Origin of the sequence: Streptomyces sp. NPDC057438, assembly GCF_042802995.1 — a bacterium.
Classification (GTDB): Bacteria; Actinomycetota; Actinomycetes; order Streptomycetales; family Streptomycetaceae; genus Streptomyces.
Genome location: NZ_JBHVDD010000012.1, coordinates 56,001 through 113,671 on the forward strand (window position 1 = coordinate 56,001; position 57,671 = coordinate 113,671).

General features: G+C 70.7%; 43 protein-coding genes (1 of these 43 only partly in view). 23 read left to right on the top strand and 20 right to left on the bottom strand.

The genetic code is table 11. The annotated features are described in order from the left end of the window. The 7 genes from ACFU5F_RS10025 to ACFU5F_RS10055 all read left to right on the top strand — a co-directional run. On the top strand, positions 1 to 75 hold the end of the coding sequence (locus ACFU5F_RS10025; RefSeq protein WP_383884575.1) for a peptidyl-tRNA hydrolase. 678 nt of this gene lie to the left of the window's left edge; 75 of the gene's 753 nt are visible here — the last part of the coding sequence; its start codon lies off the left edge, out of view; it ends in the stop codon at positions 73 to 75. 343 nt (positions 76 to 418) lie between these two features. After that, on the top strand, positions 419 to 1,027 hold the full coding sequence (locus ACFU5F_RS10030) for a DUF4142 domain-containing protein (RefSeq protein ID WP_383884578.1): 609 nt from the start codon (positions 419 to 421) through the stop codon (positions 1,025 to 1,027). Positions 1,028 to 1,155: 128 nt separating this feature from the next. Continuing rightward, on the top strand, positions 1,156 to 1,959 hold the full coding sequence (locus ACFU5F_RS10035) for a DUF4142 domain-containing protein (RefSeq protein ID WP_383884580.1): 804 nt from the start codon (positions 1,156 to 1,158) through the stop codon (positions 1,957 to 1,959). Positions 1,960 to 2,144: 185 nt separating this feature from the next. Further along, positions 2,145 to 3,464 (top strand): DUF692 domain-containing protein, encoded by a 1,320-nt coding sequence (locus ACFU5F_RS10040; RefSeq protein WP_383884746.1) that lies wholly within the window; start codon positions 2,145 to 2,147, stop codon positions 3,462 to 3,464. A gap of 250 nt (positions 3,465 to 3,714) precedes the next feature. Continuing rightward, positions 3,715 to 4,503, top strand: coding sequence for a DUF4142 domain-containing protein (locus tag ACFU5F_RS10045; RefSeq protein WP_383884583.1), 789 nt, complete (start codon positions 3,715 to 3,717; stop codon positions 4,501 to 4,503). 132 nt (positions 4,504 to 4,635) lie between these two features. After that, positions 4,636 to 5,403, top strand: coding sequence for a TIGR04222 domain-containing membrane protein (locus tag ACFU5F_RS10050; RefSeq protein ID WP_383884586.1), 768 nt, complete (start codon positions 4,636 to 4,638; stop codon positions 5,401 to 5,403). Positions 5,404 to 5,508: 105 nt separating this feature from the next. Next, positions 5,509 to 7,092, top strand: a complete 1,584-nt coding sequence (locus ACFU5F_RS10055; protein WP_383884588.1) for an alpha/beta hydrolase — start codon at positions 5,509 to 5,511, stop codon at positions 7,090 to 7,092. A 39-nt stretch (positions 7,093 to 7,131) separates the two neighbouring features. Here ACFU5F_RS10055 and hemQ read toward each other — a convergent pair whose 3' ends face one another. Both hemQ and hemG read right to left on the bottom strand, forming a co-directional pair. Next, positions 7,132 to 7,863, bottom strand: coding sequence for a hydrogen peroxide-dependent heme synthase (gene hemQ / locus ACFU5F_RS10060; RefSeq protein ID WP_383884591.1), 732 nt, complete (start codon positions 7,861 to 7,863; stop codon positions 7,132 to 7,134). 4 nt (positions 7,864 to 7,867) lie between these two features. Further along, positions 7,868 to 9,355, bottom strand: a complete 1,488-nt coding sequence (gene hemG / locus ACFU5F_RS10065) for a protoporphyrinogen oxidase (protein WP_383884594.1) — start codon at positions 9,353 to 9,355, stop codon at positions 7,868 to 7,870. 212 nt (positions 9,356 to 9,567) lie between these two features. Here hemG and ACFU5F_RS10070 point away from each other — a divergent pair, with 212 nt between their 5' ends. Further along, the gene (locus ACFU5F_RS10070) at positions 9,568 to 10,566 is read left to right on the top strand and encodes a DUF4349 domain-containing protein (protein WP_383884596.1); all 999 of its coding nucleotides are present in this window, start codon (positions 9,568 to 9,570) and stop codon (positions 10,564 to 10,566) included. 90 nt (positions 10,567 to 10,656) lie between these two features. Further along, positions 10,657 to 12,060, top strand: coding sequence for an FAD-dependent oxidoreductase (locus tag ACFU5F_RS10075; RefSeq protein WP_383884599.1), 1,404 nt, complete (start codon positions 10,657 to 10,659; stop codon positions 12,058 to 12,060). A gap of 58 nt (positions 12,061 to 12,118) precedes the next feature. Here the strand turns inward: ACFU5F_RS10075 and ACFU5F_RS10080 are convergent, their stop codons facing one another. Continuing rightward, positions 12,119 to 12,457: a hypothetical protein gene (locus ACFU5F_RS10080; protein WP_383884602.1), complete on the bottom strand. Its 339-nt coding sequence runs from the start codon at positions 12,455 to 12,457 to the stop codon at positions 12,119 to 12,121. A 138-nt stretch (positions 12,458 to 12,595) separates the two neighbouring features. Between ACFU5F_RS10080 and ACFU5F_RS10085 the strand changes: the two genes are divergently transcribed. Together ACFU5F_RS10085 and ACFU5F_RS10090 are read left to right on the top strand one after the other, a co-directional pair. Beyond that, the gene (locus ACFU5F_RS10085; protein ID WP_383884605.1) at positions 12,596 to 13,405 is read left to right on the top strand and encodes a rhomboid family intramembrane serine protease; all 810 of its coding nucleotides are present in this window, start codon (positions 12,596 to 12,598) and stop codon (positions 13,403 to 13,405) included. Positions 13,406 to 13,448: 43 nt separating this feature from the next. Then, entirely contained in the window at positions 13,449 to 13,940 is a 492-nt protein-coding gene (locus ACFU5F_RS10090) for an RICIN domain-containing protein (RefSeq protein WP_383884607.1), read from the top strand. Between the two features lie 72 nt (positions 13,941 to 14,012). On the opposite strand, the gene hemE is transcribed toward ACFU5F_RS10090, so the two are convergent. Continuing rightward, the gene (gene hemE, locus ACFU5F_RS10095) at positions 14,013 to 15,092 is read right to left on the bottom strand and encodes a uroporphyrinogen decarboxylase (RefSeq protein WP_383884610.1); all 1,080 of its coding nucleotides are present in this window, start codon (positions 15,090 to 15,092) and stop codon (positions 14,013 to 14,015) included. A 228-nt stretch (positions 15,093 to 15,320) separates the two neighbouring features. On the opposite strand from hemE, the gene ACFU5F_RS10100 reads away from it, so the two are divergent. From ACFU5F_RS10100 to ACFU5F_RS10110, 3 genes are all read left to right on the top strand, one after another. Beyond that, positions 15,321 to 15,950, top strand: a complete 630-nt coding sequence (locus ACFU5F_RS10100; protein ID WP_383884612.1) for a DUF3000 domain-containing protein — start codon at positions 15,321 to 15,323, stop codon at positions 15,948 to 15,950. Positions 15,951 to 16,292: 342 nt separating this feature from the next. Further along, on the top strand, positions 16,293 to 16,952 hold the full coding sequence (locus tag ACFU5F_RS10105) for a LuxR C-terminal-related transcriptional regulator (protein ID WP_383884614.1): 660 nt from the start codon (positions 16,293 to 16,295) through the stop codon (positions 16,950 to 16,952). A 198-nt stretch (positions 16,953 to 17,150) separates the two neighbouring features. Beyond that, a complete protein-coding gene (locus tag ACFU5F_RS10110) occupies positions 17,151 to 18,452 on the top strand; it encodes an HRDC domain-containing protein (RefSeq protein WP_383884616.1) in 1,302 nt (433 codons plus the stop codon). 56 nt (positions 18,453 to 18,508) lie between these two features. On the opposite strand, the gene ACFU5F_RS10115 is transcribed toward ACFU5F_RS10110, so the two are convergent. The 3 genes from ACFU5F_RS10115 to ACFU5F_RS10125 are packed head-to-tail and all read right to left on the bottom strand — an operon-like array spanning position 18,509 to position 21,650. Then, entirely contained in the window at positions 18,509 to 19,366 is an 858-nt protein-coding gene (locus tag ACFU5F_RS10115; protein WP_383884618.1) for a carbohydrate ABC transporter permease, read from the bottom strand. Next, positions 19,363 to 20,334, bottom strand: coding sequence for a carbohydrate ABC transporter permease (locus ACFU5F_RS10120; protein ID WP_383884621.1), 972 nt, complete (start codon positions 20,332 to 20,334; stop codon positions 19,363 to 19,365). The genes ACFU5F_RS10115 and ACFU5F_RS10120 overlap by 4 nt, the downstream gene beginning before the upstream one ends. Next, positions 20,334 to 21,650, bottom strand: coding sequence for an ABC transporter substrate-binding protein (locus ACFU5F_RS10125; protein ID WP_383884624.1), 1,317 nt, complete (start codon positions 21,648 to 21,650; stop codon positions 20,334 to 20,336). Before ACFU5F_RS10125 ends, ACFU5F_RS10120 begins: the two co-directional genes overlap by 1 nt. Before the next feature lie 160 nt (positions 21,651 to 21,810). Here ACFU5F_RS10125 and ACFU5F_RS10130 point away from each other — a divergent pair, with 160 nt between their 5' ends. The 4 genes from ACFU5F_RS10130 to ACFU5F_RS10145 all read left to right on the top strand — a co-directional run bounded on the left by ACFU5F_RS10130 (position 21,811) and on the right by ACFU5F_RS10145 (position 28,771). Beyond that, a complete protein-coding gene (locus ACFU5F_RS10130; protein ID WP_383884627.1) occupies positions 21,811 to 24,177 on the top strand; it encodes a glycoside hydrolase family 2 protein in 2,367 nt (788 codons plus the stop codon). After that, the gene (locus ACFU5F_RS10135) at positions 24,174 to 25,196 is read left to right on the top strand and encodes a LacI family DNA-binding transcriptional regulator (RefSeq protein ID WP_383884630.1); all 1,023 of its coding nucleotides are present in this window, start codon (positions 24,174 to 24,176) and stop codon (positions 25,194 to 25,196) included. The genes ACFU5F_RS10130 and ACFU5F_RS10135 overlap by 4 nt, the downstream gene beginning before the upstream one ends. Positions 25,197 to 25,421: 225 nt before the next feature. Continuing rightward, on the top strand, positions 25,422 to 26,648 hold the full coding sequence (locus tag ACFU5F_RS10140) for a thiolase family protein (RefSeq protein ID WP_383884633.1): 1,227 nt from the start codon (positions 25,422 to 25,424) through the stop codon (positions 26,646 to 26,648). After that, complete coding sequence (locus tag ACFU5F_RS10145; RefSeq protein WP_383884636.1) at positions 26,645 to 28,771, top strand: 3-hydroxyacyl-CoA dehydrogenase NAD-binding domain-containing protein; 2,127 nt, start codon at positions 26,645 to 26,647, stop codon at positions 28,769 to 28,771. Before ACFU5F_RS10140 ends, ACFU5F_RS10145 begins: the two co-directional genes overlap by 4 nt. 118 nt (positions 28,772 to 28,889) lie before the next feature. Here the strand turns inward: ACFU5F_RS10145 and ACFU5F_RS10150 are convergent, their stop codons facing one another. After that, positions 28,890 to 29,165, bottom strand: a complete 276-nt coding sequence (locus ACFU5F_RS10150) for a hypothetical protein (RefSeq protein ID WP_383884639.1) — start codon at positions 29,163 to 29,165, stop codon at positions 28,890 to 28,892. Between ACFU5F_RS10150 and ACFU5F_RS10155 the strand changes: the two genes are divergently transcribed. Further along, positions 29,164 to 29,538 (top strand): NTP pyrophosphohydrolase, encoded by a 375-nt coding sequence (locus ACFU5F_RS10155; protein ID WP_383884641.1) that lies wholly within the window; start codon positions 29,164 to 29,166, stop codon positions 29,536 to 29,538. The two genes, ACFU5F_RS10150 and ACFU5F_RS10155, sit on opposite strands and share 2 nt — an antisense overlap. A gap of 75 nt (positions 29,539 to 29,613) precedes the next feature. Here ACFU5F_RS10155 and ACFU5F_RS10160 read toward each other — a convergent pair whose 3' ends face one another. The 9 genes from ACFU5F_RS10160 to ngcE all read right to left on the bottom strand — a co-directional run bounded on the left by ACFU5F_RS10160 (position 29,614) and on the right by ngcE (position 41,956). Next, positions 29,614 to 31,137, bottom strand: coding sequence for an amino acid permease (locus tag ACFU5F_RS10160; protein WP_383884644.1), 1,524 nt, complete (start codon positions 31,135 to 31,137; stop codon positions 29,614 to 29,616). Between the two features lie 146 nt (positions 31,138 to 31,283). Then, positions 31,284 to 33,203 (bottom strand): 1-deoxy-D-xylulose-5-phosphate synthase, encoded by a 1,920-nt coding sequence (gene dxs / locus ACFU5F_RS10165; protein WP_383884647.1) that lies wholly within the window; start codon positions 33,201 to 33,203, stop codon positions 31,284 to 31,286. Positions 33,204 to 33,508: 305 nt separating this feature from the next. Further along, entirely contained in the window at positions 33,509 to 34,840 is a 1,332-nt protein-coding gene (locus ACFU5F_RS10170; protein ID WP_383884650.1) for a sugar ABC transporter permease, read from the bottom strand. After that, complete coding sequence (locus ACFU5F_RS10175) at positions 34,837 to 35,628, bottom strand: ATP-binding cassette domain-containing protein (protein WP_383884653.1); 792 nt, start codon at positions 35,626 to 35,628, stop codon at positions 34,837 to 34,839. Before ACFU5F_RS10175 ends, ACFU5F_RS10170 begins: the two co-directional genes overlap by 4 nt. A 211-nt stretch (positions 35,629 to 35,839) precedes the next feature. Further along, complete coding sequence (locus ACFU5F_RS10180; RefSeq protein WP_383884656.1) at positions 35,840 to 36,943, bottom strand: sugar ABC transporter substrate-binding protein; 1,104 nt, start codon at positions 36,941 to 36,943, stop codon at positions 35,840 to 35,842. A gap of 124 nt (positions 36,944 to 37,067) precedes the next feature. Next, positions 37,068 to 38,267 (bottom strand): ROK family protein, encoded by a 1,200-nt coding sequence (locus ACFU5F_RS10185; RefSeq protein WP_383884659.1) that lies wholly within the window; start codon positions 38,265 to 38,267, stop codon positions 37,068 to 37,070. A 202-nt stretch (positions 38,268 to 38,469) separates the two neighbouring features. Then, a complete protein-coding gene (locus tag ACFU5F_RS10190; RefSeq protein WP_383884662.1) occupies positions 38,470 to 39,402 on the bottom strand; it encodes a carbohydrate ABC transporter permease in 933 nt (310 codons plus the stop codon). Positions 39,403 to 39,421: 19 nt separating this feature from the next. After that, positions 39,422 to 40,351 (bottom strand): carbohydrate ABC transporter permease, encoded by a 930-nt coding sequence (locus ACFU5F_RS10195; RefSeq protein WP_383884664.1) that lies wholly within the window; start codon positions 40,349 to 40,351, stop codon positions 39,422 to 39,424. Between the two features lie 138 nt (positions 40,352 to 40,489). Next, a complete protein-coding gene (gene ngcE, locus ACFU5F_RS10200) occupies positions 40,490 to 41,956 on the bottom strand; it encodes an N-acetylglucosamine/diacetylchitobiose ABC transporter substrate-binding protein (RefSeq protein WP_383884667.1) in 1,467 nt (488 codons plus the stop codon). 472 nt (positions 41,957 to 42,428) lie between these two features. On the opposite strand from ngcE, the gene ACFU5F_RS10205 reads away from it, so the two are divergent. Continuing rightward, on the top strand, positions 42,429 to 46,226 hold the full coding sequence (locus tag ACFU5F_RS10205; RefSeq protein ID WP_383884670.1) for a GH92 family glycosyl hydrolase: 3,798 nt from the start codon (positions 42,429 to 42,431) through the stop codon (positions 46,224 to 46,226). Positions 46,227 to 46,273: 47 nt separating this feature from the next. Here ACFU5F_RS10205 and ACFU5F_RS10210 read toward each other — a convergent pair whose 3' ends face one another. After that, on the bottom strand, positions 46,274 to 47,347 hold the full coding sequence (locus ACFU5F_RS10210; protein WP_383884673.1) for a lytic polysaccharide monooxygenase: 1,074 nt from the start codon (positions 47,345 to 47,347) through the stop codon (positions 46,274 to 46,276). Positions 47,348 to 47,665: 318 nt separating this feature from the next. Further along, positions 47,666 to 48,160: a hypothetical protein gene (locus ACFU5F_RS10215; RefSeq protein WP_383884676.1), complete on the bottom strand. Its 495-nt coding sequence runs from the start codon at positions 48,158 to 48,160 to the stop codon at positions 47,666 to 47,668. A gap of 624 nt (positions 48,161 to 48,784) precedes the next feature. On the opposite strand from ACFU5F_RS10215, the gene ACFU5F_RS10220 reads away from it, so the two are divergent. Together ACFU5F_RS10220 and ACFU5F_RS10225 are read left to right on the top strand one after the other, a co-directional pair. Then, entirely contained in the window at positions 48,785 to 52,492 is a 3,708-nt protein-coding gene (locus ACFU5F_RS10220) for a S8 family serine peptidase (RefSeq protein ID WP_383884679.1), read from the top strand. 89 nt (positions 52,493 to 52,581) lie between these two features. Beyond that, positions 52,582 to 53,595, top strand: a complete 1,014-nt coding sequence (locus tag ACFU5F_RS10225) for a helix-turn-helix transcriptional regulator (RefSeq protein WP_383884682.1) — start codon at positions 52,582 to 52,584, stop codon at positions 53,593 to 53,595. Positions 53,596 to 53,684: 89 nt separating this feature from the next. On the opposite strand, the gene acnA is transcribed toward ACFU5F_RS10225, so the two are convergent. Next, complete coding sequence (gene acnA / locus ACFU5F_RS10230) at positions 53,685 to 56,402, bottom strand: aconitate hydratase AcnA (RefSeq protein ID WP_383884684.1); 2,718 nt, start codon at positions 56,400 to 56,402, stop codon at positions 53,685 to 53,687. A 432-nt stretch (positions 56,403 to 56,834) separates the two neighbouring features. On the opposite strand from acnA, the gene ACFU5F_RS10235 reads away from it, so the two are divergent. After that, positions 56,835 to 57,566 (top strand): VOC family protein, encoded by a 732-nt coding sequence (locus ACFU5F_RS10235; RefSeq protein ID WP_383884687.1) that lies wholly within the window; start codon positions 56,835 to 56,837, stop codon positions 57,564 to 57,566. Positions 57,567 to 57,671: the final 105 nt, after the last annotated feature.

Genomic DNA, 57,671 nt, shown 5'->3' on the forward strand with positions numbered 1-57,671 from the left:
CGCGACGCCGGCTTCACCGAGGTCGCCCCGGGCTCCAGCACGGTGGTCGCGGACCACAGGCCCCTGCACACCTGAACCCCGGGCCCCTTGTGTGCCTACGGCCGCTCAAGGACGAAAAGCACGGGGCGCAGCCCCTGCTTTTCAGGGGCGCGGGGAACTGCGCGCGAGAAGCCCCCACCGGCCCGCAGCCGCCCAGCCCGCCCTCGCCGTCAGCACCGCCCCGCCACCGGACAGCCGCCCCGCCCCCGGTTCGGGCCCCGGCCCGCACCGGTCCGCGCCCCACTATCGTTTCCGCCTGAGCCGGGGCTCCTCACGCGGTTCGAAGGCCGTTGAACAACTCCGCCACCTTGCACGTATCTTCCGGCACTGGCCAAGCAACTGCCCCAACGACCAGTTGGCATCATCCGGGAGGATCACCTTGCCGCGTTTCAACGGCTCGCTCATCGCCGGCCTGGCTCTCGTCGTCACCGTAGGCGCACTGGCGTTCCCCGTATGGTCCTACGCCGACCGCTCGGGCACCGCCCAGGCCAACATGGCCGCCAGCTCGGTGAACACCCAGTGGGGGCCGCTGACGGCCTCCGACCGGGATCTGATCATGCGCGTCCGGCTGGCGGGGCTCTGGGAGCTGCCCGCCGCCGAGAAGGCGATGGCGCGGTCGAAGAGCGCCAAGGTGAAGGAGGCGGCCGACCACCTGATCGTGGGCCACAAGGACCTCGACGAGCGGGTGCGGGCCGTGGCGACCCAGCTGGGCGTCGAGCTGCCGAACGTGCCGAACGAGCAGCAGCAGGGCTTCCTCCAGCAGATGGACAACGCGACGGACGACCAGTTCGACCGGGTGTGGGCCAACCTGCTGCGCTCCGCCCACGGCAAGATCTTCCCGGCCATCGGGACGATCCGGAACCAGACCGAGAACACCCTGGTGCGCAAGCTGGCCTCGGACACCAACCAGACCGTGCTCGACCACATCACGATGCTGGAGAAGACCGGTCAGGTCGACTTCGACGCGATCGCCAACGGCACGATCTGACCCGCCCCCGGCCCCCGGCCCCGCCCCGAGCGGAGGCCAGGGCCCCCGGGCACACCCAGCGGTCACCCCCGCACCCACAGGCAACAGTCAGACCCCAACGTTCAGTTGGTTTCCTCCCGGAGGCTCTTTTGCGACGCTCCAAGGGCTCAGTCCTCGTCGCCCTGGCGATCGCCGGCACGCTCACCGCGGTCGCCTATCCCATCTTCTACTCGTACCCCAACCGCAACGCGACGGCCGCGGCCGCGCTCACCGGTGACACGGTGACCACGCAGTGGGGGCCGCTCACCCCCGGCGACCGCGACCTGCTCATCCGCGTGCGGCTGGCGGGCCTGTGGGAGCTGCCGGCCGGGCAGCAGGCCCTGGAGCGCAGCGGCAGCAAGTCCGTCCGGGAGGCCGCGGACCACCTGATCAAGGGCCACACCGACCTGGACAAGCGGTCCCGGATCATCGCGGCCAAGCTGGGCGTCGAACTGCCGAATCAGCCGACGGCCGAGCAGCAGGGCTTCCTGGACCAGATGACCGCCGCCAAGACCGAGGCGGACTACAACAAGGTCTGGGCGAACCTGCTGCGGACCGCCCACGGCAAGATCTTCCCGGCGATCGCCTCCGTGCGGAACTCCACCCGCAACACGCTGATCCGCCAGCTGGCCTCCGACGCCAACCAGACCGTGCTGGACCACATCACGATCCTGGAGGCGACCGGCGAGGTCGACTTCGCGACCATCGCGCAGAACTCGGTCACCGGTACCGCGAGCCCCAGCGGCCCGCCGCCGCCCGTCCCCGGCCAGGTGCCGCCGGCCGCGCCCCCCGCCCTGCCGTCCACCAACCCGGACACCGAGTCGAAGCCGTCGCCCTTCGAGTCCGTGGTGCCCACCGGCCGTCCGGACCCGGAGGAGATCAACAAGGACCAGGGCCAGCCGGCGATCCAGTAGCGGGCTCGGCGCACGGCTCAGGGAAAAGCTCAGCGGAAAGCTCAAATGTTGCTCTGAAGGTCCCCTCCCAGGGGTTCGGTCCCGTGTCCCGGGGCCATGACTCCGTCACACCGCAGCACAGGTCCGCCGTGAGGAGACGCACAGGGTCTGGTGAAGCCGTGGCCGACGTGACCGTGGAGGGGACGATGGAGCAGATCGCACAGTTGGGGACGGGGATCGGCTGGCGGCCGGAGATCGCCGACGCCGTCGAGCGCATGGCGGGGTCGGGCGGTGTCGACTGGGTCGAGGTCGTCGCCGAGAACGTCTGTCCCGGCCATGTGCACGAGTCGCTGCTGCGTCTGCGCGAGCGCGGCGTGACGGTGGTGCCGCACGGGGTCTCCCTGGGCCTCGGCGGCGCCGACCGCCCCGACGAGCAGCGCCTGCGCTCCCTCGCCGAGCGCGTGGAGACACTGGGCGCCCCCCTCGTCACGGAACACATCGCGTTCGTCCGGGCCGGGGGCGCCCTCACCGCGTCGCCGCAGCTGGAGGCCGGGCACCTGCTGCCGGTGCCCCGCACCCGGGACGCCCTGGACGTGCTGTGCGAGAACGTCCGCATCGCCCAGGACGCGCTGCCCGTTCCGCTCGCGCTGGAGAACATCGCCGCCCTGATCAACTGGCCGGGCGAGGACATGACCGAGGGGCAGTTCCTGTACGACCTCGTCGACCGCACCGGCGTCCGGCTCCTCATCGACGTGGCGAACCTGCACACCAACCACGTCAACCGGGGCGAGGACCCGGCGAAGGCGCTCGACGAGCTGCCGGTCGAGGCCATCGCGTACGTCCATGTCGCGGGCGGCTTCGAGCGGGACGGTGTCTGGCACGACAGCCACGCCCACCCCGTCCCCCGGCAGGTCCTCGACGTCCTCGCCGACCTCGCCTCCCGTGTGACCCCGCCGGGCGTCCTGCTGGAGCGCGACGACAACTTCCCCGAGCCGGTCGAACTGGAGCGGGAACTGGCGTCGATCCGGGACGTGCTGGAGAAGACCGAGGTGCGCGGCTCCGGGACGAGGACGCCCGCCACCGGGACGGCGTCCGCCGCCGAGGCCGAGCCCGCCGCTCGGCAGCGGCTCGGGCTCGGGCAGGCCGCGCTGCTGTCCGCGCTGGTCGCCGGGACGCCGGTGCCCGAGGGGTTCGACCGGGTACGGCTGGGTGTGCAGGCGCGGTCCCTCGCGGCCAAGCGGGCGGACGTCGTGGCGAAGGTGGCGCCGGAGCTGCCGGAGATCCTCGGCTCGTCGTACCGGCCGACGTTCGTGGCGTACGCGCAGGGCCACCCGATGACCGACGGCTACCGGCGCGACGCCCTGTCCTTCGCCGAGCACGTGCTGCTGACCGGCCGCCCCGCCGACGCGGACGTCCTGCGCGAGGTGCGCCACTGGTGGCTGGAGCGCTCGGGCCCCGCCCCGCTGTCCCGGCGCCCCGCGGCCCGGCTGGCCCGCGCCACCCGCAGGGTGCTGCTGCGCCGCTGAGCCGGGGCGCCCGTCCCGAATGTGCTGCGATTAACAGACCCGGGTCCCCCACACGGGTTTACCGTCGCGTGTGACCCGTTTGGGGCCGATTGATCCGGCGCTTCGCGTATCCGGTTCCGCACACTTTGCCCCCTCCTCAACCGTTCCTCCGCATACGGCAGTTGGTGCGGACCGGGCAGTAACATACCGGTCCGTAGGCCGACAAGCACCCGCCGCGCATCAGCGTGCGGTGCCGCGAGCAGGAGACGCCATGCGAACCACCAGGGGCAGGGGAGGACTCTTCAGTGGTACAGGAATCATCGTCGCCGGACTGACGGCGACACTCATCGCGCTGGTCTTCCCGGTCTGGTCGTACGCGGACCGCTCCGGCACCGGCGTCAGCGTGCTCAACGCGACGACCATGACGACGCGGTACGGTCCGCTGTCCGCCCTGGACCGGGACTTCATCACGAAGGTCAGGCTGGCCGGGCTGTGGGAGCTGCCCGCCGGACAGCAGGCCGAGACCAAGGGCACCACCGAGGCCGTACGGACCGCCGGCGAGCATCTCATCGAGGGGCACACGTTCCTCGACGCCCGCGTCCGCGACGTCGCGGCGCGCCTGAACCTGCCCCTGCCGAACCAGCCGAACGACCAGCAGAAGCAGTGGCTGGCCACCCTGGACGCGGCGCGGGGCGAGACCTACGACCACGAGTTCGCCAACATCCTGCGGCTGGCGCACGGCAGGGTCTTCTCCGTGGTCGCCCAGGTCCGTGCCACCACCCGCAACTCCCTGGTCCGGGCCCTCGCCGACGACGCCAACACCACCGTCCTCGACCACATCACGGTCCTGGAGGCCACCGGCCTCGTCGACTACGACGCGATCGCCCGCGACACCGCCTCCGCGAGCGCCCCGCCCCTGACCGGTTCCCCGGCCCCGCCCCGCGAACCGGCCGGCCCCGGCTCCCCGGTCCCGGTGACACCCTCCCCGTCCCGGCCGGAGACAGCCCCGTCGGCCTACTCCCTGCCACCGGCCGCCAACGGGCCCTCGGACGACGGCTGACGCTCCGCACGTCACCCTGCGGCCTGGCAATTGCGGGCCGAGGCGGCGTACAAACGGGCGAGACCGGGAACCTTCCCTCAGGTTTCCGGACAACGCCCGCCTCCGGTCGGGGCGGGCGCGTAGAAACACGCCATGCTCTGGGTCCTCTTCCTCCTCCTGGCCTGGGCCGCCGCCGGCGTCTCCTGTGCCCGACTCTGCCTGGCCTCACTGCGGGCGGCTGCCGCCGCCGGTGACATCCGGGCGGACCACGTCCACCACTGCCACCGGCTCACCCTGTACGAGGCGGCGTTCCTGTCCGGCGGCCCGGCGCGCGTCGCCGACCTCACCCTCGTCGCCATGGCCCGCCAGCGCCGACTCCTCCTCGCCCACACCGGGTGGGCCACCGTCGTGGACCCGGAGGGCCGGGACGAGATGGAACGTGCCGTCATCGGCGCGATAGGCCCCGGCGGACAGTCCCGGATAGCGCCCGTACGCCGGGCCGCCGCGGCCGCCGAGTCGGTCCGGCACCTCTCCGACCGGCTCGTCGCGGCGGGGCTGGCCGTACCGGACGCCGCGCGCACGGGCGTGGCCGACGCGGTCACCCAGGTACGGGGGGCCGCGCTCGGCGTGTGCGGCCTCGGGGCGCTGGCCCTGATGCTGCCCTCGCAGGGGTTCGCCGAACACCGGGCGCTGGTGGCGCTGTGGTTCGCGCTGCCGCTGGTGCTGACGCTCAGCTGCCTGGTCATCGCGCGGGTCGAGGGGCCGCCCGGCGCGCGGTGGGCGTCGCCGGAGGGGACGCGGGTGCTGAAGGCCGTACTGGGACGGAACGGGGGCGATGTCCCGGACCTCGTCTCGGTGGCCGTCCGGGGCGTGGGGGCGGTGGAGTCCCCCGAACTGCGGGCGGCGTTCGAACAGCGGTGACACCGTCGGGGCACGCGGCGGCGACACCCTCCGCCGGTGCTTTACATTCGCCCCCTTCCATACCAAACATCCCTTTGTCGCTGTCGTGCTTCGGAGGGATTCGCCATGCGGGCTGCCGTTCTCCATGTGACCGTCGCGGCGGTGCTGCTGAGCGGTCTCGTCGCCGCTCCCCCCGCCGCGGGAGACACGCTCACCGGCCCGGTGGCGCGGCGGGCCGCGGACGAGGGCATCCGGTTCGGGAAGTGTCCGGTGGCGGAGGGTCTGCCGGACGGGGTGCGCTGCGGGACGGTGAAGGTGCCGCTCGACTACGCGCGCCCGAACGGCAGACAGATCTCACTGACCGTCAGCCGGGTCCGGGCCAAGGGCAAGGACGCCCAGGGCCGGAAGGTGGCCCGGCAGGGCGCGCTCGTGTTCAATCCGGGCGGCCCGGGAGCCTCCGGGATGTTCTTCCCGCTCCTCGGCTACCTGCCGGACTGGAAGCGGCTCGGCGCCGCCTACGACCTCGTCGGGTACGCCCCGCGCGGGGTCGGCCGCTCGGCGCCGCTGTCCTGCCGGGACCCCAGGACGCTGCGCCAGGGGCCCTCGGCGGCGCCCGCCCACCCCTCGGAGGCGTACAAGAAGGAGCGGATCGCGCGCGCCAAGGCGTTCGCGCGCGGCTGTGCGCGGCGGGGCGGGAGCGCGCTGCGGCACTACCACTCCCTCAACAACGCCCGCGACCTCGACGTCCTGCGCGCGGCTCTCGGCGAGCTGCGGCTGACGTTCGTGGGGGCGTCGTACGGCACGTACTTCGGGGCGCTGTACGCCTCGCTGTTCCCCTCCCACGTGCGCCGGATGGTCTTCGACTCGGTGGTGAACCCGGACCCCGAGCAGATCTGGTACCGCAACAACCTCGACCAGTCGGCCGCGTTCGAGGGACGCTGGGCGGACTTCCGGTCCTGGGCCGCCCGGCACCACAGGGTGTACGGGCTGGGTGACACCCCCGAGAAGGTGCTGCGCGGCTACGAGCGGGCGGCGGCACGGCTGGCGGCCCGGCCCGCCGGGGGCAGGGTGGGACCGGGACAGCTGCACGGTGCGTTCCTCCAGGCCGCGTACTACGACGACCTCTGGCCCCAGCGTGCCCTGGCGCTCTCCGCCTATCTCAAGGGCGATCCGAAGCCGCTGGTGCAGATCGCCGGCCCGTCCCCGGAGGCCGCGGTGGAGCAGGAGAACACGAGCGCCGTCTACACGGCCGTCGAGTGCAACGACGGCCCCTGGCCCACCGATTGGCGGGTGTGGGACCGCGACAACACACGGCTCGCGCGCACCGCGCCCTTCGAGACATGGGACAACGTGTGGGCGAACCTGCCGTGCGCGTACTGGAAGGGGCCGCGTCAGCAGCCGCTCGACGTGCGCACCGGACCCGGTGAGCTGCCGCCCACGCTGATCCTGGCGGCCGAGCGGGACGCGGCCGCACCGTACGACGGGGCGATCGCGCTGCACCGGCGGCTGTGGGGTTCGGTGCTGGTGACCGAGCGGGACGCCGGCAACCACGGGGTCGGCTGGGGGGCCAACCGTTGCGTCAACGGCTACCTGGAGGCGTACCTGCTGGAGGGGCGGCTGCCGGAGCGGCGCGCGGCGTGCGGACCGCGTCCGGAGCCCGCCCCCGCGCGGGGCACGGCCGCCGGGACACTCCGGGCCGTCGGCGGCTGACGGCCCGGCCGCCCGGACGACGGCCCCGCGCGGCGGCGGCTACGCCAGACCCGCGACCAGCTCGGCCACCGACTTCCGGCGGCCCGTGTAGAACGGCACCTCCTCGCGGACGTGCATCCGGGCCTCCGAGGCACGCAGGTGCCGCATGAGGTCGACGATGCGGTACAGCTCGTCGGCCTCGAAGGCGAGCATCCACTCGTAGTCGCCCAGCGAGAACGACGCGACGGTGTTGGCGCGGACGTCCGGGTAGCCGCGGGCCATCTTGCCGTGGTCGGCGAGCATGCGGCGACGGTCCTCGTCGGGCAACAGGTACCAGTCGTAGGAGCGCACGAAGGGGTAGACGCTGACGTAGTCGCGGGGCGTCTCGTCGGCGAGGAACGCCGGGATGTGCGAGCGGTTGAACTCGGCGGGACGATGCAGGGCCATGTTCGACCACACCGGGGTGAGCGCGCGGCCCAGCCTCGTCCGCCGGAAGAGGTTGTACGCCTCCTGGAGCTGGTCGCTGGTCTCGGCGTGCCACCAGATCATGAGGTCGGCGTCGGCGCGCAGGCCCGACACGTCGTACGTGCCGCGGACGGTCACGTCCTTCGCGGCGAGCTGGTCGAACAGCTCCTGGACCTCGTCGGCGTAACCGGCACGGTCCTCCGGCAGCACGTCCTTCAGCTTGAAGACGGACCACAGGGTGTAGCGGATGACCTCGTTGAGGTCCTTGGCCAGCTTGCCCTTGTTCGGGATCCGGCCGGGCTCGGTGGTGGGGGCGACGTCGCTCATGGCCCTATTCTCCCGCTCCGCCGTGGAGGCTCCGCACCGGGTCGGCGGTGAGATCCCGCAGCGCGCGCAGGTCGCCGTGGATCCGGTCCGCGGCGGCGTCGGCGCTCGCGACGCAGGCCGGGACGCCGACACCGTCGTAGGCCGCTCCGCAGACCGCGAGGCCCGGCAGCTTGCCGAGGTGCTCGCGGACGCGCGCCACGCGCGCGTGGTGGCCGACCGGGTACTGGGGCAGGCCGTCGTCCCAGCGGGTGACGCGGGTCTCGACGGGGGCGGCGGTCAGTCCGGTGGCCTCGCGCAGGTCGGTCCTCGACACGTCCACGAGGTGGGCGTCGTCGTGGTCCAGGATCGCCGTCTCGCCGTACCGGCCGACCGAGGTGCGCAGGATCAGCAGGTCCGGGTTCTCGTCGGCGATCCAGCCCCACTTCTGGGAGGAGAACGTCGACGCCTTGATCGTGCGGCCGTCGACCGGCGGCACCAGGAAGCCGCTTCCCTCGGGGAGGGTGAGGCCGGCCCGGCGGTAGGCGAGGGTGACCAGGGCCATCGAGGCGTACTCCACGCCCGCCAGTTCCGCGGCGGCCTCGGGGGCCTCGGCACCGAGCAGGGCGGCGGCGACCGGGGCGGGAGCGGCCAGGACCACGGCGTCGGCGCGCAGGACACGCTCCTGCCCGCCGCTGCCCGTACCGCCGGTGACGACACGCCAGCTGCCGGACGCCTCCCGGCGCAGCTCGGTGACGGGCGCGAGGGTGCGGATCTCGGCGCCGCGCGCCCGCACCGACTCGGCCACGGCGAGCGGCAGGCGGCCGATCCCGCCCTCGATGCCCATGAAGACCGGTCCGGTCTGCTGGGCTGCGGCGGCACGCTCCTGGATGCCCCGGACGGCCTCGGTGAGGGAGGTGTGGGTCAGCGCCGCCTGGAAGAGCTGGGGTACGGCCGAACGCATCGAGATGCGGTACGCGTCGCCCGCGTAGACACCGCCGAGCAGGGGTTCCACCAGGCGGTCGACGACCTCGCGGCCGAGGCGGGCCGCCACGTACTCCCCCACCGCCACGTCGTCGCCGACCTCGGTGCGCGGCAGGTCGGCGTCGCGCTCGATCCGGGCCAGGCCCTCGTCGGACAGGACGCCCGAGAGCGCGGACGCGGTGCCGGGGACCCCCATGACATGGCCCTTGGGCATGGGCCGCAGGGCGCCCCGGGTCCACAGCGAGGCCGAGGCGGTGGCCGGCGGCAGGAGCCGGTCGGCGAGACCCACCTCGCGCGCGAGGGCGACGGCCTCGGGCCGGCGGGCCAGGATCGACTCGGCGCCGAGGTCGACGCGCGCGCCCGCGATCTCGCCGGGCAGCAGCTTGCCGCCGACCCGGTCCGTGGCCTCCAGGACGGTCACTCTCGCGCCCCGGTCCAGCAGCCTGTGCGCGGCGGCCAGCCCCGCGATGCCGGCCCCGATGACGACGACGTGCCCGGCGCCGCGCCCGGCGTCCGTACCTGATCCGCTCATGGTTCCAGCCTCTCAGACGTCACGGAGCGTCATGACGCCGGTCCTGCCCCCGCCTCCCCTTTTGACCGGTCGCCCCCGTGGCCCCGCCGAGTCCCGACCGTGACCGCTTCGGGACCACCGGCAGCCAACGTTCCGTCCCCCTCGGGCGTCGAAGGGTCGTCAGCAGTGCGGGCGGACCCACGCCCGCCACGACCCTCGGGGGGTACGCCGCAATGGCCCACACACACGTACGACGTTCCCGGCGGCCCGCGGGGGCTCTCGCCGCCCTGTTCCTCGCGGGAGCCCTGGCGCTCACGGGCTGCTCCGACCCCCGGGACGGCGGCGGTTCGAACAGCAAGGAGGCCTCCGACACCACCAACTCGGGCACGTCCGCCTCCCGGCAGAAGGGAGCCCTGAACGACGAGAGCGGCAGCAGCTACAGCGAGCAGGGCGCCGCCGACGCGCCGGTCAAGATCACGCCCAGCCACATCATCCGCACGGCCACCCTGACCGTACGGGTCAAGGACGTACCGGCGGCCCTGGACGAGGCCCGCACCGCCGTGGAGACCGTGGGCGGGTTCGTGGGCAGCGAGTCCACGACCCTCGACGGCAAGGACCGTGAACGTACCCGGGTCGTCCTGCGCGTGCCCTCGGAGAAGTACGAGCAGGTCCTCGGGGAACTGGAGGGCACCGGCAAGCTGATCGAACGCAAGGAGAAGGCCGAGGACGTCACCGACCAGGTCGTCGACGTGGACAGCCGGATCAAGACGCAGCGGGCGAGCGTGGCCCGGATCCGTGAGCTGATGGACCGGGCGGGCAAGCTCAGTGACGTGGTCACCCTGGAGGGCGAGCTGAGCAGCCGGCAGGCCGACCTGGAGTCCCTGCTCGCCCAGCAGAAGTCCCTGAAGGACCGTACGAGCCTCGCCACCATCACGCTCTCCCTGTCCGAGACCGCGGTGAAGAAGGCCGCGAAGGCCGACGACGAGCCGGGCTTCCTGGACGCGCTGGCGGGCGGCTGGAACGCGTTCGTCGCCGTGTTCCGCTGGCTGGCCATGGCCCTCGCCGCGATCCTCCCCTTCGCGGTGGTCACCGCGATCGTGGTGTTCCTGTGGCTGCGCCTCACCCGCACCCGCCGGCCCGCCCCGGCGGCGGCCACGGCGGGCACCGCGAGCTCGCTCCCGGCCGCCGCGCCGCAGACGGAGGAGCGGGAGGAGGAGCGGGGGCAGGACTGACGGCCGGCAGGGCGGAGGGCGGGGTCGCCGACGGGCGCGGCCCGGACGGCTGCGCCGTACCGAAATGCCGCGCCCCCGTAGCGTGTTCCCATGAACATGAGCCGTACTGAAGAACGTTCCCGGGAGCGCCTGGTGGTCGTCGGGGGCGACGCGGCGGGCATGTCCGCCGCGTCCCAGGCCCGCCGGCTGCGGGGGCCCGAGGAGCTGGAGATCGTGGCGTTCGAACGGGGCCACTTCACCTCGTTCTCGGCGTGCGGCATCCCCTACTGGGTGGGCGGCGACGTCCCCGAGCGCGACCGGCTCGTCGCCCGCTCGCCCGAGGAGCACCGGGCCCGCGCCATCGATCTGCGGATGCGCACGGAGGTCGTGGAGATCGATGTCACGGGTGCCCGCGTGCGCGCGCGGGACCTCGACGCGGGCACCGAGTCCTGGACCTCGTACGACAAACTCGTCATCGCGACCGGCGCCCGGCCGATCCGCCCCGACCTGCCCGGCGTCGACGCCCCCGGAGTGCACGGCGTACAGACCCTGGACGACGGCCAGGCCCTCCTGGACACCCTGGCCGCCACCGAGGGCCGCCGGGCGGTGGTCGTCGGCGCGGGCTACATCGGCGTGGAGATGGCCGAGGCGCTCATCAACCGGGGGTACGAGGTCACGGTCGTCAACCGGGGCGGCGAGCCCATGTCCACCCTCGACCCGGACATGGGCCGGCTGGTGCACAAGGCCATGACGGGCCTCGGCATCACGATGGTCGACGACGCCGAGGTCACCGCCCTGCGCACCGGCGCCGACGGCCGGGTCCGGGCGGTCGCCACGAAGGACGCCGAGTACCCGGCGGACGTGGTGGTCCTGGGCATCGGCGTACGCCCGGAGACCACGCTCGCGCGGGCGGCGGGCCTGCCCGTGGGCGACCACGGCGGCCTGCTGACCGACCTGGCCATGCGGGTCCGGGGCCACGAGAACATCTGGGCCGGCGGCGACTGCGTCGAGGTCCTCGACCTGGTCTCCGGCAGCCTGCGCCACATCCCGCTCGGCACCCACGCCAACAAGCACGGCCAGATCATCGGCGCCAACGCCGGCGGCGGGTACGCCACCTTCCCGGGTGTCGTCGGCACCGCCGTCAGCAAGGTCTGCGACCTGGAGATCGCCCGCACCGGCCTGCGCGAGAAGGACGCCGACCGGGCCGGCCTCCAGTACGTCACCGTCACCGTCGAGTCCACCAGCCGCGCCGGGTACTACCCCGGCGCGGCCCCGATGACGGTGAAGATGCTCGCCGAACGCCGCACCGGCCGGCTCCTCGGCGTCCAGATCGTCGGCCGGGAGGGCGCGGGCAAGCGCGTCGACATCGCGGCGGTGGCCCTCACCGCCGGTATGACGGTGGAGCAGATGACCGCCCTGGACCTCGGCTACGCCCCGCCCTTCTCCCCGGTCTGGGACCCGGTCCTGGTGGCGGCGAGAAAGGCGACGGCGGCGGTCAGGTCGGACAGCGCCTAGTCAGGTCGGACCGAGTCCGGGGAGGCCAGGGCGTGTCCGGGAGACCGGGGCGTGTCCGTCACACGGCCGACGTGCCGGTGATGCGGTCGATGGCCTGCCGTGCCTGTTCCGTCGGCGGGCGGGACGGCAGCGAGGACACCGACGCCGCCGACGTCACCGCGGCCGGCTGAGCCGTCGGTGCCGCCGCCGGCTTCGCGTGCGCGGCCGCCGGCCGGGCCGACCGCAGCCGGTGGCTCACCGCCTCGTCCAGGGTCACCGGCCGCTGCATCCGCGCCGCCAGCCGCCCGGCCTCCTGGCCGAGCGCGGCGACGTCTTCCCAGGGCAGCCGCACCACCAGCGAGATCTCGGCCTCACCATCGGGGGTGGCGTGCATCGCCGGGGTCACTCGGTCGTTCATCGCCTGTTCCTCACGTAGATCCGCGGTTGAGGAGTCATACGCACCACCCGCCCCGCACGTTCACCAGGGCCGGAGCCGAGGCCCGTGCCACCGCCGGGCGGGCTGATTCCGGCCCCCCATCCCGGGCACAAGTCCGGTGTGGTCATCCCCGTGCACGACGTGAACCCCGTGAGCCGCACGCCCTACGTGACCTACGCGCTGATCGCCGCGAACGTCTTCTTCTTCGTCTTCATGCCGGGTCTGGCCGGTTCCGTCCCGGGCGACGGCGAACTGGCCCGGCTGTGCCACACCCAGGCGTTCCTGGAGCAGTACGCGGCAATACCGGCGGAGTTGATCCGTCATCAGCTGCCGCACCTGGTCCCCACCGGCGAACTCGCCCCGTCGGGCGGCTGCGCGCTGGGTCCGCCGACTTACGACAAGTCGCCCGCGCTGTCCGTCCTGACCGCGCTGTTCCTGCACGCGGGCTGGCTGCACCTACTGGGCAACATGATCTTCCTGCTGATCTTCGGCACCACCATCGAGGACCGGCTGGGCCGCGTACGGTTCGCCCTGTTCTACGTGGCCTGCGGCTACGCGGCGTCGTACGGCTACGCCTTCGTCAACGCCGACTCCACCGACCCGCTGATCGGCGCGTCCGGGGCGATCGCCGGTGTCCTCGGCGCGTATCTCGTCCTCTACCCGAAGGCCAGGGTCTGGGTTCTCGTCCCCTTCCTGGTCTTCCTGCCGCTGAGACTGCCCGCCTGGCTGGTGCTGGGCTTCTGGTTCGTGCTCCAGGCGTTCAATTCGTCCGGCGAGGGCGTCTCCGACGTCGGCACGGTCGCGTACGCGGCCCATCTGGTCGGTTTCGTGGCGGGCATGCTGCTCGCCTGGCCGCTGCGCCCCGGCACCCCGCCCCCGCCCGAGCCGCGCGGCCTGCTGTTCGGCAGGCGGGCTCGGCCGGGCTGGTGAGGGGCCTTCGCAGTTCAGCGGGAATCCTTGCAACCGCGTCACCGTGAGGTCCCTGACCTGGGACACCGGCGCCCGTACCGCCACCGTCGAGCTGACCTCGGACATCGACCAGGACATCACCTTCGTGCGCCGACGCGGCATCTCCTCCGTCAGCACGACGGCGAGCGTGCAGGCGTCCTCGCTCGGCAACCACGCCCGCGTCGTGACGCTCACCGCGGGGGCCGCCGCCCGGACGCTGCTGCCCGACTACGACGGATCGTTCCGGCTGTCCAACGTCAACAGCGGCAAGGTGCTGGACAGCCCGGGAAGCTCCACCACCGCCGGCACGGCTCTGGACCAGTGGTCGGACACCGACACCGCCAACCAGTGGTGGAAGCTCGTCCCTGCGTCCACCAGCGGCCACCACCGCCTGGTCGACGTCAGGAACGGTCTGTGCGCGGGCGTGCGCGGCAGCTCCGTGGACAACGGCGCGAAGATCGTCCAGTGGCCGTCCGCCGCCGGCCACAGCCAGGAGTGGCAGCTCGTCGGCGTGTGACGGGCGCACGGATCCATCCCGTCACCGACGGGGATGGATCCACCTCGCCGGGAGTGCGACAGCGCCGAGCGCCTAGCGAGCCGTGCGCGTGTGGACGTACTCCACCAGGCGGGTCAGGGCGTCCGGGTCGGTGCTGGGCATGACGCCGTGGCCGAGGTTGAAGACGTGGCCCTCCAGGCCCGCGGCGCTGTCGAGGACCTCGCGGGTCTTGGCCTCGACGGCCTCCGTGCCGGCGAACAGGACGGTCGGGTCCAGGTTCCCCTGGAGCGCCTTGCCGGGGCCGACGCGGCGGGCGGCCTCGTCGAGCGGGACGCGCCAGTCGACGCCGACGACGTCCGCGCCGGCCTCGCCCATGAGGCCCAGCAGCTCACCGGTGCCGACGCCGAAGTGGATGCGCGGGACGCCGTACCCGGCGACGGCGTCGAAGACCTTCGCGGAGGCGGGGAGCACCGAACGGCGGTAGTCCGCCGGGGCGAGGGCACCGGCCCAGGAGTCGAACAGCTGGACGGCCGAGGCGCCCGCCTCGATCTGGACCCGGAGGAACGCGGAGGTGATCTCGGCGAGGCGGTCGAGCAGGTCGGCCCACAGCTCGGGGTCGCCGTACATCATCGCCTTGGCGTTCTCGTAGGTGCGGGACGGGCCGCCCTCGACGAGGTAGCTGGCGAGGGTGAAGGGGGCGCCGGCGAAGCCGATGAGGGGGGTCTCCCCCAGCTCGGCGGTGAGCAGCCTGATCGCCTCGGTGACGTAGGAGACGTCCTCGGGGGTCAGGTCGCGGAGCTGGGCGAGGTCGGCGCGGCTGCGGATCGGCTTCTCGACGACCGGGCCGACGCCGGGCTTGATGTCGAGGTCGATCCCGATGGCCTTGAGGGGGACGACGATGTCGCTGAAGTAGATCGCCGCGTCCACGTGGTGTCGGCGGACCGGCTGGAGGGTGATCTCGGTGACCAGCTCCGGCCGCATGCACGAGTCGAGCATTCCGATGCCCTCGCGCACCTTCAGGTACTCGGGGAGCGAGCGCCCGGCCTGCCGCATGAACCACACCGGTGTGTGCGGCACGGGCTCACGCCTGCACGCCTTCAGGAAGGCCGAGTTCTCGACGGCGGCGCGGGTGGCGGTCGGCTGGTGGCCCGAGGGGCTGACGTTGGCACTCACGAGGCAAAGTCTCCCACGCCCGTCCGGCGCCGGCGGCCGGGGCCGTGGGCGAGCGGGACGCGCTCCTCCCCGGTCGCCGTTCCCGGGCCCAGGGGCGGCCTCCGTTCGCTGAGCGCGATGCGACAGTGACCCAGCGCACGGGTGTCTTGCCCTGCGCCGAGGCCCGGTTCCCCTTACTGTTCCGGCATGGCTGCGGCTCAGGGACGACTGTCGGACGACGCTGGCGGGATGGACGACGCGAAGGAGGGGGAGCGCGATGCGGGCAGGACGGCACCGGCTCCGTTCCGCTCCGCCGTCGAAGCGCTGCGGGCCACACGGCTGCGGCCGGAGATCGAGATCGAGTCGACCAAACCGCCGCAGCGGCTCGCCCCGTACGCGTACGCCCTGGAGGCCGCGGTCGTCGAGGGCGACGAGGACCTGGCCGACGGCCGTCTGGTGCTGCTGCACGACCCGGCCGGGCACGAGGCCTGGCAGGGCACCTTCCGGCTGGTGACGTTGGTCCGGGCGGAGCTGGAGCCCGAGATGGCGGCGGATCCCCTGCTGCCGGAGGTCTGCTGGTCGTGGCTGACCGGGGCACTGCAGGCCCGGGGCCTGTCGTACGGGGAGCCGAGCGGGACGGTGACGCGCGCGAGTTCGCACTACTTCGGCGGGCTGGCGACGCGGCCGGCCGCCTCGCAGATCGAGATCCGGGCCTCGTGGACCCCGCGCGAGGTGCTGGGCGGCGTTCCCGACACCGCCGCGCATCTCGCCTCGTGGTGCGATCTGCTCGGCCAGATCGCGGGGCTCCCTCCGGCGGTGGACCCCGGGGACGCGGCGGTGGTGACGCTGCCGCAGCGACGCGGGCCGCAGACCCGCTGACCCCTCCCCGCCTGCCGCTCGACCCCCAGGACCGTGCTCCACGGAGCACGGTCCTTTTCTGCGTGCGAGCAACCGCACCGACCATCACACCGGCCGCCCCCGTCACTTTGTCGATACGGCCACTTTCGGCCTCGTATCGACGTGAAGCGACACCGTTCGGTCTTCGAATGATCGAAGACGTGTCCGAATTGCACGGATTGTTACTCACTAAATCGTGATCATTCTCTAAAGGAGCAGAGGTTTGGTGCCGAAGACCTCTGTGACCTTGAAAGCACGGTTCGTCCCGGCTTCGACCCCACGAGCCCGGCGAATCAGCCCCCCGTCCCGCACCCAGGAGGCCTGGTGTCCGTTCTCCTCGAGCAGCCCGCAAGCCTGGTCGCCTACCGTCCGAACAAGCCGACCGCGATGGTGGTGGTGGCCGACCCACGGGTCCGGTCCACCGTCACCCGGCACCTGTGGGCCCTCGGGGTCCGCGATGTCATCGAGGCCTCGTCCATCGCCGAGGCCCGTCCCCGCGTCGGCAACCCCCGCGACATCTGCATCGCGGACGTTCACCTGCCGGACGGTTCCGGCCTGACCCTCCTCTCCGAGACCCGCGCGGCGGGGTGGCCCAACGGCCTCGCCCTCTCCGCGGCCGACGACATCGGCGCCGTACGCAACGCCCTCGCGGGCGGTGTGAAGGGATACGTCGTCACCGGCACCCGTACCAACATCGGACTGCCCACCCGCCCAGGTGCCGCTCCCATCGGCTCCGCCGCCCGAATGCACCGCCGCCCCCCGGGAGCCCCGAGCCACCCGGGCGGCTACCGGGAGCTGTCGGGCCGCGAGGTCGAGGTGCTGCGCCTGGTCGCCGAGGGGCAGTCCAACAAGGCGATCGGCGTCTCCATGGGCCTGTCCGCGCTCACGGTCAAGAGCCACTTGGCCCGAATCGCGCGCAAGCTCGGCACCGGCGACCGCGCCGGAATGGTGGCGGTGGCCCTGCGCACCGGGATCATCCACTGACACCGGGTGCACGGCGGCAGGACACCGCGGACACGGCGCCAGGAAAGGGCCGAAAACAACCATCGATGCCCAGCTTCTCCCGGTTCGCCGGAAACATTCACTGACACGTGTGATACGTGACTGGTTTACGCCCCTGGATGGCCCGTCGGCGGAACGTTCCGTCGGCGGGCCATGTCCATACACGGATACCCTTGACAGGTGACCGACGCCCAAGAGACCGCAGCAGACAGGACCCTGCGAACCACCGGAGGCGCCCCTCCGGACGACGGCGGATCTTCTGAAGCGGGGGCGCCGATCCCTTTGCTGGAGCCCCGGGAGGGCATTCCGGCCGTCATCGCCGACGAGTCCTCGCTCGCCGCGGTGATCGCCGCCTTCGCCGCCGGCTCCGGCCCCGTCGCCGTGGACGCCGAACGCGCGTCCGGTTATCGCTATGGCCAGCGCGCCTATCTGGTGCAGCTGCGCCGCGAGGGCGCGGGCACCGCGCTCATCGATCCCGTCGCCTGCCCCGACCTCTCCGGCCTCGGCGAGGCGCTCTCCGGCGTGGAGTGGGTGCTCCACGCCGCCACCCAGGACCTGCCGTGTCTGCGCGAGATAGACATGGTCCCGACGCGGATCTTCGACACCGAGCTGGCCGGGCGGCTCGCCGGGTTCCCCCGGGTCGGCCTCGGCGCGATGGTCGAGGGCGTGCTCGGCTACGTCCTGGAGAAGGGCCACTCCGCGGTCGACTGGTCGACCCGCCCGCTGCCCGAGCCGTGGCTGCGGTACGCCGCGCTCGACGTGGAACTCCTCGTGGACCTGCGGGACGCCCTGGAGAAGGAGCTGGACCGGCAGGGGAAGCTGGAGTGGGCCCGCCAGGAGTTCGACGCGATCGCCTCCGCGCCGCCCGCGGAGCCCCGCAAGGACCCGTGGCGGCGTACGTCCGGGATGCACAAGGTGCGCCGGCGGCGGCAGATGGCGGTCGTGCGGGAGATGTGGGAGGCGCGGGACCGGATCGCCCAGCGGCGGGACGTCTCCCCGGGCAAGGTGCTGAGCGACGCGGCGATCGTCGAGGCGTCCCTGGCCCTGCCGGTGAACGCAGCTGCGCTGGCCGCGCTGAACGGCTTCGGGCACCGGATGGGCCGGCGCCAGCTGGAGCAGTGGCAGGCGGCGGTCGACCGGGCCAGGGCACTGCCGGACTCCGCGTTGCCGGCGCACGGGCAGCCCGTGACCGGGCCGCCCCCGCCGAAGGCCTGGGCCGACAAGGATCCCGCGGCGGCGGCCCGGCTGTCCGCCGCGCGGGCCGGGGTGTCCGCGCTGGCCGAGCAACTCAACATGCCGCAGGAGAACCTGATCACCCCGGACACGGTCCGCCGGCTGTGCTGGGAGCCGCCGAGAACGTTCGACGCGGAGGCGGTGAGCGCGGTGCTCACGGGGTACGGGGCGCGGGCCTGGCAGGTGGAGCTGGTGACGCCGGTGCTGGTCGGGGCGATGTCCGCGGTGGCGAAGGCGAAGGAGTCCTAGGCCGTCCCGGGCCCGTGCCGTCACGGCGGGGGAGCCGTCGCTCCCCCGCCATGGTCCTACTTCGTCGCACCCCTCATGAAGCCGTTGTAGATGAACCTCTGCAGCAGCAGGAAGGCGAGCAGGGTCGGCAGGATCACCAGGACCGCCCCCGCCGAGATCGTCTCCCAGTGGGCGCCGAAGGGGCCCTTGAAGCGGAAGAGGGACGTGGAGATCACCCCCAGGTCGTCGGAGGGCATGTAGAGGAAGGGGATGTAGAAGTCGTTGTAGACGGTGATCCCCTTGACGATGACGACCGTGGCGATCGCGGGTTTCAGGAGCGGGAAGATGATCTTCCGGTAGATCGTGAAGTGGTTGGCGCCGTCCAGGCGGGCGGCCTCGTCCAGGGAGACCGGGATCGACCGCACGAACTGCAGGAAGATGTAGATCGAGACGATGTCGGTGCCCATGTAGAGGGCGATCGGGGCCCAGAGGGTGTCGAACATGCCGAAGCTGTCGACGATCTGGAAGGTCGCGACCTGGGTGGTGACCCCGGGGACCAGGGTGGCGACCAGGAACAGGGCGACGACCAGCTTGCGGAAACGGAAGGTGAAGCGGTCGATCGCGTAGGCCGCCATCGAGCCGATGACGACCGTACCGGTGACGGCGACGAGAAGGATGAGGGCGGTGTTGCCGAAGGCGGTGAGCATCTCGCCGTCGCGGAAGGCCGTCGCGTAGTTGTCGAGGTTCAGGAAGTTGTCGGGCAGCGTGAGCGCGCCGCTGTCCTCGGCCATCTGGCGCTCGGTCTTGAGCGAGGTCAACAGGACCGCCACGAGCGGCAGCAGGACCACGACCGACGCTCCGGCCAGGGACAGATAGGTGAGGGTGCGGGCCACGCGCCCGCGGCGCACCGGGGCCGGTGTCGTCAGAGCCGTCATACGAGGTCCACCCTGTCGTCGGGGACCAGCCGGCGTTGCAGCCACGTCACCGCCAGGATGATCAGCAGCAGGACCACCGCGGCGGCGGACGCGAGGCCCGTCCGGTTGAACTGGAACGCCAGCTTCACCGTCTGGATCACGAAGGTCTCGGTGCCGGTGGCACCGCCGGTCATGATGTACGGGATCTCGAAGACCGACAGGGAGCCGGAGACCGAGAGGATCACGCTCAGGCTCAGCACCGGGCGGATGCCGGGCGCGATGATGTACCGGAACTGGTGCCAGCGGTTCGCGCCGTCGAGCTCGGCGGCCTCGTACAGCTCCCCCGGGATCGACTGGATCGCGCCGAGGAAGAGCACGAAGTTCAGGCCCATGTAGCGCCAGACGGAAACACTCGCCAGGGACACGTTCGCGGACGTCTCCGTGCCGAGCCAGGCGCGGTCGGACGTGTGGCCGAGGAGCGCGAGGACCGAGTCGAGGGTGCCGCCGTCCTGGAAGAAGTAGAGGAAGACGAACCCGATCGCGACCCCGTTGATCAGGTACGGGAAGAAGAGGACGCCTTTGAAGAGGTTGCGGAAGCGGAGGTTGAAGCTGAGGACCGTGGCGAAGTAGAGGGCGAGCACGATCTGCACGGCCGACGCCGCGAGGTAGTAGCCGCTGACGAAGAAGACCTGGAACAACTCGGGGCGGGTGAAGATCTCGACGTAGTTCTCGGCGCCGGTGTAGTTCAGTTCGGGGCTGACGCCGTCCCAGTCGGTGAAGCTGTACGCCAGCATGTTGGCGACGGGCGCGTAGGTGAAGGTGATCAGCAGGACCAGCGGGGCGGCCAGGAAGAGCCAGGGAGTGAGCCCGCGCCCCAGGCGCACCCCGCGAGGGGCGCGCCTGGGCGTGGGGGGCCGGGGCGGGGCCGTGGAGGGCCGCGCCACCTTCCGCACCGCGCGTGAGGGGTCCGTCGTCCGCGCGGGGGGCATCAGGACCCCACGGTCTTCTGGGCCTCGGTCCAGCGTTCACTGAGGTCGGCGAGGAAGTCGTCCAGGCTGCCCTTCTTGGCGCCGCGGGCGAGGTCGACCAGGTCCTGGCGGTAGGCGGGCGCGTTGATGCCGACCTCCGAGGCGCTGTCGATCTCCTTGACCTTTCCGCCGTCGGCGTCGTCGAGTTCGATGAGTTCGACGCCCTGCTCCTCGTAGGGCTTCAGGACCTCGGGAAGCGGGGCCTTCTTGAGCGTGGAGATGGAGAGGTTGTCGTCCGCGTAGCCCGACTTGTCGGTGAACCAGTCGATCCAGGCGCGGGCCGCCTCCTTGTGGTCGGAGTGGATGTTGACGGCCTGGTTGTAGTCGGGGTTCACGGTCGCGCAGGCCTTGCCGTCGACGCGGTAGGGGAACGGCATGAACCCGATGTCGTCGGGATCGGCCCCGGCCTTCTCGGCGGCCTGCTGGAACTGGCTGATCGCCCAGCTGCCGAGCCAGGCCGTGGCGATCTCGCCCTTGGCCAGCCGGGGCTTGGAGTTCTCCCAGTTGGTGGTGGTCGGGTCCTTCTCGATCAGGCCCTGGTGCACGATGTCGTACAACAGCCGGTCGGCGACGCGCAGTTCACCCTTCTCGCCCCAGGGGTCGCCCTCGGCCAGCCGGGTGGTGGCGCCGGTGTCGCAGCTGACCGAGCCGTTCACGCCGGTCCACTGGCTCAGCGGCCACTGGGCGGCGAAGTTGGTGTAGTAGGGGATGGCGTCGGTCCTGGACTTGATGGCCTTGAGCGCGGTGAGGAACTCCGCGGGGGTGGTGGGCCAGTCGGTGACGCCGGCCTCGGCCCAGATCCGCTTGTTGTAGAGGAATCCGGGTGCCGCGCCCATCGGGCTCTGGCCGTAGACCTTGCCGTCGACGGTGGTGAAGCCGGTGAAGCGGTACTTCTCGGCGAGCTCGTCCCGGGTGCCGAGCGAGGCGAAGAACTTGGGGTAGTCGTTCTTCTTGACGACGGCCGGGATCATGAGGACGTCGCCGTAGTTCTCCGTGTTCATCCGGATCTTGACTTCGGACTCGTAGTCGGTGATCGCGTCGAACTTCACCTTCACCTTGGGATAGGTCTTGCTGAAGGCGTCGGCGTACTTCTGCATCGTGCCGTCCTGCACGATGTCGGTCCGGTGGGTGAGAACCGTGATGGTTCCGGAGACCTGTGCCGGGTCCTCGGCGGCCTCGGCGTCGGCGCCCTTCGAACTGCCCCCGCCGCCGGTGCAGCCCGAGGCCAGGAGGGCGGCTGCGACCAGCGTTCCGGTGAGTGTCCTTCGGTGGTTCATGTGCACCAGCTCCGTTCGGGACGGACGAGCACGGGTGGGTTGGCTGGTTCGGCACTCTGGCAGGCCGTCACTGAACCGGTAAAGTCCCTATTCCGCCAAGGCTGTCGAAATATTTTCGTGACGGGACCGGGCAGCCGACTGGACCGGTTTAGGAGTGCGCATGCTGGACGCCACACCGCTCACCGAGGGCTGGATCCTGCGCCACGAGGGGAAGTCCCTTCCGGCCGAGGTGCCCGGGTGCGTGCACACCGACCTGCTGGCGGCGGGGCTGATCCCGGACCCCTTTCTCGGGCGGAACGAGACCGAGGTGGCCTGGGTGGGCCGCCGGGAGTGGACGTACGAGGTCGAGCTGCCCGGCGTCGGCGCGGCCGGCGGGCACGACCAGACCGACCTGGTCTTCGACGGGCTCGACACCGCCGCCGAGATCCGGCTCGACGGCCGGGTCCTCGGGTCCGTGCGGAACATGCACCGCTCGTACCGCTTCGACATCACCGGACTGAGCGGCCGGCTCTCCGTACGCTTCGCCTCCGCGTACACCGAGGCGGAGGCGGTGCGCGAGCGGCTCGGCGACCGGCCCAACGCCTATCCCGAACCCTTCCAGTACATCAGGAAGATGGCCTGCTCCTTCGGCTGGGACTGGGGGCCGACGCTGGTGACGGCCGGGATCTGGCGGCCCGTCCGGCTGGAGAGATGGTCGACGGCACGGATCGCGCGGGTACGGCCGCTGGTGACCGTCGACGGCACCACCGGGCGGGTGGAACTGCTCGTCGACGTGGAGCGGGCGGCCGTGGAGGCGGGGCTGCGGCTGCGGGCGCGGGTGGGGGGCGTCACCGCGGACGCGGAGGTCGAGGGGACGAGCGGGACCGTACGGCTGGAGGTCCCGGGCGTGCAGCGGTGGTGGCCCCGCGGGTACGGCGAACAGCCTCTGTACGACGTCGAGTTGACGCTGCTCAGCGACGGCGGCGCACTCGACCTGTGGCGTCGGCGGGTCGGGTTCCGGAGCGTGGAGCTGGACCGGAGCGCCGACGAGCACGGCACGGGGTTCACCCTCGTCGTCAACGGTGATCGGCTGTTCGCGCGCGGGGTCAACTGGATCCCGGACGACGTGTTCCCGTCCCGGATCACGCCCGAGCGGTACCGCGCGCGGCTCACTCGGGCGGCCGAGGCCGGGGTCGACCTCGTACGGATCTGGGGCGGCGGGATCTACGAGAGCGAGGACTTCTACGACGTCTGCGACGCGCTGGGCCTGCTGGTCTGGCAGGACTTCCCGTTCGCGTGCGCGGCCTACCCGGAGGAGCAGCCGCTGCGGGGCGAGGTGGAGGCCGAGGCGCGGGAGAACGTCGTCCGGCTGATGCCGCATCCGTCGCTGGTGCTGTGGAACGGCAACAACGAGAACCTGTGGGGTTTCCGGGACTGGGGCTGGGAGGAGCGGCTCGCCGGGGAGTCGTGGGGCGAGGGGTACTACCTGGGCGTACTGCCGCGGGTGGTGGCCGAGTTGGACCCGACACGGCCGTACGCGGCGGGCTCTCCGTGGTCCGGGTCCTGGGAACGGCATCCGAACGACCCCGCGCACGGCACGCACCACTCCTGGGAGGTGTGGAACCGGGAGGACTACGCGGAGTACCGGGCGAACGTGCCGCGTTTCGTGGCCGAGTTCGGCTGGCAGGCGCCTCCCGCGTACGCGACGCTGCGGCGGGCGCTGCCGGGTGAGGAGCCGGCGCCGGACTCCCCCGGCATGCTGCACCACCAGAAGGCCGAGGACGGGAACGGCAAGCTGGAGCGGGGCCTCGCGCGTCATTTCGCCCTGCCCGAGGGGGACTTCGACCGCTGGCACTATCTGACGCAGGTCAACCAGGCGCGGGCGGTCGCCGCCGGGATCGAGCACTGGCGGTCGCACTGGCCGGTGTGCGCGGGCACGATCGTGTGGCAGCTCAACGACTGCTGGCCGGTGACCTCCTGGGCGGCGATCGACGGGGACGGCCGGGAGAAGCCGCTCTACCACGAGCTGCGACGGCTGTACGCGGACCGGCTGCTGACGCTCTCGGCCGGGGCGCTGGCCGTGGTCAACCAGGCGGCCGGGGAGTGGACGGGCTCCGCGCGGCTGCGGCGGATGTCGGTCGACGGGGCGGTGCTCGGCGAGGCGTACGCCGCGTTCGCCGCCGCCGGACGGACGGTGACCCGGGTCGACGTCCCCCAGGAGCTGGAGCCCGCCGGGCCGAAGGAGTTCCTCGTCGCGGACGCGGACGGGCTGCGGGCCCTGCGCTTCCCCTGCCCCGACCGCGACATCCCCTATCCCCGGCCGGAGTTCGAGGTGACCGCCGCGCCGGGCTCGGTCACGGTGACGGCCCGTACCCTCGTACGGGACCTGTTGCTGCAGGCCGACCGGCTGGATCCGCGGGCGCGGGCGGACCGGGGGCTCGTCACCCTGCTTCCCGGGGAGCGGGTGACCATCGGGGTCGGCGGCTGGGAGACTCCCGATCCGGACGCCGCCCGATCGGCCCTGTACTGCCTGGAGCCCCACCGATGACGACCCCCCGCGTGACCATCAAGGACGTCGCCGCCCGCGCCGGGGTGTCCAAGGGGGCGGTGTCGCTGGCGTTCAACCGGAAGCCGGGGCTGGCCGACGCCACCCGGGACCGGATCTTCGCGGCGGCCCGGGAGCTGGGGTGGGCGCCGAACCTGGCGGCACGGTCGCTGTCGAGCCGACGGGTCGACGTGGTGGGGCTCGCCGTCTGCCGGCCCGCGAGGCTGCTCGGGCTGGAGCCGTTCTACATGGAGTTCGTCTCCGGGGTGGAGAGCGTGCTGACCGAGCGGTCCTGCTCGCTGCTGCTGCGGCTGGTGCGGAACCTGGACGAGGAGGTGGGGGTCCAGGACGCGTGGTGGCGGGGGCGGCAGGTCAGCGGGTCGATCCTCGTGGACTTCCGGGCGGACGATCCGAGAGTGGCCGCGGCGGGGCGGCTGGGGATGCCGGTGGTGGCCGTCGGGCATCCGTCGCTGACCGGCGGGCTGACCTCCGTGTGGACGGACGACGCGACCGCCGTGACGGAGGCGGTGCGGTATCTGGCGGCGCTCGGGCACCGGCGGATCGCGCGGGTGGGGGGCGCTGCCGCGCTGGGGCACACGGCGATTCGTACGGCGGCGTTCGATCAGGTGGCGCGGGAGCTGCGGCTGGCCGGAGCGCGGCAGGTGGCGACCGACTTCTCCGGCGACGCGGGGGCGCGGGCGACGCGGTCGCTGCTGGCCGGGGCGGGGGACGACCGGCCCACGGCGATCGTCTACGACAACGACATCATGGCGGTGGCCGGGCTGTCGGTGGCGGCCGAGATGGGGGTGCGGGTGCCGGAGGAGGTGTCGCTGCTGGCCTGGGACGACTCGCAGTTGTGCCGGCTGACGCGGCCGACGCTGTCCGCGATGAGTCATGACGTGTACGGGTTCGGGGCGGAGGTCGCGCGGACGTTGTTCGAGGTGATCGGTGGGGGCGGGGAGTCCCATCCGGTGGCTACGCCGGTGCTGGTACCGCGTGGGTCCACCGCGACGGCCCCCTGAGGGCCGTACGGGAGTGCGGGTTCGTTCCGGCTGGTCGCACAGTTCGTCGCGCCCTTGGGGCGACTTCGGGTAACCGGCGGTAACATCTGAACCCGATGTGACCTTCGCCGCTCCCTCGCCCAGGGGTGGGCAGCACTGTTACTCGCAAGTAGCATGGGCCTGAGCGCGCGCTCAGCGGTTGCGCGTCGCAGCAGTGCCGTCCCGCACCTCTGGAGGAAAGCCATCGTGCCTCGTACCGTCAAGGAAGTCGTCTTCGTCGACGGCGTCCGCACCCCGTTCGGCAAGGCGGGCCCGAAGGGCATCTACCACGAGACCCGCGCCGACGACCTCGTCGTGAAGGCGATCCGGGAGCTGCTGCGCCGCAACCCCGGTCTGGAGCCCGCGAAGATCGACGAGGTCGCCATCGCCGCGACCACGCAGATCGGTGACCAGGGCCTCACCATCGGCCGTACGGCGGGCATCCTCGCCGGTCTGCCGCAGTCGGTGCCCGGTTACTCCATCGACCGCATGTGCGCCGGCGCCCTGACCGCCGTCACCTCGGTCGCCGGTTCCGTCGCCTTCGGCGCGTACGACGTCGCCATCGCCGGCGGTGTCGAGCACATGGGCCGCCACCCGATGGGCGAGGGCGTCGACCCGAACCCGCGCTTCGTCTCCGAGAAGCTGGTCGACGAGTCCGCCCTGTTCATGGGCATGACCGCCGAGAACCTGCACGACCGGTACCCGACGATCACCAAGCAGCGCGCCGACGAGTACGCCGTGCGCTCGCAGGAGAAGGCCGCCAAGGCGTACGCCAACGGCAAGATCCAGGCCGACCTGGTACCGATCTCGGTGCGCCGCACCAACGCCGAGGCCGGCGAGACCGGCTGGGGCCTGGTCACCGCCGACGAGCCGATGCGTCCGGGCACGACCCTCGAGAACCTGACGGGCCTCAAGACCCCGTTCCGCGTGCACGGCCGGGTCACCGCCGGCAACGCGGCCGGTCTGAACGACGGCGCGACCGCCTCCCTCATCGCTTCCGAGGACTTCGCCCGCGAGAACAACCTCCCGGTCAAGATGCGTCTGGTCTCGTACTCCTTCGCGGGTGTCGAGCCGGAGGTCATGGGCTACGGCCCGATCCCGGCGACGGAGAAGGCACTCGCCCAGGCGGGCCTGTCCATCGACGACATCGGCCTGTTCGAGATCAACGAGGCCTTCGCCGTGCAGGTGCTCGCCTTCCTGGAGCACTACGGCATCGCCGACGACGACGCCCGCGTCAACCAGTACGGCGGCGCCATCGCCTTCGGTCACCCGCTGGCCTCCTCGGGTGTGCGTCTGATGACGCAGCTCGCCCGCCAGTTCGAGGAGCAGCCGGAGGTCCGCTACGGCCTCACCACCATGTGCGTCGGCTTCGGCATGGGCGCCACGGTCATCTGGGAGAACCCGCACCACAAGGACGCCGGAGGCGACAAGTGAGCACCACCGAACTCCTCAAGGGCGCGGCCGAGCTGTTCCCCGACGAGGTCGTGACGTCCGCGCACGTACGCCACCTCGACCTGCCGTTCGGCGCCGGGCGCTTCGCGCTCATCACGCTGGACAACGGGTTCGACCACACCAAGCCGACCACCTTCGGCCCCGCGTCGCTGGCGAACCTGAACACCGCCATCGACCAGGTCGAGAAGGAGGCCGCGGCCGGCGAGATCGTCGGTGCCGGTGTCACCGGCAAGCCCTTCATCTTCGCTGTGGGCGCCGACCTCAAGGGCGTCGAGCTGCTGAAGAACCACGACGACGCGCTCGCCATCGGCAAGGGCGGCCACGAGGTCTTCAAGCGCCTGTCCGCGCTCGCCGTGCCGACCTTCGCCTACTACAACGGCGCCGCGATGGGCGGTGGCGTCGAGGTCGGTCTGCACTGTGCCTACCGGACCGTCTCGAAGGCGATCCCGGCCTTCTCCCTCCCCGAGGTCTTCCTCGGGCTGGTCCCGGGCTGGGGCGGCTGCGCGCTGCTGCCGAACCTGATCGGCGCCGACAAGGCCGTCTCGGTGATCATCGAGAACAGCCTCAACCAGAACAAGCAGCTCAAGGGTCAGCAGGTCTTCGACCTCGGCATCGCGGACGCGATCTTCGAGGGCGCCGACTTCCTGGAGCAGTCGCTGATCTGGACGGCGAACGTCCTCAAGGGCGAGGTCACGGTCGAGCGTCCCGTGATCGACCGCGGCGAGGGCTGGGACCAGGCCGTCGCCAAGGGCCGCTTCATCGCTGACTCCAAGGTGCACGGGGCGGCCCCGGCCGCGTACCGCGCGCTGGACATCATCGCCGCCGCCAAGGACGGCGACCTCCAGGCCGGCTTCGACGCCGAGGACGTCGCCCTCGCCGACCTGATCATGGGCGGCGAACTGCGTGCCGGTATCTACGCCTTCAACCTGGTGCAGAAGCGCGGCAAGCGCCCCGCCGGCGCCCCGGACAAGAACCTGGCCCGCCCGGTCACCAAGGTCGGTGTCGTCGGCGCCGGTCTGATGGCCTCCCAGCTCGCGCTGCTGTTCCTGCGCCGCCTGGAGGTGCCGGTCGTGCTGACCGACATCGACCAGGAGCGCGTCGACAAGGGTGTGGGCTACGTCCACGCCGAGATCGACAAGCTGCTGCTCAAGGGCCGGATCAACCAGGACAAGGCCAACCGTCTCAAGGCCCTGGTCACCGGTGTCCTGGACAAGGCCGAGGGCTTCGCGGACGCGGACTTCATCATCGAGGCCGTGTTCGAGGAGATCGGTGTCAAGCAGCAGGTGTTCGCGGAGGTCGAGGCGGTCGCCCCGGCGCACGCGATCCTCGCCACCAACACCTCGTCCCTGTCGGTGTCGGAGATGGCGTCGAAGCTGAGGAACCCCGAGCGGGTCGTGGGCTTCCACTTCTTCAACCCGGTCGCGATCCTCCCGCTCCTGGAGATCGTCCGCGGTGAGCAGACCGACGACGCCTCCCTGGCCACGGCGTTCGCCGTCGCCAAGAAGCTGAAGAAGACCGCGGTCCTGGTGAAGGACGCCCCGGCGTTCGTCGTGAACCGCATCCTGACCCGCTTCATGGGCGAGATCCAGAACGTCATCGACGAGGGCACGCCGGTCGAGGTCGCCGAGAAGGCCGTCGAGCCGCTGGGTCTGCCGATGTCGCCGCTGGTGCTCCTGGAGCTGGTCGGCCCGGCCATCGGCCTGCACGTCTCGGAGACCCTCAACCGGGCCTTCCCCGACCGCTTCACGGTCTCCCCCAACCTCGCGGCCGTCGTCAAGGCGGGCAAGCGCGGGTTCTATGTGTACGACTCCGGCAAGCCGGAGCTGGACCCCGAGGTCGCCGCGCTCCTCAAGCAGGGCGACTCCGTCCTGGACGAGGAGCAGGTGCGGGCCCGCGTCCTCGACGCCGTCGCCCAGGAGATCGGGCTCATGCTCGACGAGGGTGTCGTCGCCGAGGCGCAGGACATCGACCTCTGCCTGATCACCGGCGCCGGCTGGCCCTTCCACCTGGGCGGCATCACGCCGTACCTGGACCGCGAGGGCGTCAGCGAGCGGGTCAACGGCAAGAAGTTCCTGGAGACCGGGGTGGCCTCGGTCCCCGCGTGACGGCGTGCCCGCGTGACGGCCGTACGGACATGACCGTCGTACGGACATGACGGTCCTACGGGTGTGACGCTCGCGCACAGGTGAGGAGGGTCTCCGCTTCCGGGCGGGGGCCCTCCTCTCACGCGTCCTCGGGGAAGCGGAAGTCCGGTGCCGCGAGCCGGGACGTCCGCAGCGTGCCGTCGGCGCGGATCACCCCGAGCACCACCCGCCCGTTCGCGTCCCGCGCCGACGCCGGCACCCCCACACGGCGTTCACCGGTCGGCGCCCAGTCCACCCCGGCCCCCTCGTTCTCCGTGGCGCAGGCCGCGAGCAGCACCTCGCCCCCGGTGTCGCGATGTGCATAGGGCGACCGTTTCGCCGGGCCGGTGGGGCCGGCGTGCGACCCTGTCCCCATGGACGCCCCCCTGCTCGTGATCGTCGACGCCGCCAACGTCATCGGCTCGGTGCCCGACGGCTGGTGGCGCGACCGGCGCGGCGCGGCGGAACGCCTGCGCGACCGGCTCGCCCGGGACGGGGTTCCCGGCCGCGAGGAGCCCGTCGAGCTGGTGCTGGTCGTCGAGGGCGCGGCCCGGGGCGTGGAGCCGGTCCCCGGTGTACGGGTCGAGGCGGCCCCGCACAGCGGTGACGACCGCATCGTGGAGCTGGTGGCCGACAGGGCCCCCGGCCGACCCTGCCTCGTCGTCACCGCCGACCGCGAACTGCGGCGCAGGGTGGTCGCGCTGGGGGCCGAGGTGACGGGGCCGAGAACGGTGCGCGGCGCGTCCTGAACGCCCTCCGGCCCCGTACGTCCCACCGTGAGCGGGACGTACGGGGCCGGAGGACGAGGGCCGGGCTCGGGTCCGCTACGGGACGTCGCGCCCGGGCGGCCCGCCGGCGTCACCCGTCGCGGTCGGCACCTGGCGTCCGAGACGGCTGTGTGAGCGGCCGTAGACGAAGTAGACGAGGAAGCCGAGGGCCATCCAGCCGGCGAAGCGGAGCCACGTCTCGGTGGGGAGGTTGAGCATCAGCCACAGCGAGGCGCACACCGACAGGATCGGGATGACCGGAACCCAGGGGGTGCGGAAGGCCCGGGGCAGATCGGGGCGGGTACGGCGCAGGATGATCACGCCGATCGCGACGACCACGAAGGCGAACAGCGTGCCGATGTTGACCAGTTCCGCCAGCTCGCTCAGCGGCGTGAAACCGGCGAGGATCGCGATGGCCACGCCGAGCAGGATGGTGGGCCGGTGCGGGGTCTTGAACCGGGGGTGGACGCGGGAGAAGAAACGCGGCAGCAGCCCGTCCCGGCTCATCGCGAAGAAGACCCGGGTCTGGCCGAGCAGCAGGATCATGCACACGGTCGTCAGGCCGACGGCGGCGCCGAAGCTGATGAAGCCCGCGAACCACGGATGCCCGGTGGCCTTGAAGGCGTCGGCGAGCGGCGCGGTCACCGACAGCTTCGTGTAGTGCTGCATACCGGTGACGACGATCGAGACCGCCACGTACAGCGTGGTGCAGATGACGAGGGAGCCGATGATGCCCCGGGGCATGTCCCGCTGCGGGTTCTTCGTCTCCTCGGCGGCCGTGGCGACGACGTCGAAGCCGATGAACGCGAAGAAGACCACGGAGGCGGCCGTGAAGATGCCCATCACCCCGAAGTTGGACGGCGCCCAGCCGAACAGCAGCTGGATGAGGGGCGCCTGGAGGCTGTCCCCCGCGTCGACCGCCTGCGCCTTCGGGATGAACGGGTCGTAGTTGTCGCCCTTCACGAAGAAGGCGCCCGCGACGATCACGGTGAGGACGACCGTCACCTTGATGGCGACGACCACGGAGGTGACGCGCGCGGAGAGCTTGGTGCCGATCACCAGGATGGCCGTGAGGATCAGGACGAGCGCGGCGGCGAGGATGTCGAACCCGAAGCCGTCCGCCCCGTCCCTGGTACCGAGCGCCGCCGGCAGCTCCCAGCCGGCGTTGGCCAGCAGCGAATGAATGTAGCCGGACCAGCCGACCGCCACCACCGCCGTCCCCAGCGCGAACTCCAGCACCAGGTCCCAGCCGATGATCCAGGCGGGCAGTTCCCCGAGGGAGGCGTAACTGAAGGTGTACGCGGACCCCGCGACCGGGACCGTGGAGGCGAACTCCGCGTAGCAGAGGGCGGCAAGCGCGCAGACGACGCCGGCCACGACGAAGGCGAGGGCCACGGCGGGACCGGCGTTGTTCTTGGCCACCGTGCCGGTGAGGACGAAGATGCCGGTGCCGATGATGACACCGACGCCGAAGACCGTCAGATCCAGCGCGGACAAGGATTTCCTGAGCGCGTGTTCTGGCTCCTCGGTATCGAGGATGGACTGCTCGACCTTCTTCGTCCGGAAGAGTGTGCTGCTCACAGGCGTACCTCCCACGCTTGTCGTCCTCGACATGATCGAGAGGGGGCGTGGTCCGTATGCCCCGGCGCGGGCGTTTTCACGCGAATGGGCCGGTCTCACCACCGTAAAGAATGGCGAAACCGGCCCGGACGGCCCAACCGGACCGATCAGTCGCGGGCGGGTTCCACCTCCGCCGTGGTTTCGCCGAACCGCCCGTCGATCTTGGAGACCAGGCCGGTGACCTGGCGGGCGATGTCGGGCGCGGTGAGCCCGATCTCGGCCAGGACCTCGGCGCGGGAGGCGTGGTCGAGGAAGCGCGGCGGGATGCCGAAGTCGCGCAGCGGGATGTCCACGCCGGCGTCGCGCAGTGCCTGGGCGACGGCCGAGCCGACGCCGCCGACGCGGGAGTTGTCCTCGACGGTGACGACCACGCGGTGCTTGTCGGCGAGCGGCGCCATGTGCTCGTCGACGGGCTTGACCCAGCGCGGGTCGACGACGGTGGTGGTGATCCCCTGCTTGTCGAGCAGGTCGGCGATCTCCAGGCACATCGGCGCGAGGGCGCCGACGGAGACGAGGAGCACGTCCGGGGTGTCGGTACCCGGCTCGCGCAGTACGTCCATGCCGCCGACGCGGCGCAGGGCGGGCACGGCGGGGCCCACGGCACCCTTGGAGAAGCGCACCACGGTCGGCGCGTCGGTGACCTCGACGGCCTCGCGCAGCTGGGCGCGGACCTGGTCGGCGTCGCGTGGCGCGGCGAGCCTGAGCCCCGGTACGACCTGGAGGATCGACATGTCCCACATGCCGTTGTGCGAGGCCCCGTCGGTGCCGGTGACGCCGGCCCGGTCCAGGACGAAGGTCACCCCGCACCTGTGGAGGGCGACGTCCATCAGGACCTGGTCGAAGGCCCGGTTGAGGAAGGTCGCGTAGACGGCGAAGACGGGGTGCAGACCGCCCGTGGCGAGGCCCGCGGCGGACACCGCGCCGTGCTGCTCGGCGATGCCGACGTCGTACACGCGCTCGGGGAAGGCCTTGGCGAACTTGTCGAGGCCGACCGGCTGGAGCATGGCCGCCGTGATGGCGACGATGTCCTCGCGCTCCTTGCCGAGCTTGACCATCTCCTCGCCGAAGACCGAGGTCCAGTCGGCGCCGGAGGAGGCGATCGGCAGACCGGTGTCCGGGTGGATCTTGCCGACGGCGTGGAAGCGGTCCGCCTCGTCCTGGAGGGCGGGCTGGTAGCCGCGGCCCTTCTCGGTGAGGCAGTGCACGATGACCGGCCCGCCGAACCGCTTGGCGCGGGCGAGCGCGGACTCCAGGGCCTCGATGTCGTGCCCGTCGATCGGGCCGACGTACTTGAGGCCGAGGTCCTCGAACATGCCCTGCGGGGCGATGAAGTCCTTCAGCCCCTTCTTGGCCCCGTGGAGCGTCTCGTAGAGGGGGCGGCCGACGACGGGGGTGCGCTCCAGCAGGTCCTTGCCGCGGGCGAGGAAGCGCTCGTAGCCGTCGGTGGTCCGCAGCGTGGCCAGGTGGTTGGCGAGGCCGCCGATGGTCGGCGCGTAGGAGCGCTCGTTGTCGTTGACGACGATGACCAGCGGGCGGTCCTTGGCGTCGGCGATGTTGTTGAGCGCCTCCCAGGCCATGCCGCCGGTGAGCGCGCCGTCGCCGATGACCGCGACCACGTGGTCGTCACGTTTCAGCACCTGGTTGGCCTTGGCGAGGCCGTCGGCCCAGCCGAGCACCGTGGAGGCGTGGCTGTTCTCGATGACGTCGTGCTCGGACTCGGCCTGCGAGGGGTAGCCGGACAAGCCGCCCTTCATCTTCAGCCGGGAGAAGTCCTGACGGCCGGTGAGGAGCTTGTGGACGTAGGACTGGTGGCCCGTGTCCCACAGCACCTTGTCCCTCGGCGAGTCGAAGACACGGTGCATCGCGATGGTGAGCTCGACCACGCCGAGGTTCGGGCCGAGGTGACCGCCGGTCTTCGACACCGCCTCCACGAGGAAGGTCCGGATCTCCTCCGCCAGCTGGTCCAACTCCTCCAGACTGAGCCGGTCCAGATCGCGCGGTCCCCTGATGCGGGTCAGCAGCGGCACCCGTGCCTCCTTGCGATAGTGCTGTTCGAGCGTTACCGGGCTCGTCGAAGTCTAATCTTCCGCGCGGACGGCCGACCGCCGGGCGGTCGACTGCCACATCACGCGAACGGCGTAAACCATCCTGCACCGACGTACCCGTACGAAACGTCCGACAACAAGCAGAAGTGCCCGGCGCCTTGGAGGCACCGGGCACATGAGCGCCCCGAAGGGGGCGCGGGGCTCCGCCGCGTGGGCGCGACCGGCCACGACCGGCCCGCGGTCGACGTCGGACGGGCACCGAGAGACGGCGCCCCTCCGCCACACCGCTACGCGCGACCGGCAGCCTTCTGGCTCCGACGGCTGACGGAGTCGATGACGACCGCCCCCAGCAGCACCGCACCCGTGATCATGTACTGGATCGACTGGTTCATGTTCAGCAGGTCCAGACCCGTCTGGATCGACTGGATGACGAGCATGCCCAGCAGCGCCGACCACACCGACCCCCGCCCACCGAAGAGGCTGGTGCCACCGATGACGGCCGCGGCGATCGCGAGCATCAGGATGTTGCCGCCACCGGCGGACAGCGTCGCACTGGCGGTCTGACCGGCGAAGAACATACCGCCGACCGCCGCGAAACCACCGGAGATGGCGAACACGGTGATCCGGACCATCGGCACGTTGATACCGGCCCGGCGGGCCGCCTCGATGCCGCCGCCGACCGCGAACACCTGACGGCCGTACGTGGTGCGCCGCAGGACGAAGTCCACGACCACCAGCGCCGCCAGGAAGATCACCAGCGCGTTGGAGACACCGGACGCGTTGTTGAGCACGGCGGCGGCGGCGAAGGACGCGAGGGCGAGGGCACCGACGCGCAGCAGGATCTCGCTGGTCGGCCGGAACGGCACACCGGCGGCCCGACGACGGCGCTGCTCGTTGAGGTTCCCGACGAGCGAGAGCACCACGGCGAGGCCGGCCAGGAGGTACGCGCCGATGATGGCCTGGTCCATGAAGAAGGAGCTCTGGCCGAGCAGGCGGACCGGGCCCTCGTCGGAGGGGATGTTGATCGTGCCGCTCTCGCCCAGCAGCCACAGCATCACGCCGTTCCAGCCGAGGAAACCGGCCAGGGTGACGACGAAGGCGGGTACGCCGATCTTGGCGAAGAACCAGCCGTGCAACGCTCCGATGGCGATACCGGTGAGCACCGCGAGGACCAGCGCCAACCAGGCGTTCATCCCGTCGTTCACCACGAACACGGCGAACACGGTGGAGGCCAGACCGCTGACCGAGCCCACCGACAGGTCGATCTCGCCGAGCAGCAGCACGAACACCAGGCCGATGGCGAGCATGCCGGTGGCCGAGAGGAAGTAGCTGATGTTCGAGAGGTTGTCGGCGCTGAGGAAACGATCGTTCTGGAGCTGGAAGATCGTCCAGATGACGATCAGTCCGATGACCACCGGCAGCGAGCCCAGCTCGCCGCCCTTCACCTTGCGCTTGAACTCGGTGACGTAGCCCTTGAGGCCCTCTTCGCGGACCAGCAGACGGGGGTCGACGACCGTGACCGGCGCGGCCGTGGGGTCGTCGGCGGGCGCGACCGTGGTCTGGCCCTCCGCGGCGGTCTCGGGGGAATCACTCTTCACGGTCTTGGACGTGTCGCTCACTTTGCCGCCTCCGTGGTGCGCCGCTCGGCGCGACGGGTCACGGCGTTGTCCGTGGCACCGGTGATCGCGGCGATGATCTCTTCGTGGCTGGTGTCCTTCACGGAGAAGGAGCCGTTGTTCCTGCCCAGGCGCAGTACGGCGACGGTGTCCGCGACCGCCTTGACGTCGGCCATGTTGTGGCTGATGAGGATGACGGCGAGGTTGCGCTCGCGCAGCCGCTCGACCAGGTCGAGGACCTGCGCGGTCTGCTCGACACCGAGGGCGGCGGTGGGCTCGTCCAGGATGACGAGCTTGGGGTCGCCGATGAGGGCGCGGGCGATGGCGACGACCTGACGCTGACCGCCGGAGAGGCTCGCGATCGGGATGCGGACGCTCGGGATGCGGATGGAGAGCGTGGAGAGCAGCTCCCGGGAGTTCTTCTCCATCGTCACCTCGTCGATGACGCCCCGGTGCAGCAGCTCGCGCCCGAGGTAGAGGTTGCCGACGACGTCGAGGTTGTCGCACAGCGCGAGGTCCTGGTAGACCGTCGCGACGCCGAGTCCCTGCGCGTCGTGCGGCTTGTTGATCCTCACCGGATCGCCCTGCCACTCGATGACGCCCTCATCGATGGGGTGGACACCCGCGATCGTCTTGACCAGGGTGGACTTTCCTGCGCCGTTGTCGCCCACCAGGGCGACCACTTCTCCGGCGTGGACCTCCAGATCGACGTCGGTGAGTGCCTGCACCGCACCGAATCGCTTGGAGACTCCGCGCAACGCCAACACGGGCGTAGCGGACACGTGAACCATCTCCTTCGCCGCCTGACCGGCGGGGATGCCGCGCCGGGAACCGGGCGCGGAGGATGTGCGGGCCCCGCCGACCTGGGGGCCGCCGCACAAGGCTTACAAGGTGAACATGCGAGTGCCCGCCGCTCTCTCGGCGGCGGTTCCGTCCGGCGCCCGCCCCGGAAGCGGGGTATGGGTGGGGCGGGCGCCGGACAGGCTCAGTGGACCGGAGCGGCTACTCCAGGCCGGCGGACTTGCACGCCTTGGCGTACTCGGGGGTGCAGATGTCGGCGACCGTGTAGAGGCCGTCCTTCACCACCGTGTCCTTGATGTTCTCCTTGGTGACGGAGACCGGGACCAGCAGCTTCGCCGGGACCTTGTCGCCGGAACCGCTGGTCACCTCGGTGTCGGCCAGGGACTTGATGTCCTTCTTCTCCAGCAGGTTGACCGCCAGCTCGGCGGCCGTGTCGGCCTCCGGCTTGTAGGCCTTGTAGACCGTGGAGGACTGCGTGCCGGCGACGATCCGCTGGATGGCGGCCAGCTCGGCGTCCTGACCGGTCAGCGGGATGTTGCTGATCTTCGCACCCTTGAGGGTGTTGGCGATGCCACCGGCCATGCCGTCGTTGGCGGCGTAGACGCCCGCGATGTTCTTGGCGCCCAGCTGGGTGATGGCCGCGGACATCTTCTGGGCCGCGACGGTGTCCTTCCACAGGCCGGACTGCTCGTAGGCGATGTCGACCTTGCCGTCGAGGGCCTTGTGCGCGCCCTCCTTGAACTGACCGGCGTTCGGGTCGGCGTCGTCGCCGTTGATCATGACGACCTTGGCCTTGGGGGTCGCCTTGTCGCCGAGCGCGTCGAGGAGGGCCTGGCCCTGCAGCTCGCCGACCTTGACGTTGTCGAAGGAGACGTAGGCCGAGACCGGCCCCTGCGCGAGGCGGTCGTAGGCGATGACCTTGACACCCTTGTCCACCGCGGACTGGATGGAGGACTTGATGGCGGCGGAGTCCTGGGCGGAGACGACGATGACCTTGACGCCCTTGGTCACCATGGTGCTCATCTGCTGAGCCTGCTTGGTGGGGTCTGCGGCGGCGTTCGCGTAGTCGACCTTGCAGTCGGAGCAGAGCTCCTTGACCTTGTCCTGGAAGTACGGCCGGTCGAACTTCTCGTAGCGCGCGGTGACGTTGTCGGGCAGGAGGAGACCGATGGTCTTGCTGCCGGAGCCGCTGTCGCTGCCGCTGTCCGAGTCCTTGTCGTCGCCGGCCTTGCCACAGGCGGCCACGGACAGCGCCAGCGAAACCGCGGTGGCGCCGATCGCGACTCTACGCATCATTGCGTTCATTTGGGTTGTGCCTCCCTGACACGGGCCGCAGCACTGCGGCCGAGGTGGCTGGAAGTCAACTCGGCCACACGTGCGACGTCAAGAAGTAAATCCTTAACGGGTTGGCAACGGCGTGTTTCGTTCTCTAAGTGAAGACAGGGGTCGCGGCAAAGAGGGTTCCGTCCAAAAGGGTCGAATCACCCATCTCGCTGAGGGCCAGGGCCAGGGCCCCGAGGACCTCGGCTCGGCCGCCAAGTGCCCCTGGCAGCACCGAGAGTTGACGTGCGGCACTCGGGATCGCGTACCGGCCGACCGACTCCCTTATGGGCCCGAGGACCAGCTCTCCGGCCTCGGCGAGATCGCCGCCGAGGACCACGCGGCTCGGGTTCAACAGATTGCAGAGATTGGCGACTCCACTTCCGATGTGTCGGCCGACGTCGGCGATCACCCGACGGCAGCCCGGATCCCCGTCCCTCGCCAACCGTACGACCCCTTCCATGGTCAGGTCGGTGCCATGGCTGGACTGGAGGAGCGGCAGCACATAGCGTGCGGCCGCGAAGGTCTCCAGGCAGCCACGGTTGCCGCAGCGGCAGACCGGGCCGGATTCATCAAGAGTAATATGCCCGATTTCTCCCGCTGTGCCACCCGGGCCTCTGTAGATCTTGCCATCGATCACCAGTCCGGCCCCGACACCGCTGGAGACCTTGATGTACGCGAGGTCCCGCACCCCCCGGCCGCTGCCCCAGACCAGCTCACCGAGGGCGCCGAGGTTGGCGTCGTTGTCCACGTGCACGGTCACTCCCAGGCGGTCGCGCATCTCGGCGGCCGGCTTGGTGCCGGTCCAGCCCGGCAGGATGGCGCTGGAACCGAGCGACCCGGACTCCACGTCGATCGGGCCGGGGACGCCCAGACCCACGCCGGCGATCTTCGTGCGATCCACTCCGGTGGCCTCGATCAAACGGGTGACCAGCTGTTCCGCCCGGTCGAAGCCCTGGGTCGAGGAGGCGTCCACGTCCAGCGGCTCGGCCTCCTCGGCGAGCACCTGGTGCGCGAGGTTCCCGATCGCGACGCGCAAATGGGTGTGCCCGAAGTCCACACCGATCACGATGCCGGCGTCCCCGCTGAGCGAGACCGCACGCGCCCGCCGGCCACCGGCCGACGTGGGCGTGACCTCGACGGTTCCACCGTCCTTCAGTTCACGCACGATGTTGGAGACCGTCGCCGCGGACAGACCGGTCGTCCTGGCGATCTCCGCCTGCGTCAGCGACCCGGCGAGGCGTACCGCCCGGACGACGCGTTCGAGATTTGCTCGGTGCAGCGACGACTGCGACCCCGGAGTCTCCATCGACTCATCCACTCCCGTCCCAGGACGGGCGGCCCGCACGCCGCCCGTGACCCAGGCCACAGCCTCGGAACCCGGGTCACTTACAAGTTGTGAACTCCAAGCTCCGCCGAACGGGTTACCGCAGTCAAGTCCTTGAGGGAAACTGGGGTCGCCGAATGACCACTAAATGTCACTCTGCGGCTACTTGAGGTCCCGGAACGGGCTACTTGAGGGTGGCGGAGGTGAGACCCGCCTGTACCTGGCGCTGGAAGGAGAGGTAGACCACAAGCATCGGGATCATGGCGATGGTGACACCGGCGAAGAGGACGGGCAGGTCGGACGCGTAGCCCTGCTGCTGCTGGAGCTGGATGAGGCCCTGGGTGAGGACGTACCGCTCGGGGTCGTCGCCGCTCTGCGGCTGCATCAGGACCGTGGGCAGGATGAACTGGTTCCACTGCCCCAGGGTGTTGAAGATCCCCACACTGATCAGCCCCGGCTTGGCCATCGGCAGCATGACCTGGAAGAACGTCCGGGTGTGCGAGGCGCCGTCGAGGATGGCCGCCTCGAAGACCGCGGTGGGCAGCGTCCGGAAGAAGGCGTGCATGAAGAACACCGTGAACGGCAGCGAGTAGGCGACGTACACCAGGATCAGCCCCTGGTAGGTGTTCAGCATGTCGAGCCGTTTGACCATGAAGAACAGCGGCACCAGGGCGAGGAAGACCGGGAACATCGCGCCGGCGACGAAGAAGTAGTACAGCAGCCGGTTGCCCGTGAAGGGGTAGCGGGCCAGGACGTACGCGGCCATCGAGCCGAACAGCATGGTCAGCGGCACGGAGAAGACCAGCACGATGACCGTGTTGACGAAGTAGTCCCCGATGCCCTTGTCCCAGGCACGGGAGAAGACCTCCAGGGACCAGTTCTCGGGCCAGCCGAAGGCCGAGCCGCCGATCTGCGCGTCGGTCTTGAAGGCGCTGAGCACCAGCCACAGCAGCGGCAGCACGATCAGCAGGGCCCACAGGGCGAGGAACCCGTGCGAGAAGACGTTCAGCGCGACGCCTTCGCCGCGCTCGTCGCCCGGACCGGCCCCGCCCTTGTTCACCGTCGGGCCGGTGGGGACCGAGTCGCCGCGCGAGGCGGTCTTGAGGGGTGCACTCATCTTCTGTCGTCTCTCCCGCTCAGAACTCGACGCGCTCGCGACGGGTGGCGCGCAGCATGACCACCGACACGATCAGGGTGAGGAGCAGCATCACGACGCCCATGGCGCAGGCGTAGCCGCTCCTGCCGTACAGCAGGAAGTTCCGCATCATCACGGTCGCCATGACCTCGCTGTGGTGGTCGGGGCCGCCCCCGTACTCGCCCGCGGTCATGGTGGAGACCAGGATGAACATGTCCATCGCCGCGATGCCGAGGTAGACCCAGGCGGTCTGCACGGAGTCCCACAGCAGCGGCAGGGTGATGCGGAAGAACGTGTGGGCGCGGCCCGCGCCGTCGATCAGCGCGGCCTCGTAGATGTCCCGCGGGATCGCCTGCATGGCGGCGGAGAACAGCACCAGGTAGAAGCCGACGCCGTGCCAGACGACGACGAGGATGAGGGCCCACAGCACGACGTTCGGCTCGTTCAGCCACTCGACGGGGCTGCTCTCGTCGACCAGCCCCAGCTTCAGCAGGAGGCCGTTGAGCATGCCCCCGCTGTCGCTGCGGTACACGGCCCCGAACAGGACCGCGAGGATCGCCAGCGACAGCACCTGCGGGAAGAAGTACACGATCTTGTAGAACCCCGACCCGGCGACCCCCGAGACCCCGCCGGCCCGGCCGCGGCCGCCCGCGTTCAGCATGAACGCGAAGAACAGCGCCAGCAGGATGGTGATCACCGGGATGAACACCAGGAAAAGGATGTTGTGCCAGATCGCCTGGAGGAAGATGTCGTCCTGGAACAACGCCGTGTAATTGTCCAGGCCGATGAAGGAGAACGTCTGCGACTGCCCCTTCCAGTCGGTCAGCGAATAGCCGAACGTCTGGATGTACGGCCAGATCACGAAGATCAGATAAAGCGCCACGGGCATGAGGAGAAATCCCGCGACGAACCGGTTCTGTCCTTTACGCATTGGCGTTTCCCTGCCTCGGCTTCCATGAGACGAAAGGCGCGCCCCTGTTTTCCGGGGACGCGGGGAACTGCGCGGCGAGCCACCACGAACTCGCAGCTCACCACAGTGCGCAGCTCTCCCGGCGCTCCGACGCCCCCACTAGTCCCGATGGTTCTTCTTGGAGTCGGGATCCTTGGCCTGCTTGTCCACGGCGGCCTGGGCCCGCTTGAGCCACTCGGCCGGCTGGATCCGCTTGGCCATCAGTTCGTTCGACGCGTTCTGGATCGCCGTGTCCATCTCGCTGTACCACTCGGTGTACAGGTAACGGAACGTGTGGTCACCGGCGGCCTTGGACACCTCCACCGTCGACTGCGTACCGGGCCGCAGGGAGACACCGGTGTCGACCCCGTCCTTCACGATCGTCAGGGAGTTCGCCTCCTTGGCGAACAGGGTCGACCACTCCTTGGAGAGCATCATCCGCATGAATTCCTTGGCGGCCGGCAGGTTCTTCGCCTTGGAAGGGATGATGAACGGCTCCCCGGAGCCGGCCCGGATCGCCTCGAACGGCATCACGCTGTCCGGCAGCAGGGGCATCGGCATGAAGGTCATCTCGAAGTCGTCCGGGGTCTGCTTCAGCTGCTCGTTCTCCAGCCAGGACCCGGAGGTGATGAACACGGCCTTGTACTGGTTCCAGCGGGCCTGGGACTCCGTGTGGGTGAGGCCGTTCGTGCCGGGCATCAGATAGCCCTTCTCGACGACCTCGTAGATCGCCTCGACGCCGGCCTTCGCGGCGTCGGAGCCGACGAACGCCTTCGGGTCGAGGTTGTCGATCGCCTTCATGGCCTCCAGACCGCCCGTCTTGGCGATCAGGTCCATGATGGCGACGTTGATGTAGTACGGGTACTTCCCCTGGTGGGCGAGGCCGCCGATGCCCTTGGCCTTGGCCTCCTTGCAGATGGTGAGGAAGTCGGCCCAGGTCTTGGGCTCCTCCCAGCCGTTCTCCTTGAAGAGTTTGCCGGAGTACCACAGGCCCCACACCGTGTAGATGTAGTTCAGGGCGACGACCTTGTTCTCCTGCATGCCCGCGTCGAGCGTGCCGGGGATCAGGGTGTCGCGGACCTTCTTGTCCGGGTCGTCGATCGAGGGGGCGTCGAGCACCTCGGCCAGGTCGAGGAGCTGGTCGTTCTTGTAGAGGACGTCGATCGGGATCTGCTGGGCGCCGGAGTCGTCGACGATGTCCGGCGGGTTGCCCGCGTTGAACCGCGGCTGGAGCTTGCCGGTGATCTCCTGGGTGCCGGTGTGGGTGGAGGTGACCCCCCACTTCTTCTGGAAGGCGGCCTCCCAGGCCTTGGCGTAGGCGTCGCCGTAGCCGCCCTTGAAGATGACGACGTCGAGCTTGCTGCCCTTCTTGACGCCGAAGGGGTTGGACGCGGAGGTCTTGCCCTGGCTGTCCTCGGAGGTGTCGTCGCCCCCGCCGCCGCTGGCACACGCGGACAGGACGCTCATCGTCGGGACGGTGATCAGGCCCAGCGCGGCGGAACGCTTGATCAGATCGCGGCGGCCGACGCCTTCGGGGCCGGCGACCCCGTCGGGGCCGTGGTCGTTCTCAGCGGTCGTGGATCCCATGCTCAAGTCCTCGCCTTCTCCAGGACTCAGGCGGTGAACCGGATCCTCCCGGCACCGCGGTCGGTTCAAGCTGGGGTCGTGCGTGAGGATTCAACAGGGGCAAGGCGGCGGTCCGCGCGCGGACACGTCCGCGACCACCGGAATTCCCCCGGGGTAGGGCCTGTCCGCATCGGGGTGACCACTCTGCGGACGCCGACAGGTATAGTCCACTTCCCGCCAGAGGGGCAAGATCGAATGCAAGGTTCGCCTTCGGTCTTTTCCGAGTTGAGACCTCTCGGACATATGAGCGACCTTGCGCCACCCGGCCAGAACATTCCGGCCATTCGCCCCGGACGTCGCACTCAACACCCTTGACATCACACGCCACTTCCACCCGTACTGGTCCCTGCGTTTACCAGGTGGACAACGTTGTCCTCATTCGGTCATCCCGTGATCGAAAACTGTCTCGTGGACGTGGGGAGGGTGCTCGCCGATGCGGCACGGACGGGGTTCCACGGTGGCGCTCGGCGCCGCCGCCTTCGCTCTGGTGGTGGCCTCGCAGGGCGCGGCGGTGGCGACACCGGACCGTCCGTCGGCCCCGGAGCGGGAGTTCAGCTCCTCGTTCGAACCGGACGACCCGGCTCCGGACTGGCGCAGCACCACCGACACGGCACCGGACGGTTCCCCGCGCGCGTCCGGCGTCGACGGCGGCTACACCACCGGCATCCCGGGCGACATCACCGACCGCGTCACCGACGTGCGGGCCAGTGGCGAGAACACGAGCGGCGGGGAGGTGAAGGAGAACCTCGTCGACGGCGAGCCCGGCACCAAGTGGCTCACCTTCCAGCCCACGGGATGGGCGGAGTTCGACCTCGACCGGCCCGCCGAGGTCGTCACCTACGCGCTGACCTCGGCCAACGACGCCGAGTCGCGTGACCCGAGGGACTGGACCCTGAAGGGTTCCACCGACGGCAAGGAGTGGAAGACCCTCGACACCCGGTCCGGCGAGAGCTTCGGGGAGCGGTTCCTCACGAAGTCGTACGACATCCCCGGCGACGCGGTGGCGGAGTACCGGCACTTCCGGCTCGACATCACCCGCAACAACGGCGCCTCGCTGATCACCCAGCTCGCCGATGTGCACCTCTCCACGGGCGGCGGGCAGGCGCCCGCGCCGAGGGAGATGCGATCGCTGGTCGACCGGGGCCCGAGCGGCTCCGCCACCGCGAAGGCCGGTGCGGGCTTCACCGGCGCGCGGGCCCTCGGATACGCGGGCCGGCACACGGCACAGGGCCGGGCGTACGCGTACAACAAGATCTTCGACGTGAACGTGGCCGTCGGGCGGGACACCGAGCTGGCGTACCGGATCTTCCCGTCGATGGCCGCCGGGGACCTGGACTACGACGCCACGAACGTCTCGGTCGACCTGGTCTTCACCGACGGCACCTCGCTCAGCGAGCTGGGGGCGGTGGACGGCCACGGGTTCCCGCTGTCGCCGCGCGGCCAGGGCACGGCGAAGGTGCTGTACGTCAACCAGTGGAACGACGTCGTCTCCCGGATCGGCCCGGTCGCGGCCGGGCGGACCGTGGACCGGATCGTGGTGGCGTACGACTCCCCGAAGGGCCCAGCGAGGTTCCGCGGCTGGCTCGACGACGTCACGCTGCGGGTGCGGGCGCCCGGGCGGCCGAAGCCGCATCTCTCCGACTACGCGGTGACGACCAGGGGAACGAACTCCAGCGGCGGGTTCTCCCGCGGCAACAACATTCCGGCGACCGCCGTGCCCCATGGCTTCAACTTCTGGACGCCGGTGACCAACGCGGGTTCACTGAGCTGGCTGTACGACTACGCGCGGGCCAACGACGCGGACAACCTCCCCACCGTCCAGGCGTTCAGCGCCAGTCATGAGCCGAGCCCGTGGATGGGCGACCGGCAGACCTTCCAGGTGATGCCCTCGGCCGCCGCCGGCACCCCCGAACTGAGCCGCTCCGCGCGGGCGTTGGCCTTCCGCCACGAGAACGAGACGGCCCGCCCGTACTACTACGGGGTCCGCTTCGAGAACGGCGTCAGGGCCGAGATGGCACCGACGGACCACGCGGCGGTGCTGCGCTTCACCTACCCCGGCGACGACGCGAGCGTCCTCTTCGACAACGTGACCGACCAGGCGGGCCTGACCCTGGACGAGGACGCGGGAGTCGTCACGGGATTTTCGGACGTGAAGTCCGGCCTCTCCACGGGCGCGACCCGGCTGTTCGTGTACGGGGTCTTCGACGCACCCGTCACGGACGGCGGCTCCACCGGCGTGAAGGGGCACCTCCGCTTCGACGCCGGCGAGGACCGCACGGTGACGCTCCGCCTGGCCACCTCCCTCATCGGTCTGGACCAGGCGAAGGACAACCTGCGCCGGGAGATCCCGGACGGCACGTCCTTCGGGACGGTGAAGCACCGGGCGCGGGCGCAGTGGGACCGGATCCTCGGGAAGGTCGAGGTCGAGGGCGCGACCCCCGAGCAGCTGACCACGCTGTACTCCAGCCTCTACCGCCTGTACCTGTACCCCAACTCCGGCTTCGAGAAGGTGGGTTCGAGGCACCGGTACGCCTCGCCGTTCTCCCCCATGACCGGTCCGGACACCCCGACCCGCACCGGCGCGAAGATCGTCGACGGCGAGGTGTACGTCAACAACGGCTTCTGGGACACCTACCGCACGACCTGGCCCGCGTACTCCCTGCTCTCCCCCGGCCGGGCGGGCGAGATGGTGGACGGCTTCGTGCAGCAGTACCGGGACGGCGGGTGGACCTCGCGCTGGTCCTCCCCCGGCTATGCGGACCTGATGACCGGCACCTCGTCGGACGTGGCGTTCGCGGACGCGTACGTGAAGGGGGTGGACTTCGACGCGAGGACGGCGTACGAGGCGGCCCTGAAGAACGCCACGGTCGTCCCGCCCTCGTCGGGCGTCGGCCGCAAGGGCATGGCCACCTCCCCCTTCCTCGGCTACACCTCCACCGACACCCACGAGGGCCTGTCCTGGGCTCTGGAGGGCTACCTCAACGACTACGGCATCGCCCGGATGGGCAGGGCGCTGTACCGGCAGACGGGCGAGAGGCGGTATGCCGAGGAGGCCGCGTACTTCCTCGACCGGGCCCGGAACTACGTGAAGTTGTTCGACGAGAAGGCCGGGTTCTTCCAGGGCCGGGACGGCACCGGGGCCTGGCGGGTGGACTCCTCGGCGTACGACCCCCGTGTGTGGGGCCACGACTACACCGAGACCAACGGCTGGGGCTACGCCTTCACCGCGCCCCAGGACAGCAAGGGCCTGGCCAACCTGTACGGCGGCCGCGCCGGGCTCGCGAGGAAACTGGACGCCTACTTCTCCACCCCGGAGACGGCCTCCCCCGACCTCGTCGGCTCCTACGGTGGCGTCATCCACGAGATGACCGAGGCCCGTGACGTGCGCATGGGCATGTACGGCCACTCCAACCAGGTCGCCCACCACGCGATCTACATGTACGACGCCGCCGGGCAGCCCTGGAAGACCCAGGAGAAGGCCCGCGAGGTGCTGTCCCGCCTCTACGTCGGCAGCGCCATCGGCCAGGGCTACCACGGCGACGAGGACAACGGCGAGCAGTCCGCCTGGTACCTGTTCTCCGCGCTCGGCTTCTACCCGCTGGTCATGGGCAGCGGTGAGTACGCCATCGGCTCCCCGCTGTTCACCCGGGCGACCGTCCATCTGGAGAACGGCAGGGACCTGGTGGTCGAGGCCCCCGAGAACAGCGCGCGGAACGTGTACGTGCAGGGTCTGAAGGTCGACGGCAGGGCGTGGACGTCGACCTCGCTGCCGCACTCGATCCTCTCCCGGGGCGGCACGCTGAGGTTCGACATGGGCCCGGAGCCGTCCCGCTGGGGCACCGGCGAGAAGGCGGCCCCGGTGTCGATCACGAAGGACGACCGGGCACCGGCGCCCCGTTCGGACGCCGTTCGGGGCGAGGGCGCGCTGTTCGACGACACCTCGGCGACGAAGGCGTCGGCCGGGACGGTGCCTCTTCCGGTACCGGCCCGCACGAAGGCGGTCCAGTACACGCTGACCTCGGCGGACCAGGGCGAGGCGCCGGCCGGCTGGACCCTCCAGGGCTCCTCCGACGGCGCCGCCTGGCAGACCCTCGACAGGCGCTCCGGCGAATCCTTCGCCTGGGACCGCCAGACCCGGGTCTTCTCGATCACGGCCCCGAAGGCGTACGACCACTACCGCCTCGTCGTCGACGGCACGGCGACGCTGGCGGAGGTGGAGCTGCTGGCCTGACCGCGGCCGGGACCGGGAGCGGCGACGCACCCGGTCCCGGCCGGGTCTCAGCCCACCCTGCAGGGCAGCGTGGTCGCGGGATCACCTCCCGGCCCCTGCACCACATAGCCGAAGGTCGCGGTCTTGCCCGGATCCAGTGCCCCGTTCCAGTTGGCGTTGTGCACCATCACGTTCTGCCCGGTGTAGGTCGCGCTGCCGCTCCAGAGGCTGTCGACCTTCTGCCCGGCGGGCAACGTCCAGTCGACCATCCAGCCGAGCATCGGCACATCACCGGTGTTGGTGACGACGACCTCGGACTGGTAGCCGCCGGACCAGCTGTTCGTCGTACGGCGGGTGGCGGTGCACGTGCCCGGGACCGGCTCGCTGGGGTTGCCGGGCTGCTTGATGCCGGTCACCTCGCCGTTGCCGCCGTCGAAGACGATGTCGGAGCAGGAGTAGAAGGTCTCCTGGCTGTCCGAGCGCTGCCAGACCATGTAGATGAGGTGGCGGCCCGACTTGTTCGCCGGGAGCCTTCCCCGCCAGGAGTAGTTGGCCTCGACCGTGCCCGGGCTGCCCGTCAGCGGCGGGTGATCGACGCTGAGGAAGGGCTGCGCCTCCAGGTCGTTCCAGGTGAGCGTCTTCGTCGGGTCGAAGCCGTCCTTGGTGATGTAGACGTAGAACCAGCCCGGGTGCGCCGCCCACGCGTTGTACGAGAAGTCGACGGTCGCGCCGGAGGTGAGGTGGGTCAACGGCCAGTCGGCGCTGGGTGTGTTGAAGCCGGTGAAGTTGGTGTTGCCGCCGCTGCAGAGCTGCCCGTCCGGGACGAAGCCTCGGGTGCGGCCGGCGCCGTCCGAGCGGAGCACCGAGAACCAGTTGTAGAACGGGGTCGTCCCGCTCACCTGCTGAGCGGAACGGCACGCCGGGTTGACCGGTTTGATCTCACCGGTGTCGGTCAGCCCGTCCTGCCAGCACAGGAACGTGCGACTGCCGGGTTTCATGGGGGTGCCGTGCGCCTCCGCCTTGCCGCTGCCGGCCGCGACGACCAGGCCGAGGGCCGGAATCGTGGTCACGAGGGCGAGCAGGACGAGCAGGAGTGCCTGGTGGCGGCGGGGCAGCCTTAATCGTAAATTTGTCACGCGCATGACATGGGCTCCTTGCGTGTACGGCTGAGAGGTGGGGGACGTACGCGTGCCGGTGCGAAGGTGCGGGTGTGCGGTGCCCGTGCGAGGTGCCGGTGAGCGGTGCCGTCGCGAGGCGCTGGTGTCGAGCGCCGGGCGCGGTGGCGGTGTGCGGTGCCCGTGCGTGGACGGATGGTGCGGGGTGGGAGCGGGTCCGGGCTCGACGGGTTCCGGTCCGCCGGGCATATGGGAGCGCTCCCACCCCCACCTACTCCGGAAGCTAGCGCGGAGCGCCGCGCTTGTAAACGGCTGCGGGCGGGCGCTGTCGCCCGCGGTGCCCGCTCAGGCGACCGGTCCCCGCGTCCAGGCGCGTTCGGTGCGCCGGCGGACGTCGTCCAGCAGCCGGCGGGTGAGCTTCGCGTGCGTCCCGGTGCCGAGGGCGAGGAGGCGGTAGAGGCCGCCGGCCGGACCCGGGAAGGCGGCGCGGGTCTCCGCGCGCAGACGGACGTGGTCCGGGCCCTCCTCGTCGAGGCGAAAGGTCCAGGTGTAGGAGGAGAAGCGGTGACGGCCCAGGAGGGTCAGCTCCCGGGGCGGGGTCGCGGCCGCCGTACGGAAGCCGGGGAACGTCGTCGCGCCCTCCACGGGCGGGCGCGGTCCGGCGGCCGTGTGGTCGGCGCAGCCCACGAGCTTGGCGTAACGGACCACGGCGGGACGGGAGAAGGCCCAGTCGAGCGTCTCGGCGAGGGCCCACCAGGTGTCATCGGCGTTCGCCTCGATGAGGACGGTGTGCTCGTCGACGAACGGGAGGGGGGCGCTGCGCCGCTTCGGTGCATCCATGGGCCAAGTCTTCGCCCTTCGGCCTCGACAACGCCAGGGTTCCCTCCGGCGAGGTGCGCGACAGCCGGTGGGGCCGCTTCCCGGCTCAGCCGCCCGGCAGTTGGTCGCGTAGGGCTCCGGGGGGTGTCCTCGGGGCTGCTCGTCGGCCGGCTTCGGCTGCCCGGTCCCGGTGGACCCGGTGGGCCCCGGCGCACGACGGACGGTGATCCGGCGGCTGCCGGGGCCGGGCACGGTCCGGGGGCGTGGGGGGGGCGTCGGTCGTAGCACCGTCGCCCGGGATGCCGTCGGACGCGACGCCGCCGAGATCGGCCCGCTGCCCGGCGCCGAGGGTCCGCGGGGCACCGTCTCCGCCGGACGGCCTCGCCGGAGGTGGTGTTCCCCACCCCGTCGAGCCGCGCGGCGAGCGTGCCGACGGACCGGCCCCGCATCCGGAGGTACGCCGGGGCGGCGGCTCTCCGGCGCACCGGGGACGTACCGCCAACTCCGCTGACCGAAGAGGGCGTTGGCACGGACCGGCCACGGCAACCCCTTGAGCCTCTCTCCACGCGCCGCCCACTCTGATCACTGGCTTCCGCCCACCAGGCCGGAAGCGTTCGTCAGCGTTCAGGGGAGGACGCACCACCTATGCGAAGACTCCACACCCTCGGGGCCGCGGCAGGAGCGGCCGGTCTGCTCGCGGCGGCGATCACGCCCGCGACCGCCGGCCCCGGCATCGCCGATGCCCGCACCCGGGCCATCGGCATCGGCAGCGCGACCGGCGGCGGGACGACCGGCCCCGTGAGCGCGCCCACGAGCCGGACCGTCACCCTCATCACCGGGGACACCGTCTCGATCACCCCCGGCCCGGACGGCAGACACGCCGTCGACGTGCGGCGCGGTGCGGGGCGCGAGGCCGCCACGTTCCTGTCGAGCGAACGCGACGGCGAGATCAGTGTCCTGCCGACGGACGCCATCCCGCTGGTGCGGGCGGGCCGCCTCGACCCGGCCCTCTTCAACGTCACCCGGCTGGTGAAGCAGGGATACACCGACGCGAGGACCGACAGCACCCCCGTGATCGCGACGTACGACAAGGGCCGTGCGACCCCCGTCGGCGCCCGCCGTACGCTCGCGCTGCCCGGCATCGACGGTGCGGCGCTCAGCGCGAAGAAGTCGACCGCGTTCTGGGCGGACATCGCCCCCGCGCTCGGCACCGAACCCACCTCGAAGGCCGCGCGACGGCTCGGCGGGGGTCTCGACCGGATCTGGCTGGACGCCCAGGTGAAGGTGTCCCTGGAGACGAGCGTCCCGCAGATCGGCGCGCCCGAGGTGTGGCGGTCGGGCCACGACGGCAAGGGCGTGAAGGTCGCGGTCCTGGACACGGGCGTGGACACCGGGCACCCGGACCTCGCGGACCGGATCGCCGACTCCCGGAGCTTCGTCCCGGACCAGGCGGTGCGGGACGGCCACGGGCACGGCACCCATGTGGCGTCCACGATCGCCGGTTCCGGAGCGGCCTCGGACGGCAGGCGCAAGGGCGTGGCGCCGGGCGCGGAGCTGCTGGTCGGCAAGGTGCTGAACGACGCGGGCAAGGGCCAGTCGTCGTGGATCATCGCGGGCATGGAGTGGGCGGCGAACTCCGGCGCGAAGATCGTCTCCATGTCACTGGGCGGTACGGCGACCGGCTCCTCCGACGTGCTCAGCGAGACCGTCGACGAGCTGTCCGCGTCCACCGGCACCCTCTTCGTCATCGCGTCGGGCAACGCCGGTCCGGGCGAGCAGACCGTGGGCACCCCGGGCATCGCCGACTCGGCGCTCACCGTCGGCGCGGTCGACAAGTCCGACAAGCTGGCCTCGTTCTCCGGACGCGGCCCGCGCCCCGGTGACTTCGCGGTCAAACCGGAGATCACCGCGCCGGGCGTGGGCATCACCGCGGCCCGTGCCGCCGGTACCGCCATGGGTACGCCGGTCGACGACGACTACACGGCGGCGAACGGTACGTCGATGGCGACCCCGCATGTCGCGGGCGCCGCGGCGCTGGTCGCGCAGGCGCACCCGGACTGGACCGGGCGGCAGATCAAGGAAGCCCTGGCGAGCACGGCGAGGACCAACGCCGACGACTCCGCGTTCGAGCAGGGCGACGGCCGGGTCGACGCCGTGCGGGCCGTCGGGCAGAACGTCTTCGCGACCCCGACGCTGAGCTTCGGCCGGTTCGAGGACGGCGACACCGGGGTCACCACCCAGGACATCACGTACACCAACGCCACCGACAGAGCAGTGGAGTTGAAGATCTCCTCGTCGCTCCCCGACCTCACCGTGGGCGATCACTCTCTGACCGTCCCCGCGCGGGGCACCGCCACGCTCCCGGTCGGCGTCGACCCCGCCCAGGAGAGCGAGGGCAGGTACACCGGCCATGTGACGGCGACCGCCGACGACATCCAGGTCACCACGGGCGTCGGCTTCGAGAAGGCTCCGAAGACGTACGACCTCGCGGTCTCCCTCCTGGGCCGGAACGGCAAGGCGCCCACCGGCGGGTCGATCTACACGCTCATGGAACTGAACAACGCCATCCCCGACGAGTACGGCTTCCTCGGCACCGGCTGGACCTGGGAGGTCCCGGCCGGCACCTATGCCGTCTCGACCTGGATCCCGGACCGCGACGCGGGTGGTCTGGCCGTCGGCACCTCCGTCGTGATCAGCCCCGAGATCAAGGTGAACAAGGACACCGAGGTCGTCCTCGACGCCCGCAAGGCGGTGGAGATCAAACCGAGGACGAAGCAGAACTCCGAGTTCCAGGGTTTCACCACCAATGTGCACCGCGAGGGGGCGACCAACGGCTGGGGGCTCACCTACAGCCAGGGCTTCTGGACCAAGCACGTCTATGTCACGCCGACCGAGCGGGTCACCGAGGGCACCCTGGAGTTCACCGCCAAGTTCCGCATGTACGAGAAGGAGTTGACGGCGAGCGTCACCAGCCCGCAGAAGACCTCTCTGTCCTCCCTCTACTACTCCCAGACGTACGAGGACTTCCCGCTGAAGATCAGCGGTGACCACAGGGTCCGGGCGGTCGACGCGGGCGGCGGTACCGAGGCCGACTTCGCGGGGCTCGACGTCAGGGGCAAGGTGGCGGTGGTCGCGCTCGGCGCCACGGAGCGGGCGCAGAACGCGCTGGACAACGCGACCAAGGCCGGCGCCGGTTACCTCATCGCGTACCGCAGGACACCCGGGTTCTGGATCGAGACCGTGGACCGGGCGACCACCGTCCCACTGATGATCGCCACCGGCGAGGAGGGCGCCGCGCTCACCGGCCTGCTGAAGGCGGGCGAGAAGGTCACGCTGAAGCTGAGCGGTACGCCGGTCAGCCCGTACGTCTACAACCTGCTCGCCGCACAGAGCGGAGCCATCTCCGCGGACCAGACATACGACCTCGACCACTCCAACACGGTGAAGCGGAAGGCCCGTTACCACGGGGCCACGGCCGGCGAGATCGGCGCGGACGCCCTGTACACCTTCCGCCCCTGGCAGCTGTTCGGCGTCGAGAGCAGCCACTCCATGCGGCTCGGTACGGAACGCGACGAGTACTACTACGTCGACCCCGACACCCGTACCTGGCACACCGTCTATCCGAACTGGGAGACGCTCAGGGGCCAGTGGAGCCCGCTGCGGACCTTCGACAAGGCGGGCACGGACGAGCGCGCCGAGAACTGGCTGCGCCAGGTGATCCGCCCCGGAGCCAGCGAGGAGTACGGCCTGTCCAGACGCACCGGTGACGAACTCACCATGTCGGTGACGGAGCTGAACGACTCCGCGCCGGGCCACTACGGGTACATCGACGGCACCGACACCACCGGCAAGGGCAGGCTCTACGCGGACGGCAAGCTGGTCGGCGACTCGCTGCTCGGCGGCTACGGCGTCTTCGACGTGCCGGCGGCCGAGGCCTCGTACCGCTTCGAGCTGGACGTGCGGCGCCGGGCAGCCTGGGCCAAGTACTCCACGAGCACGCACACCGAGTGGACCTTCGCCTCGGCGCACACCACCACGGAGACGGTCCTGCCGCTGCTCACGGTCGGCATCGTCCCGCAGGGCCTCGACCTCCTCAACCGGGCCAAGAGGGGACAGGAGTTGAAGATCGATCTGCCGGTCGCCGACCAGCTGGGCAGTGTGAAGGCGCGCAGCCTCGAGGCCTGGGTCTCCTACGACGACGGCACGTCCTGGAAGGAGGTGAGGGTGAAGAGCGGCAAGGCGCGGTTCACGCCGGCAAAGGACGCCGAGTCGGTGTCGCTGCGGGTGCGGGCCACCGACCGCGACGGCAACGGGATCGACCAGACCGTGCTGAGGGCGTTCGGCCTGACGTAGGAGCGGACCTGTGGCGGACGCGACCCGAAACCGACGTCACCCACCACATGTGCCTCAGCCTTAACAGAGTTCGTCTACCGTGCCGGGACATGGTGAACACGGCACACGAGACGGCGCACGCCACCACAGAACCGGCCCCCGCCGCGAGCCCCTGGTCCGCGGTGGGGGTCTCCGCCTTCGACGAGCTGGTGTACCGGTCGGTCCTCCACCAGCCCGACGCGGGCGCGGCCGGCTGGGCGCTGCTGACCGGCGCCGAGCCGGCCCGGGTCCGCGACTCCTGCAACCGGCTGCTCGCGCTCGGTCTGCTCCAACCGCCGGACTCCATGGGCGGGTTGCGCGCGGTCGACCCCCGGGTGGCGATCCGGGCGCTGATCCGGCGGCGCGAGACCGAGTCCGAACTCCTGGCCGCCACCGCCGAGGAGATGGTCACCGCACACGAGGCCGGACTGCTGCGGGAGGAGCCGTCCCGGCTGGTCGAGGTGGTCTCCGGCGAGGGCGCCAACGCGGCTCGCCTGGAGGAGCTGTACGCACGGGCCGAGCACGAGGTGTGCGTCTTCGACACTCCCCCGTATCTGGCTCCGCGCACCCCGCAGTTGGACCTGCAGTCGGATCTGCTCAGCCGCGGGATCATCTATCGCACGGTGTACGCGGCGACCGCCCTGGAGGACCCGGACGTCCTCCTCCACGCCTGGAAGATGGTCGAACTCGGCGAGCAGGCGCGGGTGATGCCCTCGGTGCCGGTCAAGATGCTGGTGGTCGACGGCCGTCGGGCGATGCTGCCGCTGACCTCGTCCGACGCGGGCGGCTACTGCGCGGCGGTCGTACGGCACTCGGCGGTGACCGAGGCGCTGCAGAAACTGTTCGACCTGGCCTGGCAACAGGCGACGCCGCTCGGTCAGCCGGTCGGTGAGGGTGAACTCTCCGAGGGGGAGCGGACGTTGACCCGGCTGCTGGCGGCCGGGATGAAAGACGAGGCGGTGGCCCGCCATCTCGGGGTGAGCCTGCGGACCCTGCGGCGGCGGGTGAGTGAATTACAGGACCGGCTCGGGGCAGCGAGCCGCTTCCAGCTGGGGGCACGGGCGGCGCAGCGAGGCTGGCTGTAGGACCACACGAAGGGCCGCACGCGAGGAAGTGCCGAAGGGCCGCACCCCCGTCACCGGGGATGCGGCCCTCAACCGCCGTACCGGACCGCTTACTTGCGGATCAGGCTGCGCAGCACGTACTGCATGATGCCGCCGTTGCGGTAGTAGTCGGCCTCACCGGGGGTGTCGATGCGGACGACCGCGTCGAACTCGACACCGCTGTCGGTGGTGACCTTCACCGTGCGCGGGGTGGTGCCGTTGTTCAGCTCCTCGACGCCGGTGAAGGAGAAGGTCTCCTCGCCGGTGAGGCCGAGGGAGGCGGCCGAGGCACCCTCCGGGAACTGCAGCGGGAGCACGCCCATGCCGATGAGGTTCGAGCGGTGGATGCGCTCGTAGGACTCGGCGATGACGGCCTTGACGCCGAGGAGGGCCGTGCCCTTGGCCGCCCAGTCACGGGACGAACCGGAGCCGTACTCCTTGCCGGCCAGGATGACCAGCGGGATGCCCTGCTCGATGTAGTTGCGCGAGGCGTCGTAGATGAAGGAGACCGGCCCGCCGTCCTGCGTGAAGTCGCGGGTGTAGCCGCCCTCGGTGCCCGGCGCGATCTGGTTGCGCAGGCGGATGTTGGCGAACGTGCCGCGGATCATGACCTCGTGGTTGCCTCGGCGGGAGCCGTAGCTGTTGAAGTCACGACGCTCGACACCGTGCTCCGTGAGGTACTTGCCTCCGGGGGTGTCGGCCTTGATCGCACCGGCCGGGGAGATGTGGTCGGTGGTGACCGAGTCGCCCAGCTTGGCGAGGACGCGGGCGCCGGCGATGTCGGAGACCGGGGTGGTCTCCATCGTCATGCCCTCGAAGTAGGGGGGCTTGCGGACGTACGTCGACTCCGCGTCCCACTCGAAGGTGTTGCCCTCGGGGATCGGCAGGGCCTGCCACTGGGCGTCGCCGGCGAAGACGTCCTTGTAGGACTTGTTGAACATGTCCTCGCCGATGGCGTTGGCGACGACGTCGTTGACCTCGGCCTCGGAGGGCCAGATGTCGGACAGGTAGACCGGCTTGCCCTCCTGGTCCGTGCCGAGGGCGTCGCGGGTGATGTCCACCTTCATGGAGCCCGCGAGGGCGTACGCGACGACCAGCGGCGGGGAGGCCAGGTAGTTCATCTTGACGTCGGGGTTGATCCGGCCCTCGAAGTTCCGGTTGCCGGAGAGGACCGAGGTGACCGCGAGGTCGTGGTCGTTGACGGCCTTGGAGACCTCCTCCGGCAGCGGGCCGGAGTTGCCGATGCAGGTGGTGCAGCCGTAGCCGACGAGGTTGAAGCCGACCTTGTCGAGGTAGGGGGTCAGGCCCGCCTTGTCGAAGTAGTCGGTGACGACCTTCGAGCCCGGGGCGAGGGTGGTCTTGACCCACGGCTTGCGGGTCAGGCCCTTCTCGACCGCCTTCTTGGCCACCAGCGCGGCGGCGACCATGACGTACGGGTTGGAGGTGTTGGTGCAGGAGGTGATGGCCGCGACCGTCACCGCGCCGTGGTCGATCTCGTACGTCGAGCCGTCGGGGGCGGTCACGGTGACCGGGTTGGACGGGGCTCCGTTCGGGGCGACGGCCGGGGAGTCGGAGGCCGGGAAGGACTCCTTGCCGGACTCGTCCACGGAGTCGACGTAGTTGAGGACGTCCTGCTTGAACTGCTCGGCGGCGTTCGCGAGGACGATACGGTCCTGCGGGCGCTTCGGGCCGGCGATGGAGGGGACGACCGTGGAGAGGTCCAGCTCCAGCTTCTCGGAGAAGTCGGGCTCGGCGGCCGGGTCCAGCCAGAGGCCCTGCTCCTTGGCGTACGTCTCGACGAGCGCGAGCTGCTGCTCGGAGCGACCGGTGAGCTTGAGGTACTTGATGGTCTCGCCGTCGATCGGGAAGACCGCGGCGGTGGAGCCGAACTCCGGCGACATGTTGCCGATGGTGGCGCGGTTGGCGAGGGAGGTGGCGGCCACGCCCTCGCCGTAGAACTCGACGAACTTGCCGACGACACCGTGCTTGCGCAGCATCTCGGTGATCGTGAGCACGAGGTCGGTGGCGGTGGTGCCGGGGGTCAGCTCACCGGTGAGCTTGAAGCCGACAACCCGCGGGATGAGCATGGAGACCGGCTGGCCGAGCATCGCGGCCTCGGCCTCGATGCCGCCGACGCCCCAGCCGAGGACGCCGAGGCCGTTGACCATGGTGGTGTGCGAGTCGGTGCCGACGAGGGTGTCGGGGTACGCCTGGCCGTTACGGACCATGACCGTGCGCGCCAGGTGCTCGATGTTCACCTGGTGGACGATGCCGGTGCCGGGGGGTACGACCTTGAAGTCGTCGAAGGCGGTCTGGCCCCAGCGCAGGAACTGGTAGCGCTCCTTGTTGCGGCCGTACTCCAGCTCGACGTTCTGCGCGAAGGCCTCGTTGGTGCCGAACTTGTCGGCGATGACGGAGTGGTCGATGACCAGCTCGGCCGGGGAGAGCGGGTTGACCTTCGCCGGGTCGCCGCCGAGCTCCTTGACGGCCTCACGCATGGTGGCGAGGTCCACGACACAGGGCACACCCGTGAAGTCCTGCATGATCACGCGGGCCGGGGTGAACTGGATCTCCTGGCTGGGCTGGGCCTGCGAGTCCCAGCCGCCGAGGGCACGGATGTGGTCGGCGGTGATGTTCGCGCCGTCCTCCGTGCGGAGCAGGTTCTCCAGCAGGACCTTGAGGCTGTAGGGCAGGCGAGCCGAGCCCTCCACCTTGTCCAGCCGGAAGATCTCGTACGACTCGTCGCCCACCTGCAGCGTGCTGCGGGCGTCGAAGCTGTTCGCCGACACGACAGTCTCCTTCATTCCATGTGCGCGTACCACCGCATCCTGCCGCCACGCCCCCTTGGCCGATCCGCTAAGGTAAGGCTAAGTTAGGTAGCCCTTACCTTCGGACCGACCTCGACGTGCGGCCGAGGTGCGCCTCGGCAGATATCTCGATGTCGAGATAACAGTAGTACATGGGCGCGGGCTGGTCATGCCCGGCCGGATGTGGCGTGCGCCAATCTCCGGGCGCCCCTCGATCGTCCACCGGGCGCCCCGAAGCCGCGAACGGGCGGCCACCGGGCGCCCTGGGGCGAGGCCGGGGGCGCCGCTATTTGCGTTGCACGGCGGTTTCCCGGGTTCCTAGCATGGTGGGCCTCATGGGTGCGGGGACGAGTCCCGTCCGGTGCCGGACCAGTCCGGGGCGGGGCCGTGAGCCAGCGATCGGAGAATCCCGGGATGACCTCCCACCTGCACGCACTCTGCTTCGACGCGCACGACCCCGCCGGTCTGGCGCGGTTCTGGGCCGGCGTGCTGGGCTGGGAGGCCGCCGACGATCCCTACGGCGCCGTCGCGCTCGCCCCGGACGACGAGAACGGGTTCCGGCTCCGTTTCCTGCCGAGCCAGGAGAAGAAGACCGTCCCGAACCAGATGCACTTCGACCTCACCAGCCAGTCCCCGGACGACCAGCGACAGGTCGTGGCGAGGGCGCTCGACCTCGGCGGCCGGCACATCGACATCGGCCAGCTGCCGGAGGAGAAGCACGTGGTCCTCGCCGACCCCGAGGGCAACGAGTTCTGTGTCATCCCGCCGGGCAACAACTTCCTCGCCGGCTGCGGGTTCATCGGCGCCCTGGCGAGCGACGGCTCGCAGGAGGTCGGGTACTTCTGGAGCCGGGCCCTCGACTGGCCCCTGGTCTGGGACCAGGACGAGGAGACCGCGATCCAGGCGCCGCACGGCGGCACGAAGATCACCTGGGGCGGTCCGCCGCTGGCCCCGAAGACCGGCAAGTACCGCCTCCACTTCGATCTCGCCCCGCCCGTCGGCGGCGACCAGCGGGCGGAGGTCGACCGCCTCGTCTCCCTCGGCGCGACCCGGATCGACATCGGCCAGGGCGACGTCGACTGGGTGGTGCTGGCCGACCCCGACGGTCACGAGTTCTGCGTACTGCCGCCCCTGCCGCCCCGCTGACACGCGCGGCCGGGCGGAACGCGGCGGTCCACCGCCGCCATGCGGAGCCAACCCCCCTCACGGAACGCATAGTTGTCGTCGCACGGCAGGGATGCACACCGTCTG

Coding starts and splice junctions, on each gene's coding strand:
- ACFU5F_RS10040 (WP_383884746.1), top strand. CDS start 2,145: ATGGAGCAGATCGCACAGTTGGGGACGGGGATCGGCTGGCGGCCGGAG.
- ACFU5F_RS10045 (WP_383884583.1), top strand. CDS start 3,715: ATGCGAACCACCAGGGGCAGGGGAGGACTCTTCAGTGGTACAGGAATC.
- ACFU5F_RS10050 (WP_383884586.1), top strand. CDS start 4,636: ATGCTCTGGGTCCTCTTCCTCCTCCTGGCCTGGGCCGCCGCCGGCGTC.
- ACFU5F_RS10055 (WP_383884588.1), top strand. CDS start 5,509: ATGCGGGCTGCCGTTCTCCATGTGACCGTCGCGGCGGTGCTGCTGAGC.
- hemQ (WP_383884591.1), bottom strand. CDS start 7,863: ATGAGCGACGTCGCCCCCACCACCGAGCCCGGCCGGATCCCGAACAAG.
- hemG (WP_383884594.1), bottom strand. CDS start 9,355: ATGAGCGGATCAGGTACGGACGCCGGGCGCGGCGCCGGGCACGTCGTC.
- ACFU5F_RS10070 (WP_383884596.1), top strand. CDS start 9,568: ATGGCCCACACACACGTACGACGTTCCCGGCGGCCCGCGGGGGCTCTC.
- ACFU5F_RS10075 (WP_383884599.1), top strand. CDS start 10,657: ATGAACATGAGCCGTACTGAAGAACGTTCCCGGGAGCGCCTGGTGGTC.
- ACFU5F_RS10080 (WP_383884602.1), bottom strand. CDS start 12,457: ATGAACGACCGAGTGACCCCGGCGATGCACGCCACCCCCGATGGTGAG.
- ACFU5F_RS10100 (WP_383884612.1), top strand. CDS start 15,321: ATGGACGACGCGAAGGAGGGGGAGCGCGATGCGGGCAGGACGGCACCG.
- ACFU5F_RS10115 (WP_383884618.1), bottom strand. CDS start 19,366: ATGACGGCTCTGACGACACCGGCCCCGGTGCGCCGCGGGCGCGTGGCC.
- ACFU5F_RS10120 (WP_383884621.1), bottom strand. CDS start 20,334: ATGCCCCCCGCGCGGACGACGGACCCCTCACGCGCGGTGCGGAAGGTG.
- ACFU5F_RS10125 (WP_383884624.1), bottom strand. CDS start 21,650: ATGAACCACCGAAGGACACTCACCGGAACGCTGGTCGCAGCCGCCCTC.
- ACFU5F_RS10130 (WP_383884627.1), top strand. CDS start 21,811: ATGCTGGACGCCACACCGCTCACCGAGGGCTGGATCCTGCGCCACGAG.
- ACFU5F_RS10135 (WP_383884630.1), top strand. CDS start 24,174: ATGACGACCCCCCGCGTGACCATCAAGGACGTCGCCGCCCGCGCCGGG.
- ACFU5F_RS10155 (WP_383884641.1), top strand. CDS start 29,164: ATGGACGCCCCCCTGCTCGTGATCGTCGACGCCGCCAACGTCATCGGC.
- ACFU5F_RS10150 (WP_383884639.1), bottom strand. CDS start 29,165: ATGGGGACAGGGTCGCACGCCGGCCCCACCGGCCCGGCGAAACGGTCG.
- ACFU5F_RS10175 (WP_383884653.1), bottom strand. CDS start 35,628: ATGGTTCACGTGTCCGCTACGCCCGTGTTGGCGTTGCGCGGAGTCTCC.
- ACFU5F_RS10180 (WP_383884656.1), bottom strand. CDS start 36,943: ATGAACGCAATGATGCGTAGAGTCGCGATCGGCGCCACCGCGGTTTCG.
- ACFU5F_RS10185 (WP_383884659.1), bottom strand. CDS start 38,267: ATGGAGACTCCGGGGTCGCAGTCGTCGCTGCACCGAGCAAATCTCGAA.
- ACFU5F_RS10190 (WP_383884662.1), bottom strand. CDS start 39,402: ATGAGTGCACCCCTCAAGACCGCCTCGCGCGGCGACTCGGTCCCCACC.
- ACFU5F_RS10195 (WP_383884664.1), bottom strand. CDS start 40,351: ATGCGTAAAGGACAGAACCGGTTCGTCGCGGGATTTCTCCTCATGCCC.
- ngcE (WP_383884667.1), bottom strand. CDS start 41,956: ATGGGATCCACGACCGCTGAGAACGACCACGGCCCCGACGGGGTCGCC.
- ACFU5F_RS10205 (WP_383884670.1), top strand. CDS start 42,429: ATGCGGCACGGACGGGGTTCCACGGTGGCGCTCGGCGCCGCCGCCTTC.
- ACFU5F_RS10210 (WP_383884673.1), bottom strand. CDS start 47,347: ATGCGCGTGACAAATTTACGATTAAGGCTGCCCCGCCGCCACCAGGCA.
- ACFU5F_RS10215 (WP_383884676.1), bottom strand. CDS start 48,160: ATGGATGCACCGAAGCGGCGCAGCGCCCCCCTCCCGTTCGTCGACGAG.
- ACFU5F_RS10220 (WP_383884679.1), top strand. CDS start 48,785: ATGCGAAGACTCCACACCCTCGGGGCCGCGGCAGGAGCGGCCGGTCTG.
- ACFU5F_RS10225 (WP_383884682.1), top strand. CDS start 52,582: ATGGTGAACACGGCACACGAGACGGCGCACGCCACCACAGAACCGGCC.
- ACFU5F_RS10235 (WP_383884687.1), top strand. CDS start 56,835: ATGACCTCCCACCTGCACGCACTCTGCTTCGACGCGCACGACCCCGCC.